The organism is Streptomyces sp. NBRC 110028, from assembly GCF_001417735.1.
Taxonomy (GTDB): Bacteria; Actinomycetota; Actinomycetes; order Streptomycetales; family Streptomycetaceae; genus Streptomyces.
In genome coordinates, this window is sequence record NZ_BBUZ01000037.1 from 55,536 (window position 1) to 113,206 (window position 57,671).

Here is a 57,671-nt window from a genome sequence, read left to right on the forward strand (position 1 = left end):
GGGCGGGAGTTCGCCGCCGGTCAGCGCCTCGGCCATGACATCGCCGGTGATCGGGGTGAGCAGGACGCCGTTGCGGTAGTGGCCGGTGGCCAGCTGGAGGCCCGGCAGCGCGGTCGGGCCGAGCAGCGGGGCGTTGTCGGGGGAGCCGGGGCGCAGCCCGGCGCGGGTCTCGACGAGCGGCAGCTCGGTGATGCCGGGCACCAGCTCGTGCGCGTCGCGCAGCAGCTCGTACACCCCGCCCGCGGTGACCGTGGTGTCCCAGCCCAGCTCCTCCGTGGTCGCGCCGACGACCAGCTCGCCGTTCTCGCGCGGGACGAGGTAGACGTGCCCGCCGCGCACCACGGCCCGCACGGTCCGGGACAGGAAGGGCGCGTACGGGCCGGGCACCGACAGCCGCAGCACCTGGCCCTTGACGGGGCGCACGGGCGGCAGGACCTCCTCGGGGACGCCCGGGAGGCGCCCGCTGAGGCTGCCCGCGGCCAGCACGGTCTGCCCGGCGGCCAGCCGGGTACCGCCGGCCAGCTCGGCCCCGGCGGCCCGGTCGCCGTCCAGCGCCAGCCGCTCCGCGCGGGCGCGGTGGAGGGTCACCCCGGCGCGCTCGCACGCCGTCAGCAGCGCGGCCGCCAGCCGCCGCGGGTCGACCTGGTGGTCGCCGTCGACGCGCAGGCCCCCGCGCACACCCGGCGCGAGCATCGGCTCCAGGCGCCGGCATTCGCGCCCGGTCAGCCACTGCGCGTCCAGCCCGAGCCGCCGCTGGAAGGCGTGCAGCTCCCGCAGATGCGCGCGGTCGTCCGCGTCGAGCGCGACCGAGAGCGTGCCGCAGGTGCGAAAAGCCAGGTCGTGGCCGCTCGCCTCCTCCAGCTCCGCCACGAAGGACGGATAGCGGCGCGCCGAGGCCAGATTCAGCCCGAGCAGGGTCTGCTCGCCGTAGTGCAGCTCGGTGACGGCCGCCAGCATCCCGGCCGCGACCTGGGCGGCCCCGCCGCCGGGCGCCGGGTCGGCCACGGCGGTGCGCAAGCCCCGCTGGGCCGCCCGCCAGGCCGTGACCAGGCCGATGATGCCGCCGCCGACGACGAGGACGTCGTACGGCGCGTCACCGGTGGGCGCCTCGCGCGCTGTGTGCGGTGGCGTGTGCATGGGCTGTCGCCCCCTCCCTTCGCCGGCATGACCCGGATCAGGTTCGTACGGTCGGAGGCCGCGCCAGCCTCCCTCTCAGCCCGGTGCGCCCGGGCTCCCGCGAGTGCTCTGTCCCGCCACCCTAGTACGCGCCCCGAATCGCCCGGAAGGGAGAGCCCCGGGCGGGGCCGGGCACCGGGCGCCGCGGCCCCTTCGCGACGGCCGTCCGGCCGGCCGGGCTGTGCCCGAGATCTCGTCGTGCGCTCTGCGGTCCGCCCCACCTGCCGCAATACAGTGATCGTGTGAGCGATGAGACGACGAAGACGATGGCGTCCTCGGCGGGTGGCGGCGGACAGCGGGTGGTGATCGTCGGCGCGGGCATGGCGGGGGTGCAGACCGCGGTCGCGCTGCGGGAGCAGGGCTGGACCGGGGAGATCCTGCTGCTGGGCGCCGAGCCCCATCAGCCGTACGACCGGCCGCCGCTGTCCAAGGCCGTGCTGCTCGGCAAGGCCGAGGGGTCCGCGTTCGACGTGGACTTCGCCGCGCTCGGCATCGAGCTGCGCCTCGGCGTCCCGGTGACCGGGCTGGACACCGGCGGGCGGACGGTGGGGACCGGATCGGGCCCGATCCCGTACGACGTCCTGGTGATCGCCACCGGCGCCGAGCCGATCGCCCTGCCCGGCAGCGAGGACGTGCCGGGCGTCCACCTCCTGCGCACCCTGGACGACGCCGAGCGGCTGCGACCGGTGCTCGCCGGACAGGGCGAGATCGTGGTGGTCGGGGCGGGCTGGATCGGCGCGGAGTTCGCGACCGCGGCCCGCGAGGCGGGCTGCGCGGTGACGGTCGTGGAGGCCGCGGACCGGCCGCTGGTCGGCGCCCTCCCGGCGGAGGTCGCCGCCCATATGACCGGCTGGTACGCGGACTACGGCGCCACCCTGGTCACCGGCGCGCGGGTGACCGCGCTCGACCGGAACGGCCTGCGGCTCGGCGACGGCACCCGGCTGCGGGCCGGTGCGGTGGTCGTCGGCATCGGCGCCCGGCCCGCGACCGGCTGGCTGGCCGGTTCGGGCGTGGAACTCGCCGAGGACCGGTCCGTCGCCGCCGACGAGGGGCTGCGCACCTCGGCGCCCGACGTGTACGCCGTCGGCGACTGCGCGTCCTTCCCCTCCGCCCGCTACGGGACCCGGCTGCTGGTCCACCACTGGGACAACGCGCTCCAGGGGCCGCGGACGGTCGCCGCCAACGTGGTGGGCAGCCGCACCGCGCACTTCCCCGGCCAGGTCTACGACCCGGTGCCGTACTTCTGGTCCGAGCAGTTCGGGCGGTTCGTGCAGTACGCCGGACACCACTCGGACGCCGACGAACTGGTCTGGCGGGGTGACCCGGACGGCGCCGCCTGGTCGGTGTGCTGGCTGCGGGACGGGGTCCTGGTCGCCCTGCTGGCCGTCGGCCGTCCGCGCGATCTGGCCCAGGGACGCAAGCTGATCGAACGCGGCGCCCGGCTGGACCGGACCCGGGCCACGGATCCGTCGGTGCCGCTGAAGTCGGCCGTTCTGTGACCCACCGGTGCCCTGGGGCGGGGGTGCCGGGTTCGGCGGGCCCCGCACCCCGCGGCCCGCGCGGCGGACGCCCGGCTACCCACTGTCAGTCCCAGATGGCAGGCTTGTTCTGTGACCGAGATTGACGCAAAGATCGATGCTCTCGTCCCCGCCTGGCTCACTCTCCCCGACGTCGCCGACCGGCTGGGCGTCGAGGTGACCCGTGTGAGGCAGCTGGTCAAGGAGGGCCAGCTGATCGCGGTGCGCCGTGGCGAGAACCGGGTGCTGCAGGTGCCCGAGGACTTCGTCGGTGACGGGAAGGTCGTCAAGGGCCTCGTGGGCACCCTGACCCTCCTCAAGGACGACGGCTTCAGCGACGAGGAGATGCTGGAGTGGCTCTTCACCCCCGACCCGAGCCTGCCGGGCACCCCGGCCCAGGCGCTGCGCGAGAATCGCGGCACGGAAGTGAAGCGGCGCGCGCAGGCGCTCGCCGTCTGACGCCGCCCGCCGTTCCCTGAACCACCGGGGTCCTGGACCCTTGAGGTTCCCGCACCGTCTCCGAACCACCAGGCGTACGGGCCGCACGGCCGCCGTCCCCGGCGGCGCCCCGGCCCGTACGCCGCACGACCCGGGGGGAAAGCCACCCATGACCGCACGTGAGCAGTTGGCCGACGCCCGCCTCTACCTGTGCACCGACGCGCGCAAGCGCCAGGGCGACCTGCCGGAGTTCCTGGACGCCGTGCTGGCGGCCGGGGTGGACATCGTCCAGCTGCGGGACAAGGGCATGGAGGCCGCCGAGGAGCTGGACCACCTCGCCGTCTTCGCCGACGCCTGCCGCCGCCACGGGAAGCTGCTCGCCGTCAACGACCGGGCGGACGTCGCCCACGCCTCCGGTGCCGACGTGCTCCACCTGGGCCAGGGCGATCTGCCGGTCCCGGCGGCCCGCGCCATCATCGGGGACGGCCCGCTGATCGGCCGCTCCACGCACGCGGAGGCCGAGGTGGACGCGGCCCTCGCCGAGCCCGGCGTGGACTACTTCTGCACCGGCCCCTGCTGGCCCACCCCCACCAAGCCGGGCCGCCACGCCCCCGGCCTCTCCCTGGTCCGTCACGCGGCCGCGCGGCGCCCGGACCGGCCCTGGTTCGCGATCGGCGGCATCGACGCGTCGAACCTGGACGAGGTGCTGGAGGCGGGAGCGCGCCGGGTCGTCGTGGTGCGGGCCATCACCGAGGCCGCGGACCCGGCGGCGGCCACGGAAGCGCTGGCGAAGCGCGTCCGAGCGGCAGATGTCCCGTAGGTGTCGGAGTTGAGCCCGGCTCGATGAGTCTCTGTCCGCATTGCGGACAGGATCCCGGCAAAGCCCCCATAATCACGTCGCCGGGTGGGCGACGGCCACCCGGCTGGCTAACCTTCCGGTATGGCCCTAGGCACCGCTTCCACCAGGACTGATCGAGCCCTTACCGTGCGTGATCTGCTCGCGTCCGGCGAGCAGTCGTATTCCTTCGAATTCTTCGCCCCGAAAACGGACAGGGGCGAGAACACGCTGTGGAACGCCATCCGCCGACTGGAGGCCGTCTCACCGACCTTCGTCTCCGTGACGTACGGCGCCGGAGGCTCCTCCCGCGAGGGCACCGTCCGCGCCACCGAGCGCATCGCGACCGAAACCACCCTCACCCCGGTCGCCCATCTGACCGCGGTCAACCACTCCCTCGCCCAGCTGCGCAACATCATCGGCCAGTACGCCGGGGCCGGGATCCGCAACATGCTCGCCCTGCGCGGCGACCCGCCCGGCGACCCGATGGGGGACTGGGTCAGGCACCCCGACGGCATCACCTACGCCGCCGAGCTGGTCCGCCTGATCAAGGAGTCGGGAGACTTCTGCGTCGGCGTCGCCGCCTTCCCCGAGATGCACCCGCGCTCGACGGACTGGGACACCGACATCCGTCACTTCGTCGACAAGTGCCGCGCGGGCGCCGACTTCGCGATCACCCAGATGTTCTTCTACCCGGAGGACTATCTGCGGCTGCGCGACCGGGTCGCGGCCTCGGGCTGTACGACACCGATCATCCCTGAGATCATGCCGGTCACGAACGTCAGGCAGATCGAGCGGTTCGCGCAGCTCAGCAACGCCGCCTTCCCGCCGGAGCTGGCCGAGCGCATCCTGGCGGTCAAGGACGACGCGGCGGCTGTACGCTCGATCGGGATCGACTACGCGACAGAGCTGTGCGCGCGGTTGATGGCCGAGGAGATCCCCGGGCTGCACTTCATTACCCTGAACCACTCCACGGCGACGCTGGAAATCTACAAGAATCTGGGACTGCACCAGCGGTCCTGATGACGGCCGCCGAGGGGCAGCCGCACTGAGAGGGGCGGGCATGGGCTGGACGGTCCTCTACATCGCTTTCGGCGTCGTGGCGCTGTGGCTGTTGGGAGAGGTACTCCTGCAGTACAAGGCGCGGCTGCGCTGGCGGCTGCTGGCCTTCGCCGGCTTTCTGGGCGTCGTCGTCGGGGTGCTGATCCCCTCGGTGGTGGTGATCGCGATCGGCGCGATCGCCTTCGCGATCGGCCAGACCTACGTCACGCTCTCCTTCCGCCGCGGCTTCGAAAGGGGCTGGGCGCTGGACGGCGTACCCGGGCTGCCGGGGCTGGGCCGCGGGCGCGAGCGCGGGCCCGGTCCGGGGCCGGACGATCCGGAGCCCGAGCCGGTGCTCCAGGTCTCGGACCTGGAGGACGTCCAGGTCTCCCGGTCCGAGCCGCCCACCTACCGGCCGGAGCCGCTGCCGGACGACACCAGCGAATACGGCGTCTACGAGGAGCCGTCCCCGTTCACCCCCGCCTCCGGCGCCTACGCCGACCCGAACGCCGGCTACAGCGCGTACGAGACGTACGCCGGGTACGGCGCGCAGGACGGCCAGGGCGCTCAGGGGCAGGGTCAGGACCAGGGCCAGGGCTACGGCGACGTGGGCTACGGCCAGGGCCAGGATGTGTACGCGGACGCCGGGCAGTACGGCTACCAGGACCAGGCGTACGCGGGCTACCAGCAGGACCCGTACGCCGCTTCCCACGACCAGCAGTCCTATGGCCAGCAGCAGCCCTACGGGCAGGCCCAGTACCCCGACCCGTACGCGGGCTACCAGCAGGACCCGTACGCCGCCGGTGGGTACGGCGGCGACCACTACGCGGCGGACGCCTCGTACGGCTCCCCGCAGCAGTACCCCCCGGGCGCCGACGCGATGGAGCCGGGCGGCTCCTGGGTCCCGCAGCAGCGCGAGGGCGACGCCCCGCCCGGCCAGCAGGACCAGCCGCCGTACCCCTACCAGCGGCAGGGCTTCCAGCAGGGACACGACGAGCAGTACCGCTTCTAGTACCGCTTCTGACGGGGCGCGGACCGGGGAGCGCGGCGCACTACTGTGAGCCGCGCCAGTCCTGGCCCTCGACGATCAGACCCGCCACCAGCGCCCCCGACATTCCGGCGTGGGCCAGCCCGCCGCCCGGATGGGACCAGCCGCCCGCCAGATGGAGGCCCGGGAGCCGGGTGAGGTTGGCGGGATGCAGATACCGGCCCCCGGCACCGGCCAGCGCCGGGCCCGGCACGGAGCCGCCCGCGACGCCGGTGTCGGCGGCGATGTGACGGGGGGTGCGGACCTCGCGCCACAGGATCCGGTCCCGCAGCCCCGGTATGGCCGCCTCGGCGGCCGTGATCAGCCGGTCCGCGGTCTGCCCGGCGGCCTCCGCGCCGGTCCAGTCGACCGGTCCGTGCGGGGCGACGACCGCGCTGAGAGTGACGGCCTCGTGGCCGTCGTCGGGGCGGGTCGCGGGATCGTCCGGGCGCAGGACGGTGACGGTGGGGTGAGCGGAGGGCGCGCGCAGGCCATCGCGATCGCCGCTGCCCTTGCCCTCGGTTTCGCCGAAGACGGCGGTCAGCTCCGCCGCGCGGTCCGGGGTGTGCACCACGGTCCGGTGCACCGCGTCGTCGGGGCGGCCGCCGCGCAGCGCCAGGAAGACGCTGAGCCGACCGGGCGGACCGCTGCCGGGCCCCCGCCCGGGCGTCACGTCCTCGCCCTCCCGCCAGGGCTCCTGCCCGCCCAGCAGGGCGGGCAGCAGCGCCGGGTCGATGCCCGCGACCACCACGTCCGCCTCGGCGACCGTGCCGTCGGCCAGCTGGACGCCCGCCGCCCGGCCGTCCTTCTCGACGATGCCGGTGACCTCGGCCTCGAAGCAGAACTCCACCTTCCGCTTGCCGCAGCGCTCGTACAGCGCGTCGGCGAGCGCCCGCATCCCGCCGCCGACGTACCAGGTGCCGAAGGTCTGCTCCAGATAGGGCAGCACGGTGGCGCTCGCGGGGGCGGTGCGCGGGTCCAGGCCGTGCGCGAGGGCATGGCTCTCCAGGAAGGCGACGGCCCGCGGGTCCACCAGCTCACGCCGCGCCACCTCGGCCAGGGTGGGCGCCCCCGGACGGCCGCCGCCGCGCGCGAAGAGCCCGCCGAACCAGCCACGCCGCACCGGGGCGGCCGGATACGGATCGCCGCCCAGCGCCTGCCAGTCGGCGCGCAGCGGCTCCTCCAGCAGCGGTCTGCGGGTGGCGTCCCACGCCTCGCGCGCCCGGTTGACCAGAGCGCTCCAGCGCTCGCCCGCGCCCGGGCCGAAGGCGCCGTCCAGCGCCCGGAGCACCCCGGCGCGCGAGGCGTTGGGCAGCAGGACGTCCGTGCCGTCGGCGAAGAGATGCCGCGCCGCCGGGTCGACCTGGGTGAGCCGGACGGTCTGCTCCAGGGTCTCCTTGCCGGTCTTCACGAACAGGTCCCGGTAGACGGCGGGCAGCCGCAGCAGCCCCGGGCCCGTGTCGAACCGGAAGCCGTCCCGCTCGAACAGCCCCACCGCGCCGCCGTGGGTCCGGCCGCGCTCGTACACCACCACCCGGTGGCCCGCGACGGCCAGCCGGGCGGCAGCCGCCATGGCGCCCATCCCGGCGCCGATCACCGCAATCCGTGCCATGCCAGTGACTTTATCCGGCCCCACCGACAGCCCCGCGCTCGTCCCCAGGCGAACGCTGGGCAGGTGCGCGCGGACTGAGTACCCGTACCTAGTCGCCGAGATGAGTAGGCGCGCGGATGGGCGGCCACCCCCGTGGACGAGAGAGTGGAGCACACGGAAGGGGCGCGGACCTGACCGCCGACACGGGGCGGCGGTACGGCACGGTGGCCCTTCCGGACGGGGGAGCCGCCGGGGAATTCGCCCCGGGGGCTCTCACGGGGGAAACACGGGGGAAAGTACGGGGGAAGTACGGGGGGAGGCGCTGTTCCGAGGCGGGTCGATGGGGGTCGAACCGCTCCGGAACAGCGCCTTCTGTTGCGTGCGGGCGACCGTCGGGCGGCTTACGCGACGGCGGCGTCAGCCCGGGGCCGGCGCCCCCTTGGCCAGGGCTCCGCCCACCCGGCCCTGCAACAGCCGCGACAGGGCGGCGTGGACATCGTCCAGCGACCGCTCCGGCTGGTAGGACTGCCAGTCGAGCGCGGCCACCAGCACCATCCCGAACAGCGCCGAGGCGGTCAGCGGGATGTCGATGTCGTCGCTCAGCTCCCGCGCCGCCACCCCGGCCCGCAGCTCGGTCTCGATCACCGCTATGGCCTGCTGCCTGACCATCATCAGCGTCGACTGCCAGACCCGGTTGGTGCGCCACAGCTCGGCCACGTACAGCTGGGTCAGGGCCGGATAGCGGGAGATGAAGTGCAGCCCGGCCCGGACCATGGCGTCCAGCGCGTCCACATGGCTGCCGCCGCGCTCGGCGTTCTCGTCGGCGGCGTTCTGCAGCGAGGCGGTCAGCAGGTCGACGCCGTGCCGCAGCAACTCCTCGAAGAGCACGGTCTTCGACGCGAAGTTGTAGTACACGGTGCCCTTGGCCACCCCCGCCCGCTCGGCGATCTCGTCCACGGTGGTGGAGGAGAAGCCCTGTTCGGCGATGAGGGTGACCGCTGCCTCGAAGAGTTTCTGCCGGGTGCCCTGGCGGCGCGTGCTGCTGTCCATGGCGCCGATTCTGCCCGCTGCCGGAGTGGTCCCGCTCACAGGGCGCTCACAGGCCCGGTCGCTCATGGACCCGGTCCGCACGGGACCCGGTCGCTCACGGACCCGGCCTTCACGGACGCGCCCCTCACAGGGACAGCTCCGGGTGCAGCCGGTCGACCGACCATACCTGCATGCGCCGCGCCGACCACGCGGTGAGCGCGAGCGCGGCCGCGCCGAAGCCGAGCAGCACCCCGCACGCGACCCACACCGGGCCGAGTCCGCCGCCCGTGATCAGCCGCCGCAGCCCGTCCACGACGTAGCTCATCGGCAGGAACGGGTGGATGGCGTTGAAGAACCGGGGGCTGGTCTGCACCGGATAGGTGCCGCCCGCCGAGGTCAGCTGGAGCATCAGCAGCGCCAGTACGAGGATCCGCCCGGCCGGTCCGAAGCGGGCGTTCAGCCACTGCACGATCGCCGCGAAGCAGGCCGCCACCAGCATCAGGAAACCGATCGTGCCCGCGGCCCGCACCATCTGCAGCCCCACCGCCCAGTGCAGCACCGCCATCAGGGCCGCCGTCTGCAGCGCGCCGATCGCGGCGACCGGCAGCCATCCGGCGAGCGCGACGCGCCAGGAGGAGGCCCCGGCGGCGACCGCCCGGGCGTTGAGCGGCGGGATCAGCATGTAGGCCACCATCGCGCCGACCCACAGGGACAGCGGGATGAAGTACGGGGCGAAACCGGTGCCGTAGTTGGGCGCCTTGTGCAGCGCCTGGCCGGCGAGCTGGACGGGGTCCGCCATCACCCCCGTACGGGCGTCCCGGTCGTGCTTGTCGTACGCGGGGATCTTCCCGGCGCCGTCGTGCAGCCCACCGGCGAGCGTGCCGGAGCCGTCGGCCAGCTTGACCAGCCCGCCCTTCAGGGACGTCGACCCGGAGCGCAGCTTCCCGATGCCGCTGTCGAGGGTGGACGCCGCGCCGTGGGCGGTGGTCAGGCCGCTGTGGAGCTTGCCCGCGCCCTTGGCGACCTTGTGCGCACCGGAGTTGAGGGCGTTCACCTTCTTGACGGCGGAGTCGAGGTCGGTGCCCAGGTGCGGGGCCTTGTCGGCGAGCAGCCGCGCCTTGTCGTGCAGGTCGTTCAGATCGGTTGCGAGGGTGTCGAGTCGCCCGGTGTTGTCCTTGACCAGCTTGTTGACGTCCTCGGCCACGTCGGCGGCGCGGTCGGCCGCGCCCACCGCCTTCTTCAGCGCCGGGCAGTCGGGGGTGGTGGTCACCGGCCCCTCGCAGCGGGTCCGGTAGTCGGCGGCGAGGTCGTCGGACGCCTGACGGGCGTCGGTGGCGGCCGTGGCGGCCTCGTCGGGAAGATCGTCCAAGTGGTCGGACGCCCGCTGGGAGGCGTCCGCGACCAGCCGGGCGACGTCGCCGATCTCCTTGCCGTGCTTCTTGAGGAACGGACCGGCCTTTGCCGATACGCCGTTCACCGTGTCGGCCAGGGTCTGGGTGCCGTCGGCGACCCCGCCCGCGCCCGTGTCCAGCGTTCCGGCGCCCTTGTCGAGCTTGCCCAGCCCGGACGCCAGGCCGTGGCTGCCCTTCTTCGCCGTGCCCAGGCCCTTGGCGAGGTCACCGGCGGCCCTCCTGGCCTTGCCGATGCCCTGGCCGAGCCGGTCGGCGCCCTCGGCGGCCTTCTCGGTCCGGCCGTGGATGTCCGCGAAGGAGACGAAGATGTTGTCGTAGAAGCCCCGGGACGCCTTGGCGGAGGCCGCGGCGCGCACCTCGGAGAACACGCTGCGGGAGATCTGGCCGACGATGTAGTTGTTGGCGTCGTTGGTGCGCACTTTCAGGGCGCCCGTCTCCGGGCTCGCGCCGGAGCTGGAGGCGATCCGCTTGCTGAAGTCCTCGGGCACGGTGAGCGACAGGTAGTACGTGCCGTTCTCCACGCCCGTGCGCGCCTCGGCGGCGCTGGTGCGGTGCCAGTCGAAGCTCTTGCCGCTGTCGAGCAGCCGGTCGGTGAGGTCGTCGCCCGCGGTGAGGTGCTTGCCCTTCACGGTGGCGCCGCTGTCGGAGTTGACGAGCGCGACCGGGATCTTGTCGAGCTTGCCGTACGGGTCCCAGAAGGACCACAGATAGAGCGCGCCGTACAGCAGGGGCAGCAGGAGCAGGGCGGCGAGCGCCGCCCGGGGCAGCTTCCCCCTGCCGAACCGCTTCAGCTCAAGCGCGGCCAGTTTCGGCGAGCGCATCCGCCGCCCCCTCCTCGTCGTCCTGGGTGGTGTCCGGGGTGCCGGTCCGGGCGTCTGCGGCGGTCGGGACCACCACGGCGCCCTCCGGGGCCTGGCTGCACACCGCGAGGACCGTGATGCCGCTCTCCGCGATCTCCCGCAGCAGCGTCCAGGCGCGCTCGCGCTCGGCGTCCGAGAGCTTCAGGTCGGTGTCGTCCACGGCCAGCAGACGCGGCCGGGAGATCAGCGCGAGCGCCACCGAAAGCCGCAGCGCCTCCAGCCGCTCCAGGTCCCGTACGGCCGTACGCGCCCCCTTGGGCAGCGCCTCCGGGTCGAGCCCCGCCGCCGCGAGGGCCGCCTCGATCGCGGCCCGGGAGGCGGTCGCGCGCTCCCGTCGCGGCCGCAGCAGCCCGCGCGGCGAGTCCCCGAACCGGCGCTGGAGCAGGGCCCGCTCGCGCAGGTGCTCGGCGACCGTCAGCGCCGGGTCGAGTTCGGTGACGCCCGGCACATGGGCGAGCGCGCTGATGCGACGTATATGGCGCATCTGCCGGGGAACCCGGAAACCGCCGACGGCGGCCTCCCCGGTGGTGGGGCGCATGCGGCCGGTGAGGGTGAGCAGCAGACAGGTGCGGCCGGAGCCCGAGGGGCCCTCGACCGCGATCAGTGCTCCGGGGTCCGCGGTGAGGGCGACATCGCGATACGCCCAGCCGTGTGAGCCCTTGACGCCGAGTCCGCCGGCCGTCACCGCCGCTCCGGCGCCCCCGTCCGGGGTGCCCGTCACATGAACCACTCCCTGTGTGAATCATCAATTTTTTAAACTGACCAGTCAGTGCAATTCAGTATGCGGGATCAGTGAACGGGTATCCGCACCGGGTGGCGTGAGAGTCGGAAGACGCAGGTCAGGACCGATTGTCAGTGGTGTGCCCCACGATGGGCCCATACGGCGGTCGCTGTGTCATTCGGCCCGGCCGCCACGCGACGACAGGAGGTTCGTCATGGCCAGTACCGCCGCAGAGCGCCGGCACCGTGCCGCCGCCCCTGCCCCTATCCCTGCCCCTTCGTCGACTGGCCCCGCGAGCGATGTCCACCCCGTTCTGCGCCGCTCCGCGGCCCCGCCCGCCGCACTCGACCTGCTGACCCAGGCCCACCAGGGGTTGGAGGAGGCCGCCGTGCTGGAAACCGCGAACGAGCGGTTCGCCACCGCGCATCTGGCGGCCCTGCGCACGGCGGCCGCCGTGCTCGCCGCGCGGGGCCGCCCCGAGACCACGGCCCGCCGCCGTGCCCGCATCCGCAGCACCTGGGACGTGCTCCCGGAGGTCGCCCCCGAACTGACCGAGTGGAGCGCGCTGTTCGCCTCCGGCGCCGAGCGCCGGGCCCGCGCCGAGGCGGGTATAGCGGGCGCCGCCACCTGCCGGGACGCGGACGATCTGCTGCGCGCCGCCGCCATGTTCCTGCGGCTGGTCGAGCGGATGCTGGTGCTCCAGCCCGCGCTGCCCCGGCAGCCCCCCTCGGCGGACGGCGGGCCGGGCCGCTGAAACCACCACCGGACCGGCCCGGGCTCCGGAGGCAATAGGCTGGGATCGACGTCAGTAACCCGTCGTCGCCGCCCCGTGCGGCGGCGGCACCGCGCCGAGGAGCCACCCGCCGTGTCAGACCCGCAGCGCCCCCGTGCGTCCCTCCGTACCGCCGTGGTGTGGGAGGTCCTGAAAGACGCCCTGGAACGGCGGGCCAAGGCCGCGGGCCGGGAGCCGGGGGCGGCCGAGGGGGCCGAGCACGGGGCGCACGGGGCGCACGGGGCGCTCGACGTGCTCGACACCGGAGGCGGCAGCGGGAACTTCGCCGTGCCGGTCGCCCGGCTGGGCCACCGCGTCACGGTCGTCGACCCCAGCCCCAACGCGCTGTTCGCGCTGGAGCGGCGGGCCGCCGAGGCCGGGGTCGCCGACCGGGTGCGCGGCGTCCAGGGCGATGCCCACGGCCTGTTCGACGTGGTCGAGCGCGGAGGCCACGACGTGGTCCTGTGCCACGGCGTGCTGGAGTACATGGACGACCCCGCCGAGGGTCTGCGGAACGCGGCGGACGCGCTGCGCCCGGCCGGGACCCTCAGCGTGCTCGCCGCGGGGCTGGGCGGCGCTGTGCTGGCCCGCGCCCTGGCCGGACACTTCACCGAGGCCCGGCAAGCGCTGACCAGCCCGGAGGGGCGCTGGGGCGACGGCGACCCCGTGCCGCGCCGCTTCACCGCCGACCAGCTGTCCGAGCTGGTCGCCGCGGCCGGGCTGGAGATCGCCGCGGTGCACGGTGTACGGGTCTTCGCCGATCTGGTGCCCGGAGTGCTGGTCGACACCGAGCCCGGCGCCCTCGACGCGCTGCTGCGGCTGGAGGAGGCCGCCGCCGAGCTGCCCGCCTTCCACTCGGTCGCCACCCAGCTGCACGTCCTCGCCGAGCGCGACTGACGGCCCCGTCCGACCCCGCCTCGATCCGCGCCCCGTTCCGCCCCTCGTTCCGCCCCTCGTTCCGTCCCCGTCGCGTGACGGACGGCGCAGGTGGAGTAGGCCACAGGGCACCCGCGCGGCCGTCCGGCCCCGTATGATCGGGGTACACCGTCCGGCATGGCGAATCGGCGGGAGGGGAATGGACGTCTCAGCGCCAAGTTTCGTCACACACCTAACGGTGGGCGAATTGGCGCTGAGGGGCGGGTTTCACGGGGGCGATTCCCTGCCTATCCTGAAAGGGTCGCACCCCGGTCGCCCCCCGCGACCGACGAGTAGGAGGACTCCGTGCCGCTCTCGGAGCACGAGCAGCGCATGCTCGAGCAAATGGAGCGAGCGTTGTACGCCGAAGATCCCAAGTTCGCGACAACGCTTGAGGGAAGCGGCCTGCGCACGTACACCCGGCGACGGGTCTACCAGGCGGTCGCGGGATTTCTGGTCGGCATCGCGCTCCTGATGGTCGGAGTGATCGTTCCGCAGATCTGGATCAGCGTGGTGGGCTTCCTCATCATGCTGGGATGTGCGGTGCTCGCCGTGACGGGCTGGCGCAAGGCGCCCAAGCCGGGCGAGGCGCAGCGGGCGGGAGGCGGGGCCGGGCCACCCCGTCGTCAGGGCCGCCAGCGCCGCTCCATGATGGACCGCATCGAGGAGCGGTGGCAGCGCCGCCGCGACGAGCAGGGTCACTGATCTGACCCCCGGGGGCCCCGGCCGCAGCGGGCCCACCGGCTGAGAACTCATGAGTGAGGGGCGAATCGCCACCGGCGATTCGCCCCTCACTCATGTCCCGGGCCGTATACCGCACCGACCGTCCCCGCACCGGGGCACCGGTCCGCCCCGCAGCCCGCGGCGCGCAGCCCGCGGCCGAGCGGTCCCTCTGCGGCCCCCCGGGTCCGGGAGGCCGCAGAGGGACCGCTCGTGGGACCGGCTCAGCCCCGCTCGCCGCGGGGCCCTCGGAGCTGGGCCGCCCATCGGGCCCACCGCGGGGCTCCCCACCGCTCGGTCAGCGTGGACCAGCGCCGCGAGGCCGCCCACACCAGCTGGACCGCCGAGCGCGGGGCCAGCAGCGCCCGCAGCCGCTCCCGGCGCCCGGCCCCGGCCCGGAGACCGGCCAGGACCCGCCGCACATCGTCGGCGACGCCGGGGACCGGCCGTGGCCGTGGCGCGTACAGCATCTGCTCCACGGCGGCGGCCACCCGATGCGCCGCCTGGCTCGCCTCGTCGTCCAGCTCGGTGAGCCGCGCGATGCGGGCCACGGCCTTGCGGGAGGTCTGCGAGTCGTCCGGCATGACGCCGAAGTCCCAGGCCGAATCGACCAGTTCGTGCCAGGCGGCCAGGATCCGGTCGGTGGCGTCCTGCTCGGTGCGCCCGCCGGAGCCGTCCAGTCGGCGGGCCCGGACCCGCCGCCGCCACAGCATGGGCAGCAGTGGCACTCCGAGCAGCAGCACCGCCAGCGACGTCCAGCTGGTGACCGTGATCACCGACAAGCCACCGCCCGAGGCGCCGTCGCCGGGCTGCTGGGCCGCGGCGGCCTCGCAGGCGCCCTGCTTCCGCAGCTCCGGCGCGCAGCTGTCCGAGGCGGACGGCGCGGCCGTCGGCTCGGAGCTGGTGCTCGGATCGGCCGTCGGTTCGTCCGGAACCTCGCCCGACGGGGTCTGCTCCATCGTGTAGTCGGGCTGGGTGCCACGGCTCGGGGTGGGCTCGAAGCGGGTCCAGCCGACCCCCTCGAAGTACAGCTCGGGCCAGGCGTGGGCGTCCTTGAGCCCGACCGACACCGAGCCGTCCGCCTGCGAGGTGCCGGGGGTGAACCCGACGGCCACCCGCGCCGGGATGCCCAGCGTCCGGGCCATCGCCGCCATGGAGAAGGAGAAGTGGACGCAGAAGCCCGCCTTCTGCTTCAGGAACTTCGCGATGGCGGTCGAACCGCTGCCGGACTGCACCTGGGTGTCGTACCGGAAGCCCCCGTTCACCGCGAACCAGTCCTGGAGCTTGACCGCCTTCTGGTACGCGTTGGACGCGCCCGCGGTCACCTCGCGCGCGGTCCGGGCGACCACGGGCGGCAGCGAATCCGGCACCTCGGTGTACTCGCGCTGCAGCCGCGGCGGCGGTGGCGGGGCGCCGGCCAGCTGGTCGGCGGTCGGCTCGACCAGCAGGCTGGTGACCCGGTAGCGGGCGCCCCGGGTGGTCTGGCCGCGGTCGCCGACGAGCGTGCGGCCCTCGGGTTCGTACCGCCAGCGCCCGTCGATCTGCACCTTGTCGGCCGGGTAGGGGAGCGGCAGCCAGTTCTGCGCGTACCACTCGGCGGCCGAGATGGATGTGTCCACGGAGGTGGTCCGGACCGCGGGGCCGAGGCCCGTCGGCGACGGCAGCCGGCTCGGCACATCGGTGACATGCCGCTCCGAGGACTTCCACGCGGCGCCGTCGAACTTGTCGAGCGCCACGATCCGCAGATACATGTCCTGGGTGGTCTGCGAGGAGGTGCGGTACCGCAGCACCTCCCGGTTCTCCGGCTGGTTCAGGCTGTCCTGCAGCGACACCAGCGGATTCACCGCCGAGATGGTGCCGCCCCCGCCGCCCGGCCCGCCGCCGCTGCCCTGCCGGTCCAGCAGCCCGCCGTTCAGCGACGGCAGCACCGCGGGCACCGCGACCGCGATGCCCAGGGCCAGCACGCCGATGCGGTGGCCCGCTGCCCGGACCGGCGCGGACGCGGGCCCGCCCCCGGTCCCGGCCAGGCCCGAGGGCGGCATACCGGGCGCACGCGGGGCCCCGCCGCTGAAGACGCGGCCCCACTGGGAGAGCCGGTCCCGGCCCTCGGCCAGGAGCAGCAGCAGATAGCCGGCCGCGGCCACCAGGAACCACAGCCAGTCGCTTCCGTCGTCCGACAGGCCCGCCGCGACCGAGTACAGCGCCAGCAGCGGCAGCCCGGCCGGGGCCGCGCTGCGGTACGTCACCGCGAGCGCGTCGACCGCCAGCCCTATCAGCAGCACCCCGCCGACCAGCAGCAGCCGGATGCCGTCGGTGACCGGCGCCGGGGTCGCGTACTGTCCGACGTCGCTGGTGCCCTCGCGTAGCAGCAGCCCGAACTCATGGAGGGCCTGCGGGCTCGGCAGCACCCCGGCGAACGCCTGCCCGGACGTGAAGACGACCGTGAGCAGCAGCGTCATCACCACGCCCTGCACCGCCACCGTCAGCGGACGGGCCAGCGGCACCCGGCGGGCGGCCACGCCCGCCGTGCTCTGGACCGCCAGCAGCAGGACGGCCTGCAGCAGCCAGCCGGCCGGATTCACCAGCGGCAGCAGCGCGCACGCGGCCGTGGCCGTGGCCAGCGCCGCGCAGACGGCCAGCCGAACGCTCCCACTCATCCCCAGCTCCCTGTCATGCCGCCGACGCCCCCACGCCCGGCGTCGGCCCGGATGGCGCCCTGCCCGTCGGCCTGCCGCCACAGCTCCGCCATCGAGGCGCCCGGGGCGACCGGCAGCGCCGTCCACCCCGCTTCGCGCAGCCGCCGCAGCCCGTCCTCCAGCTGTCGCGGGTCGGTGGGCTCCATCCCCCGTGACCAGGCCGGGCCGTCCATGACGAACGCCACCGCCGCAGTGGAGCGGTGCCGCATCCGCCCGACGAGCGCCGCCTGCGCCTCGTCCAGGTCGCCCAGGAAGGCCACCAGCAGGCCCTCGCCCCCGCCGCCCAGCACGTCGTACGCGAGGGAGAGCCCGTCCTCGTCGGAGTGGTCCACCACCGCGAGGGTGTCCAGCATCAGCCCGGCCGTCTCCGCCGAGTCATGCGTGGAACCGGCGAATCCGCCTCCGCCGTCCGGGCCGGGCACCGAACTTCCGGTGTCGGTCAGCAGCCGGACCGCGTAGCCGCGCTCCAGCAGGTGCACCGCGGCCGAGGCAGCGCCGCACACCGCCCACTCGAAGGGCGAGTCGGGCCCCGCGCCCTCGTAGGCGCAGCCCCGGGTGTCCAGCAGCACCGTGCAGTGGGCACGCCGCGGCTGCTCCTCCCGGCGCACCATCAGCTCCCCGTAGCGCGCGGTGGACCGCCAGTGCACCCGGCGCAGGTCGTCGCCGTGGCGATAGCCGCGCGGGATCACATCGTCCTCACCGGCCAGGGCCAGCGAGCGGTGCCGCCCGTCCCCGTACCCCGCGGCCTCGCCGGTCAGCGGTATCGCGGGCAGCGGCTCGACCTGGGGCACCACGGTGAGCGTGTCGTACGCGCTGAAGGCGCGGGTCAGCTCGCACATCCCGAACGGGTCGCCCAGCCGCAGCTGCAGCGGGCCCAGGGGATAGCGGCCGCGCAGATCGGAGCGGACCCGGTAGGACACCTCGCGGCGGCCGCCCGGCTCCACCCGGTCCAGGACGAAGCGGGGGCGCGGCCCCAGCACATACGGCACCCGGTCCTGGAGCATGAGCAGCCCGGTGGGCAGCCGCGAGACGTTGTCCATGCGCAGGTGCACCCGGGCCTCGGAGCCCGCCGGGACCCGCGCGGGCGCGAGCCGGCGGCTGCCCGCCACCTGGTACCGGGTGCGGTGGACGACGGCCACGCACACCAGGGGCAGTGCCGCCAGCAGCAGCCCCACCCGCAGCAGGTCGGCCTGGCCCAGCACATAGCTGCACACCGCGGCGGCGACCCCGGCGGCCAGGAAGGAGCGGCCGCGGGTGGTCAGCCCGGCGAGCGCCGCCCGGATCGTGCCCCGGTCCTCCTCGCCCGCGGCGCTCCCGGGGACCGCGCCCGTCCCCCCTGTGGTCATCACAACCTCCGTGCGCCCGGCTGCTGCCCGTAGTCGACCGGGGGCATGGGCGGCACCGGAGGCAGGTGTCCGCCGGTCCGCTGCGAGGAGGTGGGCACCGGGGTGCGCTGCAGGATGTCCCCGACGACCTGCTCCGAGGTGCGCCGGTTCAGCTGGGCCTGGGCGGTGGGCAGCAGCCGGTGGGCCAGCACGGGGACGGCGAGCGACTGCACATCGTCGGGGAGGGCGAAGTCCCGCCCGGCCAGCGCGGCCGCCGCCTTGGCGGCCCGCAGCAGATGCAGGGTGGCCCGGGGCGAGGCGCCGAGCCGCAGGTCGGGGTGGTTGCGGGTGGCGGACACCAGGTCCACCGCATACCGCCGGATGGCCTCGGCGACGTGCACCGAGCGCACCGCCTCGACCAGCTTGACGATCTCGTGGGCGTGCGCGACCGGCTGCATGTCGTCCAGCGGGGAGACCCCGCCGTGCACGTCCAGCATCTCCAGCTCCGCCTGCGGGCTGGGGTAGCCGATGGAGACGCGCGCCATGAAGCGGTCGCGCTGCGCCTCGGGCAGCGGATAGGTGCCCTCCATCTCGATGGGGTTCTGGGTGGCCACCACCATGAAGGGCCCGGGCAGTTCGTAGCTCTTGCCGTCGATGGTGACCTGGCGCTCTTCCATCGATTCAAGGAGCGCGGACTGGGTCTTGGGCGAGGCGCGGTTGATCTCGTCGCCGATGACGATCTGGGCGAAGATCGCGCCCGGCTTGAACTCGAACTCCTTGCGCTGCTGGTCGTAGATGCTCACCCCGGTGATGTCCGACGGCAGCAGGTCGGGGGTGAACTGGATACGGCGCACCGAGCAGTCGATGGATCGCGCGAGTGCCTTGGCGAGCATGGTCTTGCCCACGCCCGGGACATCCTCGATCAGCAGATGTCCCTCGGCGAGCAGTACGGTCAGCGAAAGCCGTACGACCTCGGGCTTGCCCTCGATCACACCCTCCACCGACCGGCGGACCCGCTCCGCTGTGGTGGTCAGATCGCTGAGGCTCGCTCGTTCGTCATAGGTCGTCACCCGGCCCTCCTCGGCCCGTTCTCAGGGCCGACTGCCCACCAAGGACGGACCGGCCCACCGCAAACGCTGGCACCGGCCCCCGCGGGTTGCGGGGGACGATGTCATCTACGCATTCTTGCGGTCTTCGCCGTCTCGCGTCACTCGGCTGTGGATAACCCGGGGTTATTTGTCATGCTTGTACGAGTGAGTGGCGGAAAATCCCACTCAGCCGCGCGGCTCGACCTCACGCAGCAGACCGGTCGTCACATCGAAGACGAAACCCCGCACGTCGTCGCGGTGGAGCAGGAACGGCGAGGTGCGCACCCGCTCGATCGACTGGCGTACGTCGGCGTCCAGGTCCTTGAAGCTCTCGACCGCCCACGACGGCCGCTGACCCACTTCCTCCTCCAGCTCGTGCCGGAAGTCCTCGGTGAGGTTCAGCAGACCGCAGCCGGTGTGGTGGATCAGCACGACGCTGCGGGTGCCCAGCGCGCGCTGGCTGATGGTCAGGGAGCGGATGATGTCGTCGGTGACCACGCCGCCCGCGTTGCGGATGGTGTGGCAGTCGCCCAGCTCCAGGCCGAGCGCCTCGTGCAGATCGAGACGTGCGTCCATGCAGGCGACGATGGCGACGTGCTGCACGGGGCGCGCGTCCATACCGGGGTCGGTGAAGCTGGCGGCGTACTGGCGGTTGGCCTCGACGAGCCGGTCGGTGACCGAGCCGGCGGTGCCGGCGGCGCTGTCGGAGGACTGGGGCAACGGCTGCGACGCAGATATCGACATGGCTACGACCCTAATCCCACCAGCTGATTTTGTCTTTTCTTTAGGTTGCGCAAACGAGGGCATCGGGTGCTCCGAAGGAGTGATTGTGAGCCACTCCACACCTCCGCGCGCCCCTTCCCACCGCCCTCGGACGGAACCATTCCGCTCCGGTCCACTCCGTCGGCGGGGCGCGCTGGCCGGTTGGTTGACCGAGGGGACGAGTGGACTAAAGTGGCGCGAAGTGGGAGGCGTGACGCTCCCCTTGGACCCCGGAATTTTCGCGTGAGCGCGGTGCGTACGTACCCCTCGGCCTCCTCCCGCTCCGGCCGCCTGACGTCACTTCCCCGGCGCCAGTCGGCCGCTTCCCCTTCGAGCGGGTGGGGACCCGGCGGTGCGTACCCGCCACGCCCGACCCTCAGAAGGGCGCACGAGCAGCGCAATGAGCAGCAACGCTCTCCACGTTCCCGTCATGCTTCAGCGCTGCCTGGACATGCTGGCCCCCGCCCTCGCCGAACCCGGCGCGGTGGTGGTCGACTGCACGCTCGGCCTCGGAGGGCACAGCGAGGCGCTGCTGCGCAGCTTCCCCGCGGCCCGGCTCATCGCCCTCGACCGCGACCCCGACGCGCTCCGGCTGGCCGGTGAGCGCCTGGCCCCCTACGGCGACCGGGCGACCCTGGTGCACGCCGTCTACGACGAGCTGCCCGAGGTCCTGGACCGGCTCGGCGTGCCGCGCGTCCAGGGCGTCCTGTTCGACCTCGGCGTCTCCTCCATGCAACTGGACGAGGCCGAGCGAGGCTTCGCCTACGCGCAGGACGCCCCGCTGGACATGCGGATGGACCAGACGACGGGCATCGGCGCCGCCGAGGTGCTGAACACCTATCCGCCGGGCGACCTGGTGCGCATCCTGCGGACGTACGGCGAGGAGAAGTTCGCCAAGAAGATCGTGGACGCGGTGGTCAGGGAGCGCGAGAAGGAGCCGTTCAGCAACAGCGCCCGGCTCGTCGAGCTGATCCGCGAGGCCCTGCCGCAGGCCGCCAAGCGCACCGGCGGCAACCCCGCCAAGCGCACCTTCCAGGCGCTGCGCATCGAGGTCAACGGCGAGCTGGCCGTCCTGGAGCGGGCCGTTCCGGCGGCCGTGGCGGCGCTCGCGGTGGGCGGGCGGATCGCCGTGCTGTCGTACCACTCGCTGGAGGACCGGCTGGTCAAGCGCGTGTTGGCGGCCGGTGCCGCCAACACCGCGCCACCCGGTCTGCCGGTCGTCCCGGAGCGCTATCAGCCCCGGCTCAAGCTGCTCACCCGCGGCGCCGAGCTGCCCACCGAGGAGGAGATCGCCGAGAACCGCCGCGCCGCCCCGGCCCGTTTCCGCGGAGCGGAGCGCATCCGCGAGGACGCCCTGTGAGCGGGGCCGGGGCCAAAGGGCAGGCCAGACCCAAGAGGCTGGCGAAAGGGGCGGCGCCGGGGGCGGTCACGGCCCGGCGCGCGCCCTTCGTGCTGCTCGTCGTCGTCCTGCTCGGCTCCGGCCTGATCGCGCTGCTGCTGCTGAACTCCTCCCTCAACCAGGGCTCGTTCGAGCTGAGCAACCTGGAGAAGCAGACCGGCGAGCTGAGCGACGAGCGCCAGTCGCTCCAGCAGGAGGTCGACCAGCTCTCCGCCCCCGGTGCGCTGGAGCAGCGCGCCCGGGAGCTGGGCATGGTGCCCGGCGGCAGCCCGGCCTTCCTCAACCCGGACGGGACCGTGGCCGGGGTACCCGCCCCCGCCACCGGGCAGCCCTCGGTGGCGCACGCCCCCGGCCCGCTGCCCCCGCTCGTGCTGGATCCCACCCCGGCGGCCTCCACCCCGTCGCCCGCACCGGCCCCGGCCGCGGTGCCGTCGGCGGGCCCCCTGGCCCCGGCGGCCGGCGCCGGCGGCCCGACCACCCCGGCCCCTGGCAGGTGACACGGTGACGCGACCCCAGGACCCCCGCCGGCGGGTGCCCGGCCCGGCGGCACCGCGCGGCGACCGTGACCGCCGCCCGCGCCAGGGGGCGCAGCGCCGCCCCTCGGGGCGCGGCCCGCGCCCCGGCGCGCAGCGCGGCGGGCGCCCCGGTGGCGCCCAGGCGCAACTGCGGCTGGGCAGCCCGCGCCCCCGGCTGCGGCTGATCGGCCTCGGCCTCACCCTCGTCATGCTGGTCTTCGTCGTCCGGCTGCTCCAGGTGCAGGCCGTGGACGCCTCCGCGTACGCCGCCAAGGCCAACGTCAACCGCTACATCCCGGTGAAGCTGTCCGCGGAGCGCGGGTCCATCACCGACCGCGACGGCGTCAACCTGGCCACCACCGTGGACGCGTACGACATCACAGCCGCCCCCGACCTGCTCACCCCGCGCAACGCCAAGATCAAGGACGCGCCCCGGCAGGCGGCCGCCCTCCTCGCGCCGATCCTCGGCAAGAACGAGGCGGACCTGGAGAAGAAGCTCACCGACAACCCGAAGTCGCAGTACGCCGTGCTGGCCCGGCAGCAGACCCCGCAGGTCTGGAACCAGATCAAGGACCTGAAGAACGCCCTGGACGACAGCGCGAGCAAGGGCAAGGGCACCAACGTCCTGGCCGGGGTCAACCGGGAGTCGCACAGCAAGCGGGTCTACCCCGGCGGCGACCTCGCCGCCGGGATCCTGGGCTTCGTGGGCGCCGACGGGCGCGGCGCGGCGGGGATCGAGCAACTCCTGAACAACAAGCTCGCGGGCAAGGACGGCAAGCGCGTCTACGCCCAGTCCGGCGGCCACCAGGTGCCCACCGGCGACCTCAGCGAGAAGCCCGCGGTGCCCGGCAGCGACGTCGAGCTGACGATCGACCGCGACATCCAGTGGGCCGCCCAGAGCGCCATCTCCGACCAGGTGAAGCGGTCACGGGCGGACCGCGGCTACGTCGTCGTGCAGGACACCCGCACCGGACAGCTGCTGGCCATGGCCAACGCCCCCGGCTTCGATCCCAACGACATCTCCGCCGCGGACGGCGACACCCTCGGCAACGCCGCGGTCTCCGACGCGTACGAACCGGGCAGCGTCAGCAAGCTGATGTCGATGGCCGCCGTACTGCAGGAGGGCGCCGCCCGCTGGGACACCCAGGTGGAGGTCCCGAACCGGCTGCCGCGCGCGGGCCGCGCCTTCGCCGACGACATCGACCACCCCACCTGGTACCTCACGCTCAACGGGGTGCTCGCCAAGTCCAGCAACATCGGCACCATCCTCGCCACCGAGCAGCTGGGCAAGACCGAGAAGCAGAAGAACCGGATCCTCTACCGCTATCTGCGGCGGTTCGGCATCGGGCAGCCCACCGGGCTCGGCCTCCCCGGCGAGACCCCGGGCATCCTGGCCAAACCGCAGGACTGGAGCGCCTCGCAGGGGTACACCATCCCCTTCGGCCAGGGACTGTCGCTCAACGCCGTCCAGGCGGCCTCCGTCTACTCCACCGTTGCAGGCGGCGGCCGGCGCATCGCCCCCAGCCTGGTGCGCGGCACCAGGGGCCCCGGCGGCCACTTCACCGCCGCCCCGGCGCCCGAGAAGAACCGGGTGGTGAGCGCGAAGACCGCGAAGACGCTCGCCGAGATGCTCGAATCGGTCGTGGACGACCAGGAGGGCACCGGCAGCAAGGCGAAGATCCCCGGCTATCGCGTCGCGGGCAAGACGGGCACCTCCAACCGCGTGGATCCGAAAACCGGCCGTTATCACGGATACACGGCTTCCTTCGCCGGTTTCGCACCAGCTGACAAACCGCGCCTCACGGTCTACTGCGCGGTGCAGAATCCGACCCGGGGCAGCTATTTCGGTGGGCAGGTCTGCGGTCCGGTCTACAAAAAGGTCATGGAGTTCGCGCTCAAGTCGCTGCAGGTCCCGCCCACGGGTGCGCAGCCCAAGCGGCTCCCCGTGAGCTACAGCCCGGGCCGCTGAGCGGGTTCAGCCGTGACGACGATCACGCCGGAGCCAGGGAACCAGGGCCCGGTGCGCCGCTGCTCCGCCGCCGGATTTCGCGACGGAGCGGGTGAGCCGGGTACGCTCACCGCCGTGCCCCAAGCTGATCAGTCCCAAACCCCTCAGAAGGACGTTTCTGTGGAATACCCGGGAGCGCCCCGCCCTCTCCAGGTCCGCCCCGTACCGCTCGCGGAGCTGGCAGACCAGCTGGGCGTCGATGCCTCCGGAGTCCCGGCCGAGGCCGCGGTCACCGGGATCACCCATGACTCGCGCGCCGTGCGCCCGGGCGATGTGTACGCGGCGCTGTCCGGCGCCCGGCTGCACGGCGCGGACTTCGCCGCCCAGGCAGCCGACCTCGGCGCGGCCGCCGTGCTGACCGACCCGGAGGGCGCCGAGCGCGCCGCCGCCACCGGACTGCCGGTCCTGGTCGTGGACAACCCGCGCGCCCGGATGGGCGCGCTGGCCGCCACCATCTACGACGAGCCGGGCCACGGCCTGCTGCAGATCGGCATCACCGGCACCTCCGGCAAGACCACCACCGCCTACCTCGTCGACGGCGGGCTCCGGGCCGCCGCCGAGCAGGCCGGGGGCGGCCCCACGGGGCTCATCGGCACCGTGGAGATGCGCATCGGCGACGAGCGCATCAAGTCCGAGCGCACCACCCCCGAGGCCACCGATCTGCAGGCGCTGTTCGCGGTGATGCGCGAACGCGACGTCCACTCGGTCGTCATGGAGGTCTCCAGCCACGCCCTGGTCCTCGGCCGCGTCGACGGCTGCGTCTTCGACATCGCCGTCTTCAACAACCTCTCCCCGGAGCACATGGAGTTCCATTCGGGGATGGAGGACTACTTCCAGGCCAAGGCCCAGCTGTTCACCAAAGCCCGCAGCCGGGCCGGAGTGATCAACTACGACGACGAGTACGGCCGCCGGCTCATCGGGGAGTCCGAGGTCCCCGTCACCACCTTCTCCGCCGAGGGCCACCCCGACGCCCACTGGCGCGCCGCGGATGTCGAGGTCGGCCCGTTCGGCTCGACCTTCACCGCGATCGGCCCCAACGGCGAGACGGTGCGGGCCGCCGCCCCGATCGCGGGCCCGTTCAACGTCGCCAACGCGCTCGCCGCCCTCGTCGCGCTCGCCGTCGCCGGGATCGACCCGCAGACGGCCGCGGACGGCATCGCCGCCGTCCCCGGTGTGCCCGGGCGGCTGGAGCGCATCGACGTGGGCCAGCCGTACCTCGCGGTGGTCGACTACGCCCACAAGACCGACGCCGTCGAGTCGGTGCTGCGCGCCCTGCGCAGGGTCACCGACGGCAAGCTGCACGCCGTCCTCGGCTGTGGCGGCGACCGCGACCGGCTCAAGCGCGGGCCGATGGGCTCCGCGGTGGCCCGGTACGCCGACACGGCCGTACTGACCTCGGACAACCCCCGCTCCGAGGACCCGCTCGCCATCCTCGCCGCGATGCTCGCGGGCGCCGCCGAGGTGCCCGCGCACGAGCGCGGCGACGTCCTGGTCGAGGAGGACCGGGCGAACGCCATCGCGGCCGCCGTCGCCCGCGCGGAACCCGGCGACACCGTGATCGTCGCGGGCAAGGGCCATGAGCAGGGCCAGACGATCGCCGGGGTGGTTCGCGCCTTCGACGACCGCGAGGTCCTGCGGGAAGCCATCGAGCTCAGCGAGCGAGCCAAGGGGCGCGGTCCGCGACGCCCCGAGGCGAGCGAACCGCACGGGCACACCCATCAAGACAACCAGGGATGACAGACCGCCATGCGCGCACCAGCCCCCTCCAGGCAGCTCTCCCGCACGGCCGGAGGTGATCAGTGATCCCACTGTCCCTCACCGAGATCACCGGCCTCGTCGGTGGGCAGCCGCACGACATACCGGACCCTGACCTGAAGGTCACCGGACCCGTCGTGATCGACTCCCGCGAGGTGCGGCCCGGGAGCCTGTTCGCCGCGCTCCCCGGCGAGCGCGTGGACGGCCACGACTACGCGCGCGGCGCGGTCGAGGCGGGCGCGGTGGCGGTCCTGGCCACCCGCCCGGTCTCCGCACCGGACGCCCCGGTTCCGTCGATCGTCGTCCCCGACGTCGTCGCCGCCATGGGCGCGCTCGCCCGCGCCGCCGTCGAGCGGCTGGGCACCACCGTGGTGGCGCTCACCGGCTCCGCCGGGAAGACCAGCACCAAGGACCTCATCGCCCAGCTGCTCCAGCGGCACGGCCCGACCGTATGGACGCACGGCTCGTTCAACAACGAGATCGGGCTGCCGCTGACCGCGCTGCGCGCCGATACGACGACCCGGCACCTGGTGCTGGAGATGGGCGCCCGAGGCAAGGGCCACATCCGTTATCTGACGGACCTCACCCCGCCCCGCATCGGGCTCGTCCTCAACGTCGGCACCGCCCACATCGGCGAGTTCGGCGGCCGCGCGCAGATCGCCGAGGCCAAGGGCGAACTGGTCGAGGCGCTGCCCTCCGCCGAGGACGGCGGGGTGGCGGTGCTCAATGCCGACGACCCCCTGGTGCGCGCCATGGCGTCCCGTACGAAGGCCCGTACCGTCCTGTTCGGCGAGGCCGAGGACGCCGACGTACGTGCCTCGAATGTCCGGCTTGCCGACGGTGGCCGCCCCGCCTTCACGCTTCACACCCCTACCGGGTGCGGTGACGTGACCATGCGCCTGTACGGTGAGCACCACGTGTCGAACGCGCTCGCCGCGGCCGCCGTCGCCCATGAGACGGGCATGTCCGTCGACGAGATCGCCGTGGCGCTCTCCGAGGCGGGGCAGCTCTCCCGCTGGCGGATGGAGGTCACCGAGCGCTCGGACGGCGTGACGGTCGTCAATGACGCCTACAACGCGAACCCCGAGTCCATGCGAGCCGCGCTGCGCGCGCTGGCCGCGATGGGCGCCGCAACACCGGGGCGTCGCACGTGGGCGGTGCTGGGCCCGATGGCCGAGCTGGGCGATGAGTCACTGGCCGAGCACGACGCGGTCGGACGGCTGGCCGTCCGGCTCAACGTCAGCAAGCTCGTGGCGGTCGGCGGCCGGGAGGCCGCGTGGCTGGACATGGGCGCCAAGAACGAGGGTTCGTGGGGTGAGGAGTCGGTGCACGTGTCCGACGTGCGGGCAGCGGTCGATCTGCTGCGGAGCGAGCTGCGACCGGGGGATGTCGTGTTGGTGAAGGCGTCCAGGTCGGTCGGCCTGGAGGCACTCGCGCAGGCGTTGCTCGAGGGTGAGGTCACCGGGCGATGACCATGGGGCAGATCCTCCTCGCCGGTGGCCTCGCCGCGGGAGAAGAACACGTACCCGCCATGCGGCAGATCCTCTTCTCCGGAGCCATCGGGCTCTTCCTGACCCTGATCGGCACCCCGCTGCTGATCAAGCTGCTCGCCCGCAAGGGCTACGGCCAGTACATCCGGGACGACGGCCCGCGGACGCACGGCAGCAAGAAGGGCACGCCCACCATGGGCGGCATCTCCTTCATCCTGGCCACGCTGATCGCCTACGCGGTGACGAAGGTGATCACGGGCAGCCAGCCCACCTTCTCCGGTGTGCTGGTGCTCTTCCTGTTCGCGGGCATGGGCCTGGTCGGCTTCCTCGACGACTACATCAAGATCGTCAAGCAGCGCAGCCTGGGTCTGCGGGCCAAGGCCAAGATGGCCGGTCAGCTGATCGTCGGTGTCGCCTTCGCGATCCTCGCGCTGAACTTCGCCGATGCCCGCCAGCAGACCCCGGCCTCCGACCGGCTGTCCTTCGTCCAGGACTTCGGCTGGTCCTTCGGCCCGGTGATCTTCGCGATCTGGGCGCTGTTCATGATCCTCGCGATGTCGAACGGCGTGAACCTCACCGACGGCCTGGACGGCCTGGCCACCGGCGCCTCCGTGATGGTCTTCGGCGCCTACACCTTCATCGGCGTCTGGCAGTACCAGGAGTCCTGCGCCAACGCGGACACCCTCACCAACCCCTCGTCCTGCTTCGAGGTGCGCGACCCGCTCGACCTCGCGGTCGTCGCCTCCGCGCTGATGGGCGCCTGCTTCGGCTTCCTGTGGTGGAACACCTCGCCCGCCAAGATCTTCATGGGGGACACCGGCTCGCTCGCGCTCGGCGGCGCTCTCGCGGGGCTCGCCATCTGCTCCCGTACGGAGCTGCTGATGGCCATCCTCGGCGGGCTGTTCGTCCTGATCACCCTGTCCGTGGTCATCCAGGTCGGCTCGTTCCGGCTCACCGGGCGCCGGGTCTTCCGGATGGCGCCACTCCAGCACCATTTCGAACTCAAAGGCTGGAGCGAGGTCTTGGTGGTGGTCCGGTTCTGGATCATCCAGGGCATGTGCGTGATCGTCGGACTCGGCCTCTTCTACGCCGGCTGGCGGGCTTCGTGACCATCGACGTCACCGACCTCGCCGGACGGCATGTCACCGTCGCCGGACTCGGCGTCTCCGGGGTTCCCGCAGCGCGTGCGCTGCGGGGCCTCGGGGCCACGGTGACCGTCGTCAACGGAAGCGACGGCGAGCCCCAGCGCGCCCAGGCGGCCGAACTGGAACCGCTCGGCGTCACGGTCCGGCTCGGCGACGGGGCCACGTTGCCCGAGGGCACCGAGCTGGTCGTCACCACGCCCGGCTGGAAGCCCACCAGCCCGCTGTTCCTGGCCGCCGAGAAGGCCGGCGTCCCGGTGTGGGGCGATGTGGAGCTGGCCTGGCGCTTGCGCGAGACCCCGGCGGGGAAACCAGCCGCGCCCTGGCTCGCGGTCACCGGCACCAACGGCAAGACCACCACCGTGCGCATGCTGGCGTCCATCCTGGAGGCGGCCGGATTGCGCACCGCCGCCGTCGGCAACATCGGCGTCTCGCTCCTGGACATCGTGCTGGGCGACGAGCCCTACGACGTGCTCGCCGTCGAGCTGTCCAGCTACCAGCTGCACTGGGCGCCCTCGCTGCGCGCCCACTCCGGCGCGGTGCTCAACCTCGCCCCCGACCACCTCGACTGGCACGGCTCCATGGCGGCGTACGCGGCCGACAAGGGCCGGATCTACGAGGGCAACCAGGTGGCCTGCGTCTACAACGCCGCCGACCCCGCCACCGAGGACCTGGTCCGGGCGGCCGATGTCGAGGAGGGCTGCCGGGCGATCGGCTTCACCCTCGGCACCCCCGGCCCCTCCCAGCTCGGCGTCGTCGAGAACATCCTCGTCGACCGGGCGTTCGTCACCAACCGGCAGAAGAACGCCCAGGAACTGGCCGAGGTCGCCGACGTCAACCCGCCCGCGCCGCACAACATCGCCAACGCGCTCGCCGCCGCGGCCCTGGCCCGCGCCTTCGGCGTGCCGCCCGCCGCCGTACGGGACGGGCTGCGCGCCTTCCGCCCCGACCCGCACCGGGTGGAGCACGTCGCGGACGTCGAGGGCGTAAGTTACGTGGACGACTCCAAAGCCACCAACACCCACGCCGCCGAGGCGTCGTTGGGCGCGTACGAGCACATCGTGTGGGTCGCCGGCGGCCTCGCCAAGGGCGCCACCTTCGACGACCTCGTATCCACGGCCGCCCAGCGGCTGCGCGGCGTGGTGCTGATCGGCGCCGACCGCGCCCTGATCCGGGAAGCGCTCGCGCGACACGCAGCGGATGTCCCGGTCGTGGACCTCGACCGGACCGACACTGGGGCGATGGCGGCGGCTGTCCGGGAAGCGGCCCGGCTCGCCCGGCCGGGCGATACCGTCCTTCTGGCCCCGGCCTGCGCCTCGATGGACATGTTCACCAACTACAACAAGCGGGGCGACGCCTTCGCCGCGGCGGTTCACGACCTGGCCTCCGGCCCGGTCACGGACGAGCAGTAGCCCGCAGGTCCCCCGCGAGGACCACCGCTCGCGCGGAGAACCTGGAGGGGATACGACATGACGCCTGACCAGCCCGCGGCGCCGCGGTCCCGGCAGGCCGGAACAGCCCCCGGCCGCCCCGGGCCGCGGGCGGGCGGCGCCGCGCGGCCACGGCCCGCGGCGGCGCGGGGCGGGGAGCGGTCCGCGGCACCCGCCCGCCCGCCGAGCGGCCGGGGCAAGGCCGCGGTCACGACCCCCCAGGGCAGGGACAAGGCGGGCAAGGGCCGTCAGAGCGCTCCCAGGGCGCCCCGCCGCCCCGTGGTCCGCGCACCCCGCCGCCCCTCCAAGGGCGGCCTGCTGGACGCCCTGCGGGGCGCACAGCAGCGCGCCAAGAAGGCCTGGGACCGGCCGCTCACCGCGTACTACCTGATCCTCGGCGGCGCCGCCCTGATCATCGTGCTGGGCCTGGTGATGGTCTACTCCGCCTCCCAGATCAAGGCGCTCCAGTCCGGCCTCGCCCCCTCGTACTTCTTCCGCAAACAGCTCTTCGCCGCGGCGCTCGGCGGCGCGCTGATGCTGCTGGCCGTGCGCATGCCGATCAAGCTGCACCGCGCCTTCGCCTATCCGCTGCTGGCCGCCTCGGTCTTCCTGATGTGCCTGGTCCAGGTGCCGGGGATAGGGATCTCGGTCAACGGCAACCAGAACTGGATCTCCTTCGGCGGCCCGTTCATGCTCCAGCCGAGCGAGTTCGGCAAGCTCGCGCTCGTCCTGTGGGGAGCCGATCTGCTCGCCCGCAAGCAGGACAAGCGGCTGCTCGCGCAGTGGAAGCACCTCCTGGTGCCGCTCGTCCCGGCGGCGGCCCTGCTGCTCGGGATGATCATGCTGGGCGGCGACATGGGCACCGCGATCATTCTCTCGGCGATTCTTTTCGGCCTGCTTTGGCTGGCGGGCGCCCCCACCCGGCTCTTCGCCGGCGTGCTCGCCTTCGCCGGGGCGATCGCGATTCTGCTGATCAAAACCAGCCCCAACCGGATGTCCCGGCTCGCCTGCATCGGCGCCACCGAGCCCGGAGCAGGCGATCAGTGCTGGCAGGCGGTGCATGGGATCTATGCTCTGGCCAACGGCGGATGGTTCGGCTCCGGACTGGGCGCGTCCATGGAGAAATGGGGCGAACTCCCCGAACCGCACACCGACTTCATCTTCGCCATTACCGGGGAGGAACTCGGCCTGGCGGGGACGCTGTCGGTGCTCGTCCTCTTCGCGGCTCTAGGCTATGCGGGTATCCGCGTGGCCGGACGCACGGAGGACCCCTTCGTGAGGTACGCCGCGGGAGGTGTGACCACCTGGATCACGGCCCAGGCCGTGATCAACATCGGTGCGGTGCTCGGTCTGCTGCCGATCGCCGGGGTCCCGCTCCCGCTGTTCTCCTACGGAGGGTCCGCCCTGCTGCCGACCATGTTCGCCGTAGGTCTGCTGATCGCCTTCGCCCGGGCCGAGCCCGCCGCGCGGGCGGCGCTGGCCATGCGGCAGCCTGCTTTGCGGAAGAAGCTGGCCCGGGTGAGACGGAAGACGATGAGACGGCGCGTCAAGGAACGGCCGTCCGGAGAGCGGTGAATTTCGGTGCATGTCGTACTCGCCGGTGGGGGGACCGCCGGCCACATCGAGCCCGCGCTCGCCCTCGCGGACGCCCTGCGAAGGCAGGATCCGACCGTGGGGATCACAGCGCTCGGCACGGAGCGCGGGCTCGAGACCCGGCTCGTGCCCGAGCGCGGCTACGAACTCGGGCTGATCCCGGCCGTGCCGCTGCCACGCAAACCCACCCCCGAGCTGATCACCGTCCCCGGGCGGCTGCGCGGCACGATCAAGGCCGCCGAGCAGATCCTGGAGCGCACCAAGGCCGACTGTGTGGTCGGCTTCGGCGGCTATGTGGCCCTGCCCGGCTATCTGGCCGCCAAGCGGCTGGGCGTGCCGATCATCGTCCATGAGGCCAACGCCCGGCCCGGGCTCGCCAACAAGATCGGCTCCCGCTACGCCACGTCGGTCGGGGTCTCCACCCCGGACAGCAAGCTCCGGGGCGCCCGCTACGTGGGCATCCCGCTGCGCCGCTCCATCGCCACCCTGGACCGGGCGGCGGTCCGCCCCGAGGCGCGCGCGGCCTTCGGGCTCGACCAGAACCTGCCGACGCTGCTGGTCTCCGGCGGCTCGCAGGGCGCGCGCCGGCTGAACGAGGTGGTCCAGCGGGTCGCCCCGTTCCTGCAGCGGGCCGGAATTCAGGTGCTGCACGCGGTCGGCCCGAAAAACGAACTGCCGCATGTGGACAACATGCCCGGAATGCCGCCCTATATCCCGGTACCGTACGTGGACCGGATGGACCTCGCGTACGCCGCGGCCGACATGATGCTCTGCCGTGCGGGCGCGATGACCGTCGCCGAGCTGTCCGCCGTCGGGCTGCCGGCCGCCTACGTCCCGCTGCCCATCGGCAACGGCGAGCAGCGGCTCAACGCCCAGCCGTTGGTCAAGGCGGGCGGCGGACTGCTGGTCGACGACGCCGAACTGACGCCCGAATGGGTGCAGAGCAACGTCCTGCCGGTGCTCGGCGACCCGCACCGGCTGTACGAGATGTCGCGGCGCGCCGCCGAGTTCGGCCGCCGGGACGCCGACGAGCTGCTGGTCGGCATGGTGTACGAGGCAATCGCGGCACGCCGCCAGGCGTGAGAAGGCAGGGAGCGTGGCCGGACCGACGACCGCCGAGAGCGGCACCCGAAGGACGTCGCCGTCCGGCCCGCCCCCGCGTCTGTTCGCGGCGCGGCGCAGGTTCCGCCTGCCCAGCCGCCGCACCGTGGTGATCGCCGCGGTGGCGGCCGCCCTGCTGGGCGGCGGGACCGGCTGGCTGCTGTACGGGTCGAGCTGGCTGCGGGCCGAGCGGGTGACGGTCACCGGCGCGGACGTGCTCACCCCGGACGCGGTCCGCGAGGCCGCGGCCGTCCCGCTGGACACCCCCCTGGCCGCGGTGGACACCGACGCGATCGGGCGGCGACTACGGGACCGGCTGCCGCGGATAGCGAAAGTGGACGTATCCCGGTCATGGCCGCACACCATCAGTCTTGATGTGACGGAACGCAAGGCCGAAGTGATTGTCGAAGAGGACGGGAAGTTCCGCGAAGTGGACGTCCATGGCGTGCGGTTCTCCCGTGTGACCAAGCGGCCCAAGGGCGTTCCCCTGCTCGAAATGGAGCCGGACCGGTCGCCGAGTTCACGCCATTTCGGCCCGGCGCGACTGCGCCGGGAGGCCGTCCGGGTGGTCGCCGGGCTCCCGGCGAAGGTCCGCGACGACATGCGCTCGGTCCGGGTCCGCTCGTACGACTCGATCACCCTGGAGCTGTCCCGGAGCCGGACGGTCGCGTGGGGGAGCGATGAGCGCGGAGCCGCGAAGGCCAAGGCGCTCACGGCGCTCATGAAAGCGCGGCCCGACGCCGGTCACTTCGACGTCAGCGCGCCGAGCGCGCCCGCGGTGTCCCGTAGTTGACGGGCATAGCGGCAGGCCAGCAGCCCTGGTTGGCTGGACCACTGGGTGATCACATAGGGTGAAAAGAAAAGCGGTCGGTTCGGCGTGTTCATTGAACGCGCGCCACTTGTCGACTTAGTGTCCTGTTCCGAAGACTCCGGGAAACAGAGGCACTGGTAACCCTAAACTTCAGCGTTAGGGTTGGGGTCGGCAATCGGAACCGTCCCATTCGGCATCAGTCGGCGCACCGCGGCAACGGCGGGGTGACGACACGTAACTCGAGGCGAGAGGCCTTCGACGTGGCAGCACCGCAGAACTACCTCGCAGTCATCAAGGTCGTCGGCATCGGCGGCGGTGGCGTGAATGCCATCAACCGGATGATCGAGGTCGGGCTCAAGGGCGTCGAGTTCATCGCGATCAACACCGATGCGCAGGCCCTGCTGATGAGTGACGCGGACGTCAAGCTCGACGTCGGCCGCGAGCTCACTCGTGGATTGGGCGCCGGCGCCAACCCCGATGTCGGCCGGAAGGCCGCCGAGGACCACCGCGAGGAGATCGAGGAGGTCCTCAAGGGGGCCGACATGGTCTTCGTGACGGCGGGCGAGGGCGGTGGCACCGGCACCGGTGGCGCCCCCGTGGTCGCCAACATCGCGCGCTCCCTGGGCGCGCTGACGATCGGCGTGGTCACCCGTCCGTTCACCTTCGAGGGCCGCCGGCGCGCCAATCAGGCCGAGGACGGCATCGCGGGACTGCGCGACGAGGTCGACACCCTCATCGTCATTCCGAACGACCGGCTCCTGTCGATTTCCGACCGTCAGGTGAGCGTGCTCGACGCGTTCAAGTCGGCGGACCAGGTGCTGCTGTCGGGTGTTCAGGGCATCACCGACCTCATCACCACCCCCGGTCTGATCAACCTCGACTTCGCGGACGTCAAGTCCGTGATGTCCGAGGCGGGCTCGGCGCTCATGGGCATCGGCTCGGCGCGCGGCGACGACCGTGCGGTGGCCGCCGCGGAGATGGCGATCTCCTCACCACTGCTGGAGGCGTCCATCGACGGCGCCCGGGGGGTGCTGCTCTCCATCTCCGGCGGCTCCGACCTCGGCCTGTTCGAGATCAACGAGGCCGCCCAGCTGGTGAGCGAGGCCGCCCACCCCGAGGCCAACATCATCTTCGGCGCGGTGATCGACGACGCGCTCGGGGACGAGGTCCGGGTCACCGTGATCGCGGCGGGCTTCGACGGCGGTCAGCCGCCCGCGAAGAACCAGAACCGCGACAAGGTGCTGGGCTCGTACAGCGGCGGTCGCGAGGAGAGCGGGAGCGGTCAGGCCCCCCGCCAGTCCGCCCCGGAGCCCGGCCGTCCGTCCTTCGGCGGCCTGGGCAGCGTCACTCCGCGTGAGGAGGAGCCCGTCCCGGCGGAGCCCGCTCCGGTCGCCGAGGTCCCGCCGCCGCCCCCGGTGTCCACCCCGCAGGTCCCGCCGGCCCGTCCCTACCAGGACAGCCAGGCCGAGGAGCTGGACGTGCCGGACTTCCTGAAGTGAGCCCGCTGCCATGGCTCCACGGCGACCCTGAAGCGATCCCGCAGTGATAGCGCAACAGCACGACGCCAGCGGCGCGCACTTCGGCTTCACCGACCGGTGGGGCGGGGTGAGCGCCGCTCCGTATGACGAGCTCAACCTCGGCGGCGCGGTGGGCGACGACCCCCAGGCCGTGACGGCCAACCGCGAGCTGGCGGCCAAGGCGCTCGGCCTGGACCCGTCGTCCGTCATCTGGATGAACCAGGTGCACGGCCGGGACGTGGCCGTGGTCGAGGGTCCCTGGACGACCGGTGAGATCCCCGCCGTGGACGCGGTGGTGACGTCGCGTCGGGGGCTCGCCCTCGCCGTCCTCACCGCCGACTGCACTCCGGTGCTGCTGGCCGATCCGGTCGCCGGTGTCGCCGGCGCCGCGCACGCGGGCCGGCCCGGACTGGTCGCCGGGGTGGTCCCGGCGGTGGTCGAGGCGATGGTGGCCCAGGGCGCGGACCCGGCCCGGATCGTGGCCCGAACCGGACCCTCCGTTTGCGGCCGGTGCTACGAGGTGCCCGCGGCCATGCGCGCCGAGGTCGCCGAGACGGTGCCCGAGTCCTGGGCGGAGACCAGCTGGGGCACCCCGGCGGTGGACGTGGCGGCCGGGGTGCGGGCCCAACTCGGCCGGGCCGGTGTGGAGATGGATGGACAATCTCACATCTGCACCCGGGAATCGGCGGACCACTTCTCGTACCGGCGCGACCGCACGACAGGGCGGCTCGCGAGCTATGTCTGGTTGGACGGCTGAGCTGTGACGGATCGCAAGACGGAACTGGCCGCGAACCTGGCACAGGTGGAGGAACGTATCTCTGCCGCCTGTGCCTCCGCCGGTCGCAAGCGCGAAGAGGTGACCCTGATCGTGGTCACCAAGACCTACCCGGCGAGCGATGTCCGTTTGCTCGCGGAACTGGGCGTCCGGCACGTCGCCGAGAACCGTGATCAGGAGGTCGCTCCCAAAGCGGCGGAATGTGCTGATCTGCCCTTGATTTGGCACTTTGTCGGGCAATTGCAGACCAATAAAGCGCGTTCTGTGTGCAGTTATGCCGATGTGGTGCAATCGGTTGATCGCAAGCGCTTGGTCGACGCCCTCTCGAGGGCGGCCGTGGGGGCCGCGCGCGAGCTGGGCGTCCTGATTCAAGTGGCGCTCGACGCGGACTCCGACGAGCGGGGTCAGCGGGGCGGTGTCGGTCCGGACGGTGTGGGCGCTCTGGCCGATGCCGTGGCCGCGGCCGACGGGTTGCGGCTGGACGGTCTGATGACCGTGGCGCCGCTGACCGGCCCCTACGCGGACCGGCCGCGGGCGGCCTTCGACCGGCTGAGGGAAATCTCGTCCGGCCTGCGCGTGGCTCATCCGGCTGCGAACATGGTCTCGGCGGGAATGAGCTCAGATCTGGAAGAAGCGGTTGCGGCGGGGGCGACACATGTGCGCGTCGGCACTGCGGTACTCGGAGTCCGCCCCAGGCTCCGGTAACGTCGCGAAGAAGTCGGACCACAGTAGAAAATATGGTCATTCCCGTCAAAAGACGGGCAGGCCACGTGGATCCAAGGCATCCGGTGGCGGAGCCGATCCACCACAGAGCGGAGGACGCAGAGAATGGCCGGCGCGATGCGCAAGATGGCGGTCTACCTCGGCCTCGTGGAGGACGATGGGTACGACGGCCGGGGGTTCGACCCCGACGACGAATTCGAACCCGAGCCGGAGCCCGAGCGGGAGCGCCGGCGTCATCCGGCGGTGGAGACCGAGCCGCGGCCGGAGAGGGGCGAATCTGTGCGAGTGGTCCACCCCCCCGCACAGCGTGAACCGGCTCCGCTTGTAACGGAAAGCAGACAACCCGCCCGAATTGCCCCCGTGGCGTCTATCACACCTGAACGTCAGAGCCTGGAGAAGAACGCACCGGTGATCATGCCCAAGGTTGTGTCCGAGCGGGAGCCGTACCGCATCACCACACTGCACCCCCGGACCTACAACGAGGCCCGTACTATCGGGGAACACTTCCGCGAGGGCACCCCGGTGATCATGAATCTGACGGAGATGGACGACACGGACGCGAAGCGACTTGTCGACTTTGCCGCCGGACTCGTGTTCGGCCTCCATGGGAGCATTGAGCGAGTGACGCAGAAGGTGTTCCTGTTGTCTCCTGCTAACGTCGATGTCACGGCGGAGGACAAGGCCCGTATCGCAGAGGGCGGGTTCTTCAACCAGAGCTGAGACGCAACACGGCAACACCGAGTCATCCGAGGCCGTAAGGCCGCGTACGAAACAGGGGAGAGGGACGCGCGAGATGGGCATCGCACTGCAGGTGATCTACATCGCGTTGTACTGCTTCCTGATCGTGCTGATCTTCCGGCTGGTGATGGACTACGTCTTCCAGTTCGCGCGCTCGTGGCAACCCGGTAGGGCGATGGTGGTCATCCTCGAGGCCACCTACACTGTGACCGATCCGCCACTCAAGCTGCTGCGGCGGGTCATCCCGCCGTTGCGTCTCGGGGGTGTGGCGCTCGACCTGTCCTTCTTCGTGCTGATGATCATCGTCTGGATCCTGATCACCGTCGTGAGCAATTTTGCGAGCAGGGTGTGAACGATACGGTCTTGCCGGTTGCCGACGACTACGTTGAGGTGAAGTAGAGATGCCGTTGACCCCCGAGGACGTGCGGAACAAGCAGTTCACGACCGTCCGCCTCCGAGAAGGCTATGACGAGGACGAGGTCGATGCCTTCCTCGACGAGGTCGAAGCCGAACTGACCCGGCTGTTGCGGGAGAACGAGGACCTGCGCGCCAAGCTGGCCGCAGCCACCCGGGCCGCCGCACAGAGTCAGCAGCAACAAGGCATGCGCAAACCTCCGGAACAGCAGGAGCGACCCGGCGCCCCTGTTCCCGCCGCCATATCCGGACCGCCGCAGCAGCAGGGCCAGCCCGGCCCGCCGCAGCAACAGCAACAGCAGCAGCAGATGGGCGGCCCGCCGCAGCTTCCGGGCGGTGCTCCGCAGCTGCCGGCCGGTCCGATGGGCCAGGGCCCCGGCCCGATGGGTCAGGGCGGTCCCGGTGGCCCGGGCGGTCCCGGCGGCCCCGGTCCGATGGGTCAGAACGGCCCCATGGGTCCCGGCGGGCCCATGGGTGGCCCGATGGGCGGTCCCGGTGGCCCCGGCGGCCCGCAGCTGCCGCAGCCGGGTCAGGGCCCGGGCGGCGACAGCGCCGCGCGCGTGCTCTCGCTCGCGCAGCAGACCGCCGACCAGGCGATCGCGGAGGCCCGTTCCGAGGCCAACAAGATCGTCGGTGAGGCCCGCAGCCGCGCCGAGGGCCTGGAGCGCGACGCCCGCGCCAAGGCCGACGCGCTGGAGCGGGACGCGCAGGAGAAGCACCGTGTCGCGATGGGCTCCCTGGAGTCCGCTCGTGCCACGCTCGAGCGCAAGGTCGAGGACCTGCGCGGCTTCGAACGCGAGTACCGCACGCGCCTGAAGTCGTACCTGGAGAGCCAGCTGCGCCAGCTGGAGAACCAGTCCGACGACTCGCTGGCCCCGCCGCGGACTCCGGCGACCGCCTCGCTGCCGCCGTCCCCCTCGATGAGCGGGTCCATGGCTTCCTCGGGTGCCGGCTCGATGGGTGGCCACACGATGGGTGGCAACCAGTCGATGGGCGGCGGCCACAACCAGAACGGCGGCGCGCCGTCGTACGGTGGGCAGCAGCAGATGTCTCCCGCGATGACCCAGCCGATGGCACCGGTGCGGCCGCAGAGTCCGCAGCCGATGCAGCAGGCGCCGAGCCCGATGCGGGGCTTCCTCATCGACGAGGACGACAACTGACGCGTCGCGCGTAAGCGCGCGTCGGCAATCACCAAGGGCTGGGCCCCGGGAGCGGATCGCTCCCGGGGCCCAGCCCCTTTTCGCGTTGATCGATGGTTGCGGCCCCGTTGTCCACGCCCCTCGCGCAATACCGCCGCGCGAGGGGCGTGGACGGGGAACAAGACCCCGCCGGGCGTTACGCCTTGCGGAGGCGGAACGTCAGGCCCAGGGCCTGGTCCTCGAAGGGGGTGCCGTAGGCGGCGTCGGCCTCACCGGAGGCGAAGTCCGTGGCGAGGACCTCGTCCGAGATCAGCCCCGCGTGGTCCGTGAGGGCCTGGCGGAGCTCCTCGTCGGCGGACACCCACCGCAGGGCGATCCGGTCGGCGACGTCCAGGCCGCTGTTCTTACGGGCCTCCTGGATCAGCCGGATGGCGTCCCGGGCGAGGCCCGCGCGCCGCAGCTCCGGGGTGATCTCCAGGTCGAGGGCGACCGTGGCGCCGGAGTCGGAGGCGACCGACCAGCCCTCCCGCGGGGTTTCGGTGATGATGACCTCGTCGGGGGAGAGGGCGACCGTCTCGCCGTCCACCACGACCGACGCGTTCCCCTCGCGCAGCGCGACCGACAGCGCGGCCGCGTCGGCGTCCGCGATGGCCTTGGCGACGGGCTGGGTGCCCTTGCCGAAGCGCTTGCCCAGGGCACGGAAGTTGGCCTTGGCGGTGGTGTCGACCAGCGAGCCGCCGACCTCGTTCAGCGCGGCGAGCGAGGAGACGTTCAGCTCCTCCTCGATCTGGGCGCGCAGCTCGGGGCCCAGCTTCTCGAAGCCGGAGGCGGCGACCAGCGCCCGCGACAGCGGCTGGCGGGTCTTCACGCCGGACTCGGCCCGGGTGGCCCGGCCCAGCTCCACCAGGCGGCGTACGAGCGCCATCTGGGCCGAGAGAGCCGGGTCGATCATGGCCTGGTCGGCCTCGGGCCACGAGGTCAGGTGGACGGAGTCGGGGGCGTCCGGGACGACCGGGACGACCAGGTCCTGCCAGACGCGCTCGGTGATGAACGGCACCAGCGGGGCCATCAGCCGGGTGACCGTCTCGATGACCTCGTGCAGGGTGCGCAGCGCGGCCGCGTCGCCCTGCCAGAAGCGGCGGCGCGAGCGGCGCACGTACCAGTTGGACAGGTCGTCCACGAACGCCGACAGCAGTCGTCCGGCGCGCTGGGTGTCGTACGCCTCCATCGCCTGGGTGACCTGCTCGGTGAGCGTGCCCAGTTCGCCCAGCAGCCAGCGGTCCAGCATCGGGCGCTCGGCCCTGGCCGGGTCGGCGGCGGACGGCGCCCAGCCCGAGGTGCGGGCGTACAGGGCCTGGAAGGCGACCGTGTTCCAGTAGGTCAGCAGCGTCTTGCGCACGACCTCCTGGATGGTGCCGTGGCCCACCCGGCGGGCCGCCCACGGCGATCCGCCGGCGGCCATGAACCAGCGCACGGCGTCGGCGCCGTGCTGGTCCATGAGCGGGATCGGCTGCAGGATGTTGCCCAGATGCTTGGACATCTTCCGGCCGTCCTCGGCCAGGATGTGACCGAGGCAGACCACGTTCTCATAGCTCGACCGGTCGAAGACGAGCGTGCCGACCGCCATCAGCGTGTAGAACCAGCCGCGGGTCTGGTCGATGGCCTCGGAGATGAACTGCGCCGGGTAGCGCTTCTCGAAGACCTCCTTGTTGCGGTACGGGTAGCCCCACTGCGCGAACGGCATCGAACCCGAGTCGTACCAGGCGTCGATGACCTCCGGCACCCGCACGGCCTCCAGGGAGCAGCCCTCGGCGGTGCAGGGGAAGGTGACGTCGTCGATGTACGGGCGGTGCGGGTCGAGTCCGCTCTGGTCGGTGCCGGTCAGCTCGGACAGCTCGGTGAGCGAGCCGACGCAGGTCAGGTGGTCCTCCGCGCAGCGCCAGATGGGCAGCGGGGTGCCCCAGTAGCGGTTGCGGGAGAGCGCCCAGTCGATGTTGTTGTTCAGCCAGTCGCCGAAGCGGCCGTGCTTGACCGAGTCCGGGAACCAGTTGGTCTTCTCGTTCTCCCGCAGCAGCGCGTCCTTGACCGCGGTGGTGCGGATGTACCAGGACGGCTGGGGGTAGTAGATCAGCGGGGTGTGGCAGCGCCAGCAGTGCGGGTAACTGTGCTCGTACGCCAGGTGCCGGAACAGCAGCCCGCGCTCGTCCATGTCGCGGACCAGCGTCTCGTCGGCCTTCTTGAAGAACTGGCCGCCGACCAGGTCCAGCCCCTCCTCGAAGGTGCCGTCCGTGCGGATCGGGTTGACGATCGGCACGCCGTAGGCGCGGCTGCTCTTGAAGTCCTCCTCACCGTAGGGCGCCTGGTGGACCAGTCCGGTGCCGTCCTCGGTGGTGACGTAGTCGGCGTTGACGACGAAGTGCGCGTCGGGGATCTCGACCAGCTCGAAGGGGCGCTGATACGTCCAGCGCTCCATCTCCGCGCCGGTGAAGCTCCGGCCGGTGGTGTGCCATCCCTCGCCCAGCGCCTGCTCGACCAGCGTCTCGGCGACGACCAGCTTCTCCTTGCCGTCCGTGGCGACCACATAGGTCACCTCGGGGTGTGCGGCGACGGTGAGGTTGGCGACCAGCGAGAACGGGGTGGTCGTCCAGGCCAGCAGGGACGCCTCGCCCGCCAGCGGGCCGGAGGTCAGCGGGAAGCGCACGTAGACCGAGGCGTCGACGACGGTCTCGTAGCCCTGGGCCAGCTCGTGGTCGGACAGCCCGGTGCCGCAGCGCGGACACCAGGGGGCGACCCGGTGGTCCTGGACCAGCAGGCCCTTGGTGAAGATCTCCTTGAGCGACCACCACACCGACTCGACGTACTCGGGGTCCATCGTGCGGTAGGCGTCGTCCAGGTCGACCCAGTAGCCCATGCGCCGGGTCAGCTCGGCGAAGGCGTCGGTGTGCCGGGTCACCGACTCCCGGCACTTGGCGTTGAACTCGGCGATGCCGAACGCCTCGATGTCCTTCTTGCCGTTGAAGCCCATCTCCTTCTCGACCGCCAGCTCCACCGGCAGGCCGTGGCAGTCCCAGCCCGCCTTGCGGGCCACGTGGTAGCCGCGCATGGTGCGGAAACGGGGGAAGACGTCCTTGAAGACGCGGGCCTCGATGTGATGGGCGCCCGGCATGCCGTTGGCGGTGGGCGGGCCCTCGTAGAAGACCCACTCCGGCCGGCCCTCGGACTGTTCGAGGGTGCGGGCGAAGATCTTGTTCTCCTGCCAGAAGTCGAGCACGGCGTGCTCGAGGGCGGGCAGGTCGACCTGGGCGGGCACCTGGCGGTACTGCGTCATCGGAATGCGTCCTCCGGCGGATACGTCTCGTCGTTTCCGTCGGAGGGACGAGAGCCGTCAGCGCTCCCGCGGTACCACCCTCCTTGGCCGCGAGCAGTGCGCTCCCGGCCCCCTCATTGGGGCGCGATGCCGGTTCTACTGGCCCAGGGAGGGTGTTCTTCCGGCGGCTCCGGGGTGATCCTTCACGTCGCGCTCGCCCCCGGGCTCACACCGTCCCCGGGTCGCTCGTGGCCGCGTACGCCGCTACTCGTCCCCATCCACGCCTTTCGCTGCGCCCAGTGTACGGGGCCGGACGGACCGCGGCCGACCGATTTCCGCCGCTGCGCCGACTGGGGGAGGGGCCGGACCCGAGATGACCCGAATGCCGATACGCCGGGTGCTGCAGTGCGGGAGTCGTCGCGCGTCACTCTCCGGTACCGGTTCCCGGCCGGATTACCGGGCGGTGGGTGGGGCACAACCGTGGAGACCGGGTTGCCGTACGGGCAAGCCGGGCGAATCGGGCGGCGTGCCCCGTTGCCGCGTGCCCGGAGTCGATTTATCGTTCCGGAACGATTCGCGAGCAAGATCACAATATGTGAAGGGGCCGCGGCCATGGTGGCGAGGAAGACCGCCGTGCAGAAGAGCACGGCGAAGGCGACGAAGGCCGCGTCCGCGAAGAAGAGCGCCTCGGCGGGCAAGGCCACGTCGGCCGCCGCGCAGGACGAGAAGGCCGCGAAGGTCACGAAGAAGGCGGCCGCCAGGACCACGGCCAAGAAGACCACGAAGGCCGCGGTCAAGAAGGCCACGGCGAAGAAGACCGCATCGGCCGCATCCGCCAAGAAGGCGGTGCCCGCGAAGAAGACGGGAGCCAGGAAAGTGGTTGCGAAGAAGACTCCGGGCGGTGCGCCGACCGCCAAGCAGACCGCGCCGTCGTTCCCGCCGTCCGGCGTGCCCAAGGCCCGGGCCGGCGGGCCCGTGGACCCCGGTGAGCTGGCCGTACGCCCCGGGGAGGACCCCTGGTCGGCGGAGGAGGTCGACGAGGCGCGCACCGGGCTGCTGGCCGAGGCCGGCCGGCTGCGCACCGAGATCCTCGCCTCCGAGGAGGCCATCACCGGGCTCATGCGGGACTCCGGCGACGGCGCGGGCGACGACCAGGCCGACACCGGCACCAAGAACATCACGCGCGAGCACGAGATGGCCCTGGCCGGGAACGCCCGCGAGATGCTGCTGCAGTCCGAGCGCGCCCTGGAGCGGCTGGACGCCGGGACCTACGGCCTGTGCGAGAACTGCGGGAACGCGATCGGCAAGGCCCGGATGCAGGCGTTCCCGCGCGCGACGCTGTGCGTCGAGTGCAAGCAGCGCCAGGAGCGCCGCTGACCGTTCGCAAGCCTGTGTCGTACCCTCGTCTGAGCCAGGGGGAGACTGGCCCGACAATGAGGGAACATACGTTGACAGAGGCGGAGCAGGCCATCGGTACGCCAGATGCGGGGAAGGCCGAGGAGGGCGCCGGGCCCAGCGACGCCGGGGCCGTGGCCGGAGCCGGGAAGAGGCGGCGGATCGGGGTGCTGGCCGCGGTCGCCGGGTTCGCCTACCTCCTGGATCTGTGCAGCAAGCTGGCCGTGGTCGCGAAGCTGGAGCACCACGCTCCAGTCGAGGTGATCGGCACCTGGCTGCAGCTGGAGGTGATCCGTAACCGCGGTGCGGCCTTCGGCATGGGCGAGGCGATGACCATCGTCTTCACGGTGATCGCGGCCGGGGTGATCGTGGTCATCGCGCGGCTGGCCCGCAAGCTCTACAGCCTGCCCTGGGCCATCGCGCTCGGCATGCTGCTCGGCGGCGCCTTCGGCAACCTCACCGACCGGGTCTTCCGGACGCCCGGCGATCTGCAGGGGGCGGTCGTGGACTTCATCGCGCCCGCCCACTTCGCGGTCTTCAACCTTGCCGACTCGGCGATCGTGTGCGGCGGCTTCCTGATCGTGATCCTGTCCTTCCGCGGCCTGGACCCGGACGGCACTGTTCACAAGGACTGACGCGGGCCGGTATGCGACGGGCGTACGAACCGGTGCGCGCGGTCCGTCATACTCGACGGGTGAGTACGATTCCCGAGATCCGCACCCTGCCCGTACCCGACGGACTGGAGGGCGAGCGCGTCGACGCCGCGATCGCCCGCATGTTCGGCTTCTCGCGGACCAAGGCGGCCGAGCTGGCCGCCGCCGGGAAGGTGCAGGTCGACGGCAGCACCGCCGGTAAGTCCGACCGGGTCTCCGGCGGGGCCTGGCTCGAAGTCGAGATGCCCCAGGCCGCGCCGCCGGTGCAGGTCGTCGCCGAGCCCGTCGAGGGCATGGAGATCGTCCATGACGACGACGACATCGTGGTCATCGCCAAGCCGGTCGGCGTCGCCGCCCACCCCAGCCCCGGCTGGAGCGGCACGACCGTGATCGGCGGGCTCGCGGCCGCGGGTTTCCGCATCGCCACCTCGGGCGCCGCCGAGCGCCAGGGCATCGTCCACCGGCTGGATGTGGGCACCTCCGGTCTGATGGTCGTCGCCAAGTCCGAGCGCGCGTACACCCTGCTCAAGCAGCAGTTCCGGGAGCGCACGGTCGACAAGCGCTACCACGCGCTGGTCCAGGGCCACCCCGATCCGCTCAGCGGCACCATCGACGCGCCGATCGGGCGTCATCCGCAAGCCGACTACAAGTGGGCGGTGACCGCGGACGGCAAGCCGAGCGTCACCCACTACGACCTCATCGAGGCCTTCCGCGCCGCCAGCCTGCTCGACATCAAGCTGGAGACCGGGCGCACCCACCAGATCCGGGTGCACATGTCGGCCCACCGCCATCCATGCGTCGGCGACCTCACCTACGGGGCCGACCCGACGCTCGCCAAGCGGCTGAAGCTGACCCGGCAGTGGCTGCACGCGATGCGGCTGGGCTTCGAGCATCCCTCCGACGGCAGCTGGATCGAGTTCGAGAGCCCCTACCCGGACGATCTGCAGCGGGCGCTGGACATCGTGCGCGCGGAGAGCGCGTGAACCCGCCGTACGCGATCGAGGTCGTGACCGACGGCGACCTCACGGGCTGCCACGCCGTGCGCCACGAGGTCTTCGTGGTCGAGCAGGAGATTCCCGTGGAGGAGGAGATGGACGCGTACGACGCGCACGCCGTCCACCTCCTGGCCTCCTCGGCGGGCCGCCCCGTGGGCACCGTCCGCTTCCTGTACGGCGCGGCGGCCGACATCAAGTACGGCCACGCCGGGGTGAACGGCGCCACCACCGCCGTCCTCGGCCGCCTCGCCGTGGCCGGCGTGGCGCGCGGCACCGGGCTGGGGGCCGCGCTGGTCCGGGCGGTCGAGGCGGAGGCGGCGCGGCGCGGGCTGTCCGGGGTCTACCTGGAGGGGCAGACGCGCGCGCTCGCCTTCTACGAGCGGCTGGGCTACGAGGCGTTCGGGCCGGAGTTCGACGAGGGCAGCGGCATTCCCCACCGCGCGATGCGGCGGGCGCTGTGAGGCGCTGGAGGCGCTGAGCCCCGTGCCCCCCCCGCGGCGGTCAGCTCTTGCGGAAGCCGTCGTCGAAGCGGGCGAAGTGGTCCTCGCGCCGGGAGCCGGGCCGGGAGGCGGCCGCCGTCGCGGGCAGCTGGGCCTGCGCCGCGGGCGCGGTCGTGATCCGCGGCAGCGCGTACGGATGCTCCGTGCGCAGCCACGTGATCATCTGCTCCCGGATGTCGCACCGCACCGTCCACGCGTCGTCGGAGTCCCGCGCGGTCACCAGCGCCCGCACCACGATGGTGCTCGGGCTGGTGTCGGTGACGACCAGGCTCCAGTCCCGCCCGTCCCAGGCCGGGGACTTCTGCACGATCTCGCGCAGCTTCGCCCGCATCTCCTCGATCGGGGCGTGGTGGTCGAGGTGGAAGAAGACCGTGCCGGTCTTCTGGGTGCCGCCGCGCGACCAGTTCTCGAAGGGCTGGCCGGTGAAGTACGACACCGGCATGGTGATCCGGCGCTCGTCCCAGGTCCGCACCGACAGGAAGGTGAGGGTGATCTCCTCGACCGTGCCCCATTCGCCGTTGACCACCACCGTGTCGCCGATCCGCACCATGTCGCCGAAGGCGATCTGCAGTCCGGCGAAGAGGTTGCCCAGCGTCGACTGGGCGGCGACACCGGCGACGATGCCCAGGATTCCGGCGGACGCCAGCATGGACGTGCCGACGGTTCGCATCGCGGGGAACGTCAGCAGCATCGCCGACGCCGCCACCACCCCGACCACCGCGGCCACCACCCGCTGGATCAGCGTGACCTGGGTGCGCACCCGCCGCACCCGCGCCGCGTCGTGCGCGCTGGCGGCGTAGCGGGAGTACGAGGACTCCACGATGGCGCCGGAGGCCCGGATCGCCAGCCAGGCCGTCGCCGCGATCAGCACCAGGGTGAGCAGCCGGCCGATCGCCGTCTGGTGTGAGGTGATGGCCTGCGCCTTGATCGTGTCGTACGAGCCGCGCAGCAGCGCCGTGCACACCGTCACCTGAAGGGGCAGCCGGCAGCCGCGCAGCAGGTCCCACAGCGGGGTTTCCGGGTGCCGGGCGTCGATCCGCCGCAACAGCCAGTCGGCTCCCCAGCCGATGAACACGGTGATGGCGAGCGAGCCGCCGATGACGATGACGGGACGCAGCACGTCCTCCATGAAGATCTTCCTCGTCCTTCCGCCGGAGGTTCTCGATTTCCGCCTTCCCGGGCCGTACCTGGCACGATGGGCGAAGCGCGTTTCACCCACAAGGAAGTGACCACTGTGACCGGTTCCCCGATCCTGCTCCTCCATTCCATGTACGGCCTGCGGCCCGCGGTGCGCGCGGCCGCGGACCGGCTGCGCGCCGCGGGGCACGAGGTGTACGTACCCGATCTGTACGAGGGGCGGACGGCGGCCACCGCGGAGGAGGGCATGGCCCTCAAGGAGGAGATCGGCGGGGACGAGTTGCTGAAGCGGGCGGTGCGGGCCGCGGCGCCGGTCTCGGACCGGGGCCTGGTCTACGCGGGCTTCTCGCTCGGCGGCTCGCTCGCGCAGAACCTGGCGCTGGCCGACGACAAGGCGCGCGGGCTGCTCCTGCTGCACGGGACGTCGGACATCGCCGACGACACCACGACCGATGAGCTGCCGGTGCAGCTGCACGTCGCCGATCCCGACCCGTTCGAGCCGCACGACTGGCTGAACGCCTGGTATCTGCGGATGGGGCGGACCGGGGCCGATGTGGAGGTCTTCCGCTATCCGGGAGCCGGGCATCTGTACACCGACCCGGAGCTGCCGGACTACGACGAGCAGGCCGCCGAGGCCACCTGGCGGGTGGCCCTCGGCTTCCTCGAGGAACTGGGGTAGGGCTTTCAGGCCACCGGCGTGTCGGCGCGCTCGACCCGCTGGGTGCCGGAGCGGGTCAGGTAGGACCGGCTCCAGGACGCCGTGGCGCGCGGGTCGGCCTTGTCGGAGACGGCGTAGTAGTCCATCTGGGCCCGTTCGGCGGTGACGTCGAGCACGCCGTAGCCGTGGGCGTCCATGTCCAGCCACTTCACGTGCCGGTTGGCGGCGCGGAGGGCGGCGGCCGCGGCCAGGGAGACGGTGCGCTCCGGCACGTGGAGCAGATCGTCGAGGTTGTCGGAGGTCACCGAGGTGACCACGAACTCGGTCGCGGCCGAGTCGGACAGCGGATAGGTCGCGGCTTTCACCGGCACGTCGTTGGCCCACGCCATGTGGATGTCACCGGTGAGGAAGACGGTGTTGCCGATGGCGTTCCCGGTGAGATGGGCGAGCAGTTCGCGCCGGTCGTCGGTGTAGCCGTCCCATTGGTCGGTGTTGATCGCCAGGCCCTCCTTGGGCAGCCCGAGGAGTTCGGCCAGCGGGGCGAGCACCTCGGCGGGGAGCGAGCCGAAGGCGACCGGCGAGATCATCACGGAGTTGCCCACCAGCCGCCAGGTGGTGTCCGAGCCGCTGAGCCCGGACTTGAGCCAGTCGAGCTGGGCGCGCCCGGTGACCGTGCGCTCCGGGTCGTCCACCGCGCCGCTGCCCACGGACACCTGCTGCGAGCGGAACGAGCGCAGGTCGAGCAGGTGGAGGTCGGCGAGCGTGCCGTAGCGCAGCCTCCGGTAGGTGGTGCCCTCGGTGGAGGGGCGCACCGGCATCCACTCGAAGTACGCCTGTTTGGCGGCGGCCATCCGTGAGGCCCAGGCTCCCTCGGTGCCGGGGGTGTGGTTCTCGGCCCCGCCCGACCAGGCGTCGTTGGCGAACTCGTGGTCGTCCCAGATGGCGATCATCGGTATCGCGGCGTGCAGCGCCCGCAGATCGGCGTCCGTCTTGTACCTGCCGTGCCGGGTGCGGTAGTCGGCGAGGGTGGTGATCTCGTGGGTGGGGGCGTGCTGCCGGACCGTGTACGTCCGGTCGGGGTATTCGCCGCTCCGGTACTCGTAGATGTAGTCGCCCAGGTGCAGGACCGCGTCCAGGTCGGTGCGGGCCGCGAGATGGCGGTACGGGGAGAACCAGCCCGCTTCCCAGTTGGCGCAGGAGACCACGCCGAAGCGGATCCCGGGGGCGGCGGTGTCGGCCGCCGGGGCGGTGCGGGTGCGTCCCACGGGGGAGTAGGCGCCGCCGTCGGCCCGGAAGCGGTAGAAGTAGTCGGTGGCCGGCCGCAGTCCGCGCACATCGGCCTTGACGGTGTGGTCGGCCGAGGCGGTGGTCTTGGCGGTGCCGTGCGCGACGACCGTACGGAACTCCCGGTCCGTGGCGACCTCCCAGCCGGTCTCGACGGCCGGGCCGAGTCCCGAACCGGGCACGGCGTCCGGGGTGGGGGTGACGCGCGTCCACAGCAGGACGCCGTCGGGCAGCGGATCGCCGGAGGCGACGCCGTGCAGGAAGGCGGGGCCGGTATCGGCGTGGGCGGCGGTCTGGGCGGCGAGCGGCAGCAGGGCGGCGGCCGCTACGGCCGTGACGGCGCTGCGGCGGGATATGTGGTTTTCGGCGTCGGTCACGGCCGACGACATTACTGGCAAGTAGGCCCGAAGGGCAGTTCTTCCGGGGGAAGTTCGCCCGCGCGTCGCCGCCAGGTCACGTCACGGCCGGGCCGGCGGGCGCGCCACCGGGGGGACACTCCGGGGCGCGCCCGCCGGCCCGGCGGTGCGGGGCGGCTACTTCTTGAGGCCCTGCTGGACGAGCGGGGTGAACTGGTCCGGCGTCATGGGCGGCTTGCCCTGCTCGACCTCCAGCTTCTTGCCGTTGAGCTTGAAGGACGGGGTGCCGGTGATGTCCTTGGTGTCGTTGAACGTCTTGGACATGGCCAGGGCCCACCGGTCGTATGTGCCCTTCTTCACGGCCTTCTCGAAGGCCGTGTTGCCCTTCAGCTCCTTGACCTGCTGGGCGACATCGATCAGCTTCTGGTCGCTGGCGAAGGCGTCGTCGGTCTCGTCCGGGTGGTTCTTCGGGGAGTACAGCGCCGTCTTGTAGTCCAGGAAGGCCTGCGGGCTGACGTTGAGCGCCGCGCCGAGCGCGCTCAGGGCGTTCTTCGAGCCGGCGCCGGGCATCTGCTTGTTGTCGTCGAGGAAGGTGCCCATCGTGAACTGCGCCTTGTAGGTGCCGTCCTTGATGTCCATGAGCACGGTCGGGCCGGTGTACTTCTCGAACGTGGCGCAGACCGGGCAGCGCATGTCCTCGTAGACGTGCAGGGTGTTCTTGGCCTTCTTGTCGCCGATGATCACCGTGGTGCCCTGGGGGCCGCTGGTGTGGGCGGGCTTCACCAGCGACTGCTTCTGGGCCGCCGCCCGCCACTTCTGGTTGACGTCGTCGGTGTTCATGTTGGTGACGGCGTAGCCTATGCCGCCCGCTATCGCGAGGACCGCGACGACCGCGCCGCCGACGAACAGCTGGCGGCGCACCCGGTCCTTCTTGGCCTGACGCTCACGCTCGGCGCGCAGCCGCTCGCGCGCGGCCTGCTTGTTCTGGTGGCTGTTGCGGTTGCTCATAAGTGATCGATCTCCGTCGTTCTACGTCGGTCGGTAGTGCGTACGTGGAAGGGAAGCGCTGTGCTCAGGCGGCGACTGAGCAGGGCGGTCCACGACGCACGACGGAGTGCACCAGAAGGGGGAGCGCGGGGGCCGGACGCACCGGGCGTGCCGGCCGCGCGGCCGGGGTGCGCGGCCGCAGGGCCGCGGTGACGACCGCGACGGCCAGCAGCAGCGGCCGGAAGGCGAAACCGGCGAGGGCCCCCAGCAGCCGCCCGAAGGCGGCCTCACCGCGCCGCAGCCAGGCCGAGGCGATCAGCCCGACGGCCACATGGGCGGCGAGCAGCAGCCAGGGCGTGGCGGAGCTGACGGCGGCGGACAGGGCCGTACCGGCACCCCCCGAATGGGTGACGCCGGCCAGCGGGGTGCCCACGTCACCGTTGCCGCAGAGCAGGTCGACGCCCATCGAGCGCAGGGGCCCGGCCACCGGGCCGCCGGACTGGCCGTAACAGGCGTCCTGGCCCGTGGTGAAGATCGTGTCGGCGGCCAGTTCCAGCGGGACCAGCAGGGCGGCGATGCCCCAGAAGCCCCGCTCCCGGCCCGCGAGCGCGTAGGCGAGGGTGAAGACGGCCGCCGAGAGCGCCGCGACTGTGGGGAGCGGCAGCGGGACGCGGGAGAGCAGCACATGGGACGTCGAGGACAGGGTGACGCACAGCGCTGTGAAGAGCGCCGCGCGCAGGGCCCTCAGCCGGGGCCCGGTGCCGCCTGTGCCGACGGTGCCGCCCATGCCGTCCATAGGGTCGGATTGTGCCACGTTCACCTGTAGGAGTGATATCAAGAGGGGCCGTGGGGTGCCCGCCCGGCGGACACCCCCGTCCCCGACACGGTGTCGCTCAGAGGCCCGGGATACGGCCGTTGCGGAAGAGGTCCACGAAGATCTGGTGATCGGCGCGGGCCCGGGCGCCGTAGCTGTGGGCGAAGTCCACCAGCAGGTCACCGAAGCCGTCCTCGTCGGCGGCGATCACCGCGTCGATGGCGCGTTCGGTGGAGAACGGCACCAGGGAGTGACCGCTCTGGTCGTCTGCGGCGGCGTGCATGGTGGCCGTGGCCCGCCCGAGGTCCGCGACGACCGCGGCGATCTCGGCCGGGTCGTCGATGTCGCTCCAGTCCAGGTCCACCGCGTACGGCGAGATCTCGGCGACCAGCTGCCCGGCCCCGTCCAGCTCGGTCCAGCCCAGCCACGGGTCGGCGTGCGCCTGGAGCGCGCGCTGCGAGATGACCGTGCGGTGGCCCTCGTGGTGGAAGTACGCGCGGACCTGCTCGTCGGTGATGTGCCGGGAGACCGCCGGGGTCTGCGCCTGCTTCATGTAGATCACCACATCGTTCTCCAGGGCGTCGCTGTTGCCCTCCAGGAGGATGTTGTACGAGGGCAGCCCGGCGCTGCCGATGCCGATGCCCCGGCGGCCCACGACGTCCTTGACGCGGTAGGAGTCCGGACGCGCGAGACTGGACTCGGGAAGCGTCTCCAGATAGCCGTCGAAGGCGGCCAGCACCTTGTAGCGGGTCGCGGCGTCCAGCTCGATGGAGCCGCCGCCCGGCGCGAAGCGGCGCTCGAAGTCGCGGATCTCGGTCATCGAGTCGAGCAGCCCGAATCGGGTCAGGGAGCGGGCGACGCGCAGCGCGTCCAGCAGCGGACCGTCGGCGGTCTCCAGCGTGAAGGGCGGCACCTCGTCGTTCTTGGCGCCGGTGGCCAGCGCGTGGATCCGTTCGCGGTAGGCGGCGGCGTAGACGCGCACCAGCTCGGTGATCTTCTCGTCGCTGAGCGCCTTGGTGTAGCCGATGAGCGCGACGGAGGCGGCGAAGCGTTTGAGGTCCCAGGTGAAGGGGCCGACGTAGGCCTCGTCGAAGTCGTTCACGTTGAAGACCAGACGCCCGTTGGCGTCCATGTAGCTGCCGAAGTTCTCGGCGTGGAGGTCACCGTGGATCCACACCCGGCTGGTGCGGTCGTCCAGGTACGGGCCGCCGGCGCGCTCGCGCTCCACGTCGGAGTAGAACAGGCAGGCGGTGCCACGGTAGAACGCGAACGCCGAGGCGGCCATCTTCCGGAATTTCACCCGGAAGGCGGCCGGGTCGGCGGCGAGCAGCTCGCCGAAGGCGGTGTCGAAGACGGCGAGGATGTGTTCGCCGCGCTGTTCCGCCTGGGTCTGCTGGGTCGACATCGCGGAGCGCCTCCTGGGGCATGGGGGTCACGGCGTGGTGACGTGGTGATGGCTTGTACGACTGGGTGTTCTTCATCCCGTGCGACTTACATTCCGACGTACAGGACGGGACGGAGGATCCCGAGAGGATCAGCGTCCGAGGCTACTCGCCCGCGCCCGTCCGCTGTCAGTCCGGAGGGGTAACCTTCGGTCCTGTCCCACCCGCCCGTCATCGACCGTTCGCCGGAGGTCTGCCACCGTGACCAAGCCGCCCTTCACGCACCTGCATGTCCACACCCAGTACTCGCTGCTGGACGGTGCGGCGCGGCTCAAGGACATGTTCAACGCCTGCAACGAGATGGGCATGACGCACATCGCCATGACCGACCATGGCAACCTCCACGGTGCGTACGACTTCTACCAGCAGGCGACCGGCGCCGGGGTCACCCCGATCATCGGCATCGAGGCGTATGTCGCCCCGGAGTCGCGGCGCTACAAGCGACGGGTCCAGTGGGGCCAGCCGCACCAGAAGCGCGATGACGTCTCCGGTTCCGGTGGTTACACCCACAAGACCATCTGGGCGACGAACAAGACCGGCCTGCACAACCTCTTCCGGCTCTCCTCCGACGCCTACATGGAGGGCTACTTCGTCAAGTGGCCCCGGATGGACAAGGAGACCATCGCCCAGTGGTCCGAAGGGCTGATCGCCTCCACCGGCTGCCCGTCCGGCGAGCTGCAGACCCGGCTGCGGCTCGGCCAGTTCGACGAGGCCCTGAAGGCGGCCTCGGAGTACCAGGACATCTTCGGCAAGGACCGCTATTTCCTGGAGCTGATGGACCACGGCATCGAGATCGAGCGCCGGGTCCGGGACGGGCTGCTGGAGGTCGGCAAGAAGCTGGGCATCCCGCCGCTGGTCACCAACGACTCGCACTACACCTACTCCCGCGAGTCCGTGGCGCACGACGCGCTGCTGTGCGTCCAGACCGGCAAGAACCTCTCCGACCCGGACCGCTTCCGCTTCGACGGCACCGGCTACTACCTGAAGTCCACGGAGGAGATGTACGCCATCGACTCCTCGGACGCCTGGCAGGAGGGCTGCCGCAACACCCTCCTGGTCGCCGAGCAGATCGACAACACCGGCTGGTTCGAGAAGCGCGACCTGATGCCGCGCTTCGACGTGCCCGAGGGGTACACCGAGGTCACCTGGTTCCAGGAGGAGGTCCGCAAGGGGATGGCCCAGCGCTTCCCCGGCGGCGTCCCCGAGGACCGGCAGAAGCTCGCCGAGTACGAGATGGACGTCATCATCCAGATGGGGTTCCCGGGCTACTTCCTCGTGGTCGCCGACTTCATCATGTGGGCCAAGAACAACGGCATCGCGGTGGGCCCCGGCCGAGGCTCGGCGGCCGGTTCGATCGTGTCGTACGCGCTGGGCATCACCGACCTCGACCCGGTCGAGCACGGGCTGATCTTCGAGCGGTTCCTCAACCCCGAGCGCGTGTCCATGCCGGATGTCGACATCGACTTCGACGAGCGCAGGCGCGGTGAGGTCATCCGGTACGTCACCGAGAAGTACGGCGCCGACAAGGTCGCCCAGATCGGTACGTACGGCACCATCAAGGCCAAGAACGCCATCAAGGACTCCGCCCGCGTGCTGGGCTACCCGTACGCGATGGGCGACCGCATCACCAAGGCCATGCCCGCCGACGTCCTCGGCAAGGGCATCCCGCTGTCCGGCATCACCGACGAGAAGCACCCCCGCTACAGCGAGGCGGGCGAGGTGCGCGGGATGTACGAGAACGAGCCGGACGTGAAGAAGGTCATCGACACCGCGCGCGGTATCGAGGGCCTGGTCCGTCAGATGGGCGTGCACGCCGCGGGCGTGATCATGTCCAGCGAGACGGTGACCGACCACGTCCCGGTCTTCTCGCCGAAGAACGACGGCCAGGTCGTGACCCAGTGGGACTACCCCACCTGTGAGTCGCTGGGCCTGCTGAAGATGGACTTCCTCGGCCTGCGCAACCTCACCATCATGGACGACGCGGTGAAGATGGTCCGCGCCAACAAGGGCGTCGACCTCAAGCTGCTCGACCTGTCGCTGGACGACCCCAAGACCTTCGAACTGCTCTGCCGCGGCGACACCCTCGGCGTCTTCCAGTTCGACGGCGGCCCCATGCGCTCCCTGCTGCGCATGATGAAGCCCGACCACTTCGAGGACATTTCCGCCGTCTCGGCCCTCTACCGGCCGGGCCCGATGGGCATGAACTCGCACATCAACTACGCCCTGCGGAAGAACGGCCAGCAGGAGATCACCCCGATCCACCCCGAGCTGGAGGAGCCGCTCAAGGAGGTCCTGGGCATCACCTACGGCCTCATCGTGTACCAGGAGCAGGTGCAGAAGGCCGCCCAGGTGCTCGCGGGGTACTCGCTCGGACAGGCCGACCTGCTGCGCCGGGCGATGGGCAAGAAGAAGCAGGAGGTCCTGGACAAGGAGTTCGTGCCCTTCCAGAAGGGCTGCCGCGAGCGCGGCTACTCCGACGAGGCCATCCAGGCGGTGTGGGACGTGCTGGTCCCGTTCGCCGGATACGCGTTCAACAAGGCGCACTCCTCCGCGTACGGCCTGGTCACCTACTGGACCGCGTACCTCAAGGCCAACTACCCCGCCGAGTACATGGCGGCGCTGCTCACCTCGGTCCGTGACGACAAGGACAAGTCGGCGATCTACCTCAACGAGTGCCGCCGCATGGGCATCAAGGTGCTCACGCCGAACGTCAACGAGTCGGAGGCCAACTTCACCGCCCAGGGTGACGATGTGATCCTCTTCGGCCTCACGGCGGTCCGCAACGTCGGGCAGAACGTGGTGGAAGCGATCATCCGCGGCCGCAAGTCCAAGGGGAAGTACACCTCGTTCCCCGACTACCTCGACAAGGTCGAGGCGGTCGTCTGCAACAAGCGCACCACCGAATCGCTCATCAAGGCGGGCGCCTTCGACGAGATGGGTCACACCCGCAAGGGCCTCACCGCGCACTACGAAACGATGATCGACAACGTGGTGGCGGTGAAGCGCAAGGAGGCCGAGGGGCAGTTCGACCTCTTCGGCGGCATGGGTGGCGAGAGCGGCGGCGGGGACGCGCCGGGCTTCGGTCTCGACATCGAGTTCTCCGACATCGAGTGGGACAAGACCTATCTGCTCGCCCAGGAGCGCGAGATGCTGGGCCTCTACGTCTCCGACCACCCGCTCTTCGGCATCGAGCACGTTCTCAACGACAAGGCGGACGCCGCGATCTCCCAGCTCACCGGCGGCGAGCACGCAGACGGGGCGATCGTCACCATCGGCGGCATCATCTCCGGCCTCCAGCGCAAGATGACCAAGCAGGGCAACGCCTGGGCCATCGCGACCGTCGAGGACCTGGCCGGATCGATCGAGTGCATGTTCTTCCCGGCCACCTATCAGCTGGTCTCCACCCAGCTCGTCGAGGACGCCGTCGTCTTCGTCAAGGGACGGCTCGACAAGCGCGAGGACGTGCCCCGGCTGGTCGCCATGGAGCTGATGGTCCCCGACCTGTCCGAGGCGGGCGCCAACGCCCCCGTGACGATCACCATTCCGACCGTCAAGGTCACCCCGCCGCTGGTCGAGAAGCTGGGCGAGGTGCTGACCCACCACCGCGGTTCGACCGAAGTGCGGATCAAGCTGCAAGGGGCCCGCAAGACCACCGTGCTGAGGCTCGACCGGCACCGGGTCACCCCCGACCCGGCACTCTTCGGCGACCTCAAGGTGCTGCTGGGAGCCTCCTGCCTGGCGGGCTGAGCGGCAACGGAACACGAGGTGAGGGGCGCGCCCGGCAGCCGGGCGCGCCCCTCAACCGCTCATGGGCGGCGGTCAGTTGTGGCCGAAGCTCTTCTGGCGGCTCTTCCGCGCCGTCGAAGGGGCACCCTCCGGCCGCATCTGCTGCGGCTGCGCTTCCATCGAGGACTGCTGCGCCTGGTCGGCCTGACCGCGGTTCTGCCGGCTCTGCTGCTTCCGATCGCGGTTCTTGTTCTTACCCATGGTGGTGTGCCTCCAGTTGGGATCAGCCCCCGGGAAGAACAGTGACACGCCTTGGTGACCCGTGCATTTCGGGCAATTACCGTGAGTGAGAAGGGCGGTCCTGCCGAGGAGGCCGTATCCGCCACGCCGGTGATCCAGTTCGGACTGATAACCCCCGTACGGTCGGGCAGACTCGAAGGGAGGACGAAGAAAAGATTCGGGGCACGGCTGTGTCGGGGGGCGACCGACGACTGGACTTCAGGAAAGAGGGTGGAACGTGGACCGCTGCGTCGTCCTGGTGGACGCCGGTTATCTGCTGGGCGCCGCCGCGAGCCTGCTGGCCGGGGAGCCCGCCCGCTCCCGCATCTCCGTCGATCACGCGACTTTGATCCAGGGCCTGCGGGAGCGCGCCGAGGCCGACACCGAGCGCCCGCTGCTGCGCATCTACTGGTTCGACGGCGCCCCCGACCGCGTACCCCAGCCCGAGCACCGGCGGCTGCGGGTGATGCCCCGGGTCACCGTCCGGCTCGGCGCGCTGACCCGCAGCGACGGCCGCTGGGCGCAGAAGGGCGTGGACGCCGCCATGCACGCCGAGCTGACCGAGCTGGCCCGCAACCGCGCCTGCTCCGACATCGTGCTGGTCACCGGCGACGGCGATCTGCTGCCCGGACTGATGTCGGCCAAGGAGCACGGGGTCGCCGTCCATCTGTGGGCGGTCCAGGCCGCCGACGGCGACTACAACCAGTCCGAGGACCTGGTCGCCGAGGCCGACGAGCGGCGCGTCCTGGACCGGGCGTGGATCACCCGGGCGGTGCGTGCCAAGGAGCTTCCCGGGCCCTGCGCCCCCACCACCGAGCCGCGTCCCGAGATCGCCGCCATCCTCGCCGCCCCGCTGCCGGAGACCGCCGCGGCGGCCGCCGCGGCAGCGGCCGGCGAGTCGCCCGCCGGGCGCAACGGCACGGCGCGGCCCGCGGCGGGCACCCCGGGCGCCGCCGCCCCCGCGCCGTCCGGGCAGGACGCCCGGACGGCGCCCGGCCCGGCCCCCGCCGCCGGGCAGGACGCCACGACCGGGGGCGGGGCCAGAGGCGTGCCCACCCCGAAGGACCTTGCGGGCCTGGGCCGCGGGCCCGGCGGCCCCGCCGCACCCCAGCCGGCCCCCAGCGCCACCCTCCGCTGGTCCTCCGACAAGGGCTGGATCGACCGCGGCCCGGGCTCCGGGGCGGGCGAGCCGCCGGAGACCGCCAATCTGCCCATGCTGGCCCAGCTCACCAGCGCCGAGCAGCGCTGGGCCGACCGCGAGGAGGACATCACCGCGGTCAGCGGCGACCCGTTCGAGGTGGGCCAGGTCTTCGCCCGCCGCTGGATCGAGCGGCTCTCCGACGCCGGGCACCTCCACCAGCTGTCGACGGAGTACCCGCGCATCCCGCACCGCATCGACGGCGAGCTGCTGCGCTACGCCGCCCGCTTCGGTCTGCTCGCCCACAAGGACGACCAGATCGACGAGCACGACCGCTACGCCATCCGGGCCGGGTTCTGGCGCGAGATCGACGTCCGCAGCGCCGCCGAGCACGCCCCGGCGGGGGAGTAGGCCCCGCGGGCCCCGGGCGGGACCCGGCCCCCGCGGACGGCTCCGGGTGTTCGGGCGCGTACCCTCATAGCTCGTGAGGACGGGCGCGAAACAGGCGACGGCAGGCGATGTGGT

General features: G+C 72.0%; 48 protein-coding genes and 1 riboswitch (2 of these 49 cut by a window edge). Of the genes, 32 read left to right on the plus strand and 16 right to left on the minus strand.

The features are described from left to right. Nucleotides 1–1,137, minus strand: the 5' portion of a protein-coding gene (gene thiO, locus ASC60_RS29635) for a glycine oxidase ThiO (RefSeq protein ID WP_055556292.1). 69 nt of this gene lie to the left of the window's left edge; only the first 1,137 of its 1,206 coding nucleotides appear in the window; its start codon is at nucleotides 1,135–1,137; its stop codon lies beyond the left edge, outside the window. After that, nucleotides 1,135–1,248: riboswitch (TPP riboswitch) on the minus strand. Its footprint overlaps the gene before it by 3 nt. A 194-nt stretch (nucleotides 1,249–1,442) precedes the next feature. Here thiO and ASC60_RS29640 point away from each other — a divergent pair. The 5 genes from ASC60_RS29640 (at nucleotide 1,443) to ASC60_RS29660 (ending at nucleotide 6,019) form a co-directional block, all read left to right on the plus strand. Then, nucleotides 1,443–2,675: an NAD(P)/FAD-dependent oxidoreductase gene (locus ASC60_RS29640; protein WP_055556294.1), complete on the plus strand. Its 1,233-nt coding sequence runs from the start codon at nucleotides 1,443–1,445 to the stop codon at nucleotides 2,673–2,675. Nucleotides 2,676–2,786: 111 nt separating this feature from the next. Beyond that, a complete protein-coding gene (locus ASC60_RS29645; RefSeq protein WP_055556296.1) occupies nucleotides 2,787–3,152 on the plus strand; it encodes an Rv2175c family DNA-binding protein in 366 nt (121 codons plus the stop codon). Between the two features lie 148 nt (nucleotides 3,153–3,300). Further along, entirely contained in the window at nucleotides 3,301–3,951 is a 651-nt protein-coding gene (gene thiE / locus ASC60_RS29650) for a thiamine phosphate synthase (protein ID WP_055556298.1), read from the plus strand. 120 nt (nucleotides 3,952–4,071) lie between these two features. Further along, nucleotides 4,072–4,989 (plus strand): methylenetetrahydrofolate reductase [NAD(P)H], encoded by a 918-nt coding sequence (gene metF, locus ASC60_RS29655; RefSeq protein WP_055556299.1) that lies wholly within the window; start codon nucleotides 4,072–4,074, stop codon nucleotides 4,987–4,989. Between the two features lie 40 nt (nucleotides 4,990–5,029). Further along, nucleotides 5,030–6,019 carry a hypothetical protein gene (locus ASC60_RS29660; protein WP_055556301.1) on the plus strand — a complete coding sequence of 330 codons (990 nt, stop codon included), beginning with the start codon at nucleotides 5,030–5,032 and terminating at the stop codon, nucleotides 6,017–6,019. A gap of 40 nt (nucleotides 6,020–6,059) precedes the next feature. Here ASC60_RS29660 and ASC60_RS29665 read toward each other — a convergent pair whose 3' ends face one another. The 4 genes from ASC60_RS29665 to ASC60_RS29680 form a co-directional block, all read right to left on the minus strand. Next, entirely contained in the window at nucleotides 6,060–7,646 is a 1,587-nt protein-coding gene (locus ASC60_RS29665) for an NAD(P)/FAD-dependent oxidoreductase (protein WP_199831080.1), read from the minus strand. A gap of 396 nt (nucleotides 7,647–8,042) precedes the next feature. Further along, nucleotides 8,043–8,675: a TetR/AcrR family transcriptional regulator gene (locus tag ASC60_RS29670; protein WP_055556304.1), complete on the minus strand. Its 633-nt coding sequence runs from the start codon at nucleotides 8,673–8,675 to the stop codon at nucleotides 8,043–8,045. A gap of 124 nt (nucleotides 8,676–8,799) precedes the next feature. After that, nucleotides 8,800–10,887 (minus strand): YhgE/Pip family protein, encoded by a 2,088-nt coding sequence (locus tag ASC60_RS29675; protein ID WP_055556306.1) that lies wholly within the window; start codon nucleotides 10,885–10,887, stop codon nucleotides 8,800–8,802. Further along, nucleotides 10,859–11,656, minus strand: a complete 798-nt coding sequence (locus tag ASC60_RS29680) for an ATP-binding cassette domain-containing protein (RefSeq protein WP_063787232.1) — start codon at nucleotides 11,654–11,656, stop codon at nucleotides 10,859–10,861. The genes ASC60_RS29675 and ASC60_RS29680 overlap by 29 nt, the downstream gene beginning before the upstream one ends. Before the next feature lie 205 nt (nucleotides 11,657–11,861). Between ASC60_RS29680 and ASC60_RS29685 the strand changes: the two genes are divergently transcribed. The 3 genes from ASC60_RS29685 to ASC60_RS29695 all read left to right on the plus strand — a co-directional run bounded on the left by ASC60_RS29685 (nucleotide 11,862) and on the right by ASC60_RS29695 (nucleotide 14,039). Further along, nucleotides 11,862–12,401 carry an SAV_6107 family HEPN domain-containing protein gene (locus ASC60_RS29685; RefSeq protein WP_055556311.1) on the plus strand — a complete coding sequence of 180 codons (540 nt, stop codon included), beginning with the start codon at nucleotides 11,862–11,864 and terminating at the stop codon, nucleotides 12,399–12,401. A gap of 111 nt (nucleotides 12,402–12,512) precedes the next feature. Continuing rightward, complete coding sequence (locus ASC60_RS29690; protein WP_055556312.1) at nucleotides 12,513–13,316, plus strand: methyltransferase; 804 nt, start codon at nucleotides 12,513–12,515, stop codon at nucleotides 13,314–13,316. Nucleotides 13,317–13,640: 324 nt separating this feature from the next. Beyond that, a complete protein-coding gene (locus tag ASC60_RS29695) occupies nucleotides 13,641–14,039 on the plus strand; it encodes a DUF3040 domain-containing protein (RefSeq protein WP_055556314.1) in 399 nt (132 codons plus the stop codon). 239 nt (nucleotides 14,040–14,278) lie between these two features. Here the strand turns inward: ASC60_RS29695 and ASC60_RS29700 are convergent, their stop codons facing one another. The 4 genes from ASC60_RS29700 to ASC60_RS29715 form a co-directional block, all read right to left on the minus strand. Then, a complete protein-coding gene (locus tag ASC60_RS29700; RefSeq protein WP_055556316.1) occupies nucleotides 14,279–16,711 on the minus strand; it encodes a DUF3488 and transglutaminase-like domain-containing protein in 2,433 nt (810 codons plus the stop codon). Beyond that, entirely contained in the window at nucleotides 16,708–18,096 is a 1,389-nt protein-coding gene (locus ASC60_RS29705; RefSeq protein ID WP_055556318.1) for a DUF58 domain-containing protein, read from the minus strand. The genes ASC60_RS29700 and ASC60_RS29705 overlap by 4 nt, the downstream gene beginning before the upstream one ends. After that, entirely contained in the window at nucleotides 18,096–19,145 is a 1,050-nt protein-coding gene (locus tag ASC60_RS29710; protein WP_055556320.1) for a MoxR family ATPase, read from the minus strand. Before ASC60_RS29710 ends, ASC60_RS29705 begins: the two co-directional genes overlap by 1 nt. 204 nt (nucleotides 19,146–19,349) lie before the next feature. Beyond that, on the minus strand, nucleotides 19,350–19,907 hold the full coding sequence (locus ASC60_RS29715) for a carbonic anhydrase (RefSeq protein WP_055556322.1): 558 nt from the start codon (nucleotides 19,905–19,907) through the stop codon (nucleotides 19,350–19,352). A gap of 418 nt (nucleotides 19,908–20,325) precedes the next feature. Here ASC60_RS29715 and rsmH point away from each other — a divergent pair, with 418 nt between their 5' ends. The 16 genes from rsmH to ASC60_RS29795 all read left to right on the plus strand — a co-directional run bounded on the left by rsmH (nucleotide 20,326) and on the right by ASC60_RS29795 (nucleotide 38,496). Then, nucleotides 20,326–21,285, plus strand: a complete 960-nt coding sequence (gene rsmH / locus ASC60_RS29720) for a 16S rRNA (cytosine(1402)-N(4))-methyltransferase RsmH (RefSeq protein ID WP_055556324.1) — start codon at nucleotides 20,326–20,328, stop codon at nucleotides 21,283–21,285. Then, the gene (locus tag ASC60_RS29725) at nucleotides 21,282–21,821 is read left to right on the plus strand and encodes a septum formation initiator family protein (protein ID WP_107097194.1); all 540 of its coding nucleotides are present in this window, start codon (nucleotides 21,282–21,284) and stop codon (nucleotides 21,819–21,821) included. Before rsmH ends, ASC60_RS29725 begins: the two co-directional genes overlap by 4 nt. 4 nt (nucleotides 21,822–21,825) lie before the next feature. Further along, on the plus strand, nucleotides 21,826–23,808 hold the full coding sequence (locus ASC60_RS29730; protein WP_079038707.1) for a penicillin-binding protein 2: 1,983 nt from the start codon (nucleotides 21,826–21,828) through the stop codon (nucleotides 23,806–23,808). A 12-nt stretch (nucleotides 23,809–23,820) separates the two neighbouring features. Then, on the plus strand, nucleotides 23,821–25,584 hold the full coding sequence (locus tag ASC60_RS29735; RefSeq protein WP_079038708.1) for a UDP-N-acetylmuramoyl-L-alanyl-D-glutamate--2,6-diaminopimelate ligase: 1,764 nt from the start codon (nucleotides 23,821–23,823) through the stop codon (nucleotides 25,582–25,584). A 62-nt stretch (nucleotides 25,585–25,646) separates the two neighbouring features. After that, nucleotides 25,647–27,074: a UDP-N-acetylmuramoyl-tripeptide--D-alanyl-D-alanine ligase gene (gene murF / locus ASC60_RS29740; RefSeq protein ID WP_055556330.1), complete on the plus strand. Its 1,428-nt coding sequence runs from the start codon at nucleotides 25,647–25,649 to the stop codon at nucleotides 27,072–27,074. A gap of 59 nt (nucleotides 27,075–27,133) precedes the next feature. Further along, complete coding sequence (gene mraY / locus ASC60_RS29745; protein WP_055556414.1) at nucleotides 27,134–28,201, plus strand: phospho-N-acetylmuramoyl-pentapeptide-transferase; 1,068 nt, start codon at nucleotides 27,134–27,136, stop codon at nucleotides 28,199–28,201. Beyond that, nucleotides 28,198–29,646, plus strand: a complete 1,449-nt coding sequence (gene murD, locus ASC60_RS29750; RefSeq protein WP_199831081.1) for a UDP-N-acetylmuramoyl-L-alanine--D-glutamate ligase — start codon at nucleotides 28,198–28,200, stop codon at nucleotides 29,644–29,646. Before mraY ends, murD begins: the two co-directional genes overlap by 4 nt. A gap of 57 nt (nucleotides 29,647–29,703) precedes the next feature. Then, the gene (ftsW, locus tag ASC60_RS29755; protein ID WP_079038709.1) at nucleotides 29,704–31,239 is read left to right on the plus strand and encodes a putative lipid II flippase FtsW; all 1,536 of its coding nucleotides are present in this window, start codon (nucleotides 29,704–29,706) and stop codon (nucleotides 31,237–31,239) included. 6 nt (nucleotides 31,240–31,245) lie between these two features. Next, nucleotides 31,246–32,340 carry an undecaprenyldiphospho-muramoylpentapeptide beta-N-acetylglucosaminyltransferase gene (gene murG / locus ASC60_RS29760; RefSeq protein WP_055556334.1) on the plus strand — a complete coding sequence of 365 codons (1,095 nt, stop codon included), beginning with the start codon at nucleotides 31,246–31,248 and terminating at the stop codon, nucleotides 32,338–32,340. A gap of 13 nt (nucleotides 32,341–32,353) precedes the next feature. After that, entirely contained in the window at nucleotides 32,354–33,151 is a 798-nt protein-coding gene (locus ASC60_RS29765) for a cell division protein FtsQ/DivIB (RefSeq protein ID WP_055556335.1), read from the plus strand. Nucleotides 33,152–33,429: 278 nt separating this feature from the next. Further along, nucleotides 33,430–34,668: a cell division protein FtsZ gene (gene ftsZ / locus ASC60_RS29770; RefSeq protein ID WP_055556337.1), complete on the plus strand. Its 1,239-nt coding sequence runs from the start codon at nucleotides 33,430–33,432 to the stop codon at nucleotides 34,666–34,668. A gap of 43 nt (nucleotides 34,669–34,711) precedes the next feature. Next, entirely contained in the window at nucleotides 34,712–35,443 is a 732-nt protein-coding gene (pgeF, locus tag ASC60_RS29775) for a peptidoglycan editing factor PgeF (RefSeq protein WP_055556339.1), read from the plus strand. A gap of 3 nt (nucleotides 35,444–35,446) precedes the next feature. Beyond that, nucleotides 35,447–36,166 (plus strand): YggS family pyridoxal phosphate-dependent enzyme, encoded by a 720-nt coding sequence (locus tag ASC60_RS29780; protein ID WP_055556341.1) that lies wholly within the window; start codon nucleotides 35,447–35,449, stop codon nucleotides 36,164–36,166. A gap of 123 nt (nucleotides 36,167–36,289) precedes the next feature. Further along, a complete protein-coding gene (locus ASC60_RS29785) occupies nucleotides 36,290–36,904 on the plus strand; it encodes a cell division protein SepF (protein WP_055556343.1) in 615 nt (204 codons plus the stop codon). 73 nt (nucleotides 36,905–36,977) lie between these two features. Next, the gene (locus ASC60_RS29790) at nucleotides 36,978–37,274 is read left to right on the plus strand and encodes a YggT family protein (RefSeq protein ID WP_055556344.1); all 297 of its coding nucleotides are present in this window, start codon (nucleotides 36,978–36,980) and stop codon (nucleotides 37,272–37,274) included. 49 nt (nucleotides 37,275–37,323) lie between these two features. Continuing rightward, entirely contained in the window at nucleotides 37,324–38,496 is a 1,173-nt protein-coding gene (locus tag ASC60_RS29795) for a DivIVA domain-containing protein (protein WP_055556346.1), read from the plus strand. Nucleotides 38,497–38,671: 175 nt separating this feature from the next. Here the strand turns inward: ASC60_RS29795 and ileS are convergent, their stop codons facing one another. Continuing rightward, nucleotides 38,672–41,803 carry an isoleucine--tRNA ligase gene (gene ileS, locus ASC60_RS29800; protein WP_055556348.1) on the minus strand — a complete coding sequence of 1,044 codons (3,132 nt, stop codon included), beginning with the start codon at nucleotides 41,801–41,803 and terminating at the stop codon, nucleotides 38,672–38,674. Nucleotides 41,804–42,394: 591 nt separating this feature from the next. Here ileS and ASC60_RS29805 point away from each other — a divergent pair. The 4 genes from ASC60_RS29805 (at nucleotide 42,395) to ASC60_RS29820 (ending at nucleotide 45,286) form a co-directional block, all read left to right on the plus strand. Continuing rightward, on the plus strand, nucleotides 42,395–43,159 hold the full coding sequence (locus tag ASC60_RS29805) for a TraR/DksA family transcriptional regulator (RefSeq protein WP_055556349.1): 765 nt from the start codon (nucleotides 42,395–42,397) through the stop codon (nucleotides 43,157–43,159). A 71-nt stretch (nucleotides 43,160–43,230) separates the two neighbouring features. Next, nucleotides 43,231–43,812 carry a signal peptidase II gene (locus tag ASC60_RS29810; protein WP_055556351.1) on the plus strand — a complete coding sequence of 194 codons (582 nt, stop codon included), beginning with the start codon at nucleotides 43,231–43,233 and terminating at the stop codon, nucleotides 43,810–43,812. 59 nt (nucleotides 43,813–43,871) lie between these two features. Beyond that, nucleotides 43,872–44,813 (plus strand): RluA family pseudouridine synthase, encoded by a 942-nt coding sequence (locus tag ASC60_RS29815; protein ID WP_055556352.1) that lies wholly within the window; start codon nucleotides 43,872–43,874, stop codon nucleotides 44,811–44,813. Beyond that, a complete protein-coding gene (locus tag ASC60_RS29820) occupies nucleotides 44,810–45,286 on the plus strand; it encodes a GNAT family N-acetyltransferase (RefSeq protein ID WP_055556354.1) in 477 nt (158 codons plus the stop codon). Before ASC60_RS29815 ends, ASC60_RS29820 begins: the two co-directional genes overlap by 4 nt. A gap of 40 nt (nucleotides 45,287–45,326) precedes the next feature. Here the strand turns inward: ASC60_RS29820 and ASC60_RS29825 are convergent, their stop codons facing one another. Then, complete coding sequence (locus ASC60_RS29825; RefSeq protein WP_055556356.1) at nucleotides 45,327–46,454, minus strand: mechanosensitive ion channel family protein; 1,128 nt, start codon at nucleotides 46,452–46,454, stop codon at nucleotides 45,327–45,329. Between the two features lie 105 nt (nucleotides 46,455–46,559). Between ASC60_RS29825 and ASC60_RS29830 the strand changes: the two genes are divergently transcribed. Next, nucleotides 46,560–47,141, plus strand: a complete 582-nt coding sequence (locus ASC60_RS29830; protein ID WP_267892831.1) for a dienelactone hydrolase family protein — start codon at nucleotides 46,560–46,562, stop codon at nucleotides 47,139–47,141. A gap of 5 nt (nucleotides 47,142–47,146) precedes the next feature. Here the strand turns inward: ASC60_RS29830 and ASC60_RS29835 are convergent, their stop codons facing one another. The 4 genes from ASC60_RS29835 to ASC60_RS29850 all read right to left on the minus strand — a co-directional run bounded on the left by ASC60_RS29835 (nucleotide 47,147) and on the right by ASC60_RS29850 (nucleotide 51,966). Further along, complete coding sequence (locus ASC60_RS29835) at nucleotides 47,147–48,793, minus strand: alkaline phosphatase (RefSeq protein ID WP_199831082.1); 1,647 nt, start codon at nucleotides 48,791–48,793, stop codon at nucleotides 47,147–47,149. A gap of 144 nt (nucleotides 48,794–48,937) precedes the next feature. Continuing rightward, nucleotides 48,938–49,768 carry a thioredoxin domain-containing protein gene (locus tag ASC60_RS29840; protein ID WP_055556360.1) on the minus strand — a complete coding sequence of 277 codons (831 nt, stop codon included), beginning with the start codon at nucleotides 49,766–49,768 and terminating at the stop codon, nucleotides 48,938–48,940. A 64-nt stretch (nucleotides 49,769–49,832) separates the two neighbouring features. Further along, the gene (locus ASC60_RS29845) at nucleotides 49,833–50,534 is read right to left on the minus strand and encodes a hypothetical protein (RefSeq protein ID WP_055556419.1); all 702 of its coding nucleotides are present in this window, start codon (nucleotides 50,532–50,534) and stop codon (nucleotides 49,833–49,835) included. Nucleotides 50,535–50,640: 106 nt separating this feature from the next. Further along, a complete protein-coding gene (locus tag ASC60_RS29850) occupies nucleotides 50,641–51,966 on the minus strand; it encodes a DUF2252 domain-containing protein (RefSeq protein ID WP_055556362.1) in 1,326 nt (441 codons plus the stop codon). Nucleotides 51,967–52,204: 238 nt separating this feature from the next. Here ASC60_RS29850 and dnaE point away from each other — a divergent pair, with 238 nt between their 5' ends. Further along, entirely contained in the window at nucleotides 52,205–55,750 is a 3,546-nt protein-coding gene (dnaE, locus tag ASC60_RS29855; RefSeq protein WP_055556364.1) for a DNA polymerase III subunit alpha, read from the plus strand. A 72-nt stretch (nucleotides 55,751–55,822) separates the two neighbouring features. On the opposite strand, the gene ASC60_RS42370 is transcribed toward dnaE, so the two are convergent. Then, nucleotides 55,823–55,990, minus strand: a complete 168-nt coding sequence (locus ASC60_RS42370; RefSeq protein ID WP_199831083.1) for a hypothetical protein — start codon at nucleotides 55,988–55,990, stop codon at nucleotides 55,823–55,825. A gap of 256 nt (nucleotides 55,991–56,246) precedes the next feature. Here ASC60_RS42370 and ASC60_RS29860 point away from each other — a divergent pair, with 256 nt between their 5' ends. Both ASC60_RS29860 and ASC60_RS29865 read left to right on the plus strand, forming a co-directional pair. Continuing rightward, complete coding sequence (locus ASC60_RS29860) at nucleotides 56,247–57,557, plus strand: NYN domain-containing protein (RefSeq protein ID WP_055556366.1); 1,311 nt, start codon at nucleotides 56,247–56,249, stop codon at nucleotides 57,555–57,557. 73 nt (nucleotides 57,558–57,630) lie between these two features. Continuing rightward, nucleotides 57,631–57,671 carry the start of an ABC transporter ATP-binding protein gene (locus ASC60_RS29865; RefSeq protein ID WP_370592978.1) on the plus strand. It continues 979 nt past the right edge of the window, so only the first 41 of its 1,020 coding nucleotides appear in the window; its start codon is at nucleotides 57,631–57,633; its stop codon lies off the right edge, out of view.

What these genes read in the sequence shown, in the direction of transcription:
- ASC60_RS29640 (WP_055556294.1), top strand. Translation starts at nt 1,443, where the DNA reads ATGGCGTCCTCGGCGGGTGGCGGCGGACAGCGGGTGGTGATCGTCGGC.
- thiE (WP_055556298.1), top strand. Translation starts at nt 3,301, where the DNA reads ATGACCGCACGTGAGCAGTTGGCCGACGCCCGCCTCTACCTGTGCACC.
- metF (WP_055556299.1), top strand. Translation starts at nt 4,072, where the DNA reads ATGGCCCTAGGCACCGCTTCCACCAGGACTGATCGAGCCCTTACCGTG.
- ASC60_RS29660 (WP_055556301.1), top strand. Translation starts at nt 5,030, where the DNA reads ATGGGCTGGACGGTCCTCTACATCGCTTTCGGCGTCGTGGCGCTGTGG.
- ASC60_RS29665 (WP_199831080.1), bottom strand. Translation starts at nt 7,646, where the DNA reads ATGGCACGGATTGCGGTGATCGGCGCCGGGATGGGCGCCATGGCGGCT.
- ASC60_RS29670 (WP_055556304.1), bottom strand. Translation starts at nt 8,675, where the DNA reads ATGGACAGCAGCACGCGCCGCCAGGGCACCCGGCAGAAACTCTTCGAG.
- ASC60_RS29675 (WP_055556306.1), bottom strand. Translation starts at nt 10,887, where the DNA reads ATGCGCTCGCCGAAACTGGCCGCGCTTGAGCTGAAGCGGTTCGGCAGG.
- ASC60_RS29685 (WP_055556311.1), top strand. Translation starts at nt 11,862, where the DNA reads ATGGCCAGTACCGCCGCAGAGCGCCGGCACCGTGCCGCCGCCCCTGCC.
- ASC60_RS29700 (WP_055556316.1), bottom strand. Translation starts at nt 16,711, where the DNA reads ATGAGTGGGAGCGTTCGGCTGGCCGTCTGCGCGGCGCTGGCCACGGCC.
- ASC60_RS29705 (WP_055556318.1), bottom strand. Translation starts at nt 18,096, where the DNA reads ATGACCACAGGGGGGACGGGCGCGGTCCCCGGGAGCGCCGCGGGCGAG.
- ASC60_RS29715 (WP_055556322.1), bottom strand. Translation starts at nt 19,907, where the DNA reads ATGTCGATATCTGCGTCGCAGCCGTTGCCCCAGTCCTCCGACAGCGCC.
- rsmH (WP_055556324.1), top strand. Translation starts at nt 20,326, where the DNA reads ATGAGCAGCAACGCTCTCCACGTTCCCGTCATGCTTCAGCGCTGCCTG.
- mraY (WP_055556414.1), top strand. Translation starts at nt 27,134, where the DNA reads ATGCGGCAGATCCTCTTCTCCGGAGCCATCGGGCTCTTCCTGACCCTG.
- ftsW (WP_079038709.1), top strand. Translation starts at nt 29,704, where the DNA reads ATGACGCCTGACCAGCCCGCGGCGCCGCGGTCCCGGCAGGCCGGAACA.
- ASC60_RS29785 (WP_055556343.1), top strand. Translation starts at nt 36,290, where the DNA reads ATGGCCGGCGCGATGCGCAAGATGGCGGTCTACCTCGGCCTCGTGGAG.
- ASC60_RS29790 (WP_055556344.1), top strand. Translation starts at nt 36,978, where the DNA reads ATGGGCATCGCACTGCAGGTGATCTACATCGCGTTGTACTGCTTCCTG.
- ASC60_RS29795 (WP_055556346.1), top strand. Translation starts at nt 37,324, where the DNA reads ATGCCGTTGACCCCCGAGGACGTGCGGAACAAGCAGTTCACGACCGTC.
- ileS (WP_055556348.1), bottom strand. Translation starts at nt 41,803, where the DNA reads ATGACGCAGTACCGCCAGGTGCCCGCCCAGGTCGACCTGCCCGCCCTC.
- ASC60_RS29805 (WP_055556349.1), top strand. Translation starts at nt 42,395, where the DNA reads ATGGTGGCGAGGAAGACCGCCGTGCAGAAGAGCACGGCGAAGGCGACG.
- ASC60_RS29825 (WP_055556356.1), bottom strand. Translation starts at nt 46,454, where the DNA reads ATGGAGGACGTGCTGCGTCCCGTCATCGTCATCGGCGGCTCGCTCGCC.
- ASC60_RS29835 (WP_199831082.1), bottom strand. Translation starts at nt 48,793, where the DNA reads ATGTCGTCGGCCGTGACCGACGCCGAAAACCACATATCCCGCCGCAGC.
- ASC60_RS29840 (WP_055556360.1), bottom strand. Translation starts at nt 49,768, where the DNA reads ATGAGCAACCGCAACAGCCACCAGAACAAGCAGGCCGCGCGCGAGCGG.
- ASC60_RS29845 (WP_055556419.1), bottom strand. Translation starts at nt 50,534, where the DNA reads ATGGGCGGCACCGTCGGCACAGGCGGCACCGGGCCCCGGCTGAGGGCC.
- ASC60_RS29850 (WP_055556362.1), bottom strand. Translation starts at nt 51,966, where the DNA reads ATGTCGACCCAGCAGACCCAGGCGGAACAGCGCGGCGAACACATCCTC.
- ASC60_RS42370 (WP_199831083.1), bottom strand. Translation starts at nt 55,990, where the DNA reads ATGGGTAAGAACAAGAACCGCGATCGGAAGCAGCAGAGCCGGCAGAAC.